This window comes from Gilliamella sp. B2911, from assembly GCF_026536965.1.
GTDB lineage: Bacteria > Pseudomonadota > Gammaproteobacteria > Enterobacterales > Orbaceae > Gilliamella > Gilliamella apicola_E.
Genome location: NZ_JAFNNA010000009.1, coordinates 57,672 through 105,117 on the forward strand (window position 1 = coordinate 57,672; position 47,446 = coordinate 105,117).

General features: G+C 36.7%; 36 protein-coding genes and 1 pseudogene (1 of these 37 running past the window's edge). 12 read left to right on the top strand and 25 right to left on the bottom strand.

Annotation, left to right across the window (positions count from 1 at the left end):
- The 7 genes from htpG to J3U27_RS08545 form a co-directional block, all read left to right on the top strand.
- A protein-coding gene (htpG, locus tag J3U27_RS08515) for a molecular chaperone HtpG (protein WP_065562674.1) crosses the window boundary here: on the top strand, positions 1–959 show its 3' portion. It extends 910 nt beyond the left edge of the window; the window shows 959 of its 1,869 coding nt (coding positions 911–1,869); its start codon lies off the left edge, out of view; the stop codon is at positions 957–959.
- 172 nt (positions 960–1,131) lie between these two features.
- Complete coding sequence (gene licT, locus J3U27_RS08520) at positions 1,132–1,971, top strand: BglG family transcription antiterminator LicT (RefSeq protein WP_267337851.1); 840 nt, start codon at positions 1,132–1,134, stop codon at positions 1,969–1,971.
- A 185-nt stretch (positions 1,972–2,156) separates the two neighbouring features.
- A complete protein-coding gene (locus J3U27_RS08525) occupies positions 2,157–4,025 on the top strand; it encodes a beta-glucoside-specific PTS transporter subunit IIABC (RefSeq protein ID WP_267330704.1) in 1,869 nt (622 codons plus the stop codon).
- Between the two features lie 3 nt (positions 4,026–4,028).
- The gene (locus tag J3U27_RS08530) at positions 4,029–5,420 is read left to right on the top strand and encodes a glycoside hydrolase family 1 protein (RefSeq protein ID WP_267377254.1); all 1,392 of its coding nucleotides are present in this window, start codon (positions 4,029–4,031) and stop codon (positions 5,418–5,420) included.
- A gap of 66 nt (positions 5,421–5,486) precedes the next feature.
- Positions 5,487–6,317, top strand: coding sequence for a histidine phosphatase family protein (locus tag J3U27_RS08535; protein WP_267330702.1), 831 nt, complete (start codon positions 5,487–5,489; stop codon positions 6,315–6,317).
- Between the two features lie 137 nt (positions 6,318–6,454).
- Positions 6,455–7,795: an OprD family outer membrane porin gene (locus J3U27_RS08540; RefSeq protein WP_065562678.1), complete on the top strand. Its 1,341-nt coding sequence runs from the start codon at positions 6,455–6,457 to the stop codon at positions 7,793–7,795.
- 14 nt (positions 7,796–7,809) lie between these two features.
- Complete coding sequence (locus J3U27_RS08545) at positions 7,810–8,574, top strand: histidine phosphatase family protein (protein ID WP_065562679.1); 765 nt, start codon at positions 7,810–7,812, stop codon at positions 8,572–8,574.
- Positions 8,575–8,613: 39 nt separating this feature from the next.
- Here J3U27_RS08545 and J3U27_RS08550 read toward each other — a convergent pair whose 3' ends face one another.
- Positions 8,614–9,894 carry an MFS transporter gene (locus J3U27_RS08550; protein ID WP_267377255.1) on the bottom strand — a complete coding sequence of 427 codons (1,281 nt, stop codon included), beginning with the start codon at positions 9,892–9,894 and terminating at the stop codon, positions 8,614–8,616.
- A 149-nt stretch (positions 9,895–10,043) separates the two neighbouring features.
- Between J3U27_RS08550 and J3U27_RS08555 the strand changes: the two genes are divergently transcribed.
- Positions 10,044–10,568, top strand: a complete 525-nt coding sequence (locus J3U27_RS08555; RefSeq protein WP_267377256.1) for a methylated-DNA--[protein]-cysteine S-methyltransferase — start codon at positions 10,044–10,046, stop codon at positions 10,566–10,568.
- Positions 10,569–10,806: 238 nt separating this feature from the next.
- On the opposite strand, the gene J3U27_RS08560 is transcribed toward J3U27_RS08555, so the two are convergent.
- The 15 genes from J3U27_RS08560 to ilvI all read right to left on the bottom strand — a co-directional run bounded on the left by J3U27_RS08560 (position 10,807) and on the right by ilvI (position 33,807).
- Complete coding sequence (locus J3U27_RS08560) at positions 10,807–12,132, bottom strand: hypothetical protein (RefSeq protein ID WP_267377257.1); 1,326 nt, start codon at positions 12,130–12,132, stop codon at positions 10,807–10,809.
- Between the two features lie 859 nt (positions 12,133–12,991).
- Positions 12,992–14,305, bottom strand: a complete 1,314-nt coding sequence (locus tag J3U27_RS08565) for a hypothetical protein (RefSeq protein ID WP_267377258.1) — start codon at positions 14,303–14,305, stop codon at positions 12,992–12,994.
- Positions 14,306–15,096: 791 nt separating this feature from the next.
- The gene (locus tag J3U27_RS08570; protein WP_267377259.1) at positions 15,097–16,458 is read right to left on the bottom strand and encodes a hypothetical protein; all 1,362 of its coding nucleotides are present in this window, start codon (positions 16,456–16,458) and stop codon (positions 15,097–15,099) included.
- A 966-nt stretch (positions 16,459–17,424) separates the two neighbouring features.
- Positions 17,425–18,327, bottom strand: a complete 903-nt coding sequence (locus J3U27_RS08575; protein WP_220225912.1) for a lysine exporter LysO family protein — start codon at positions 18,325–18,327, stop codon at positions 17,425–17,427.
- A gap of 92 nt (positions 18,328–18,419) precedes the next feature.
- A complete protein-coding gene (locus J3U27_RS08580) occupies positions 18,420–19,346 on the bottom strand; it encodes a VirK/YbjX family protein (RefSeq protein WP_267337789.1) in 927 nt (308 codons plus the stop codon).
- A gap of 224 nt (positions 19,347–19,570) precedes the next feature.
- On the bottom strand, positions 19,571–20,872 hold the full coding sequence (eno, locus tag J3U27_RS08585; protein WP_065563300.1) for a phosphopyruvate hydratase: 1,302 nt from the start codon (positions 20,870–20,872) through the stop codon (positions 19,571–19,573).
- A 46-nt stretch (positions 20,873–20,918) separates the two neighbouring features.
- Entirely contained in the window at positions 20,919–22,556 is a 1,638-nt protein-coding gene (gene pyrG / locus J3U27_RS08590; protein ID WP_065563301.1) for a glutamine hydrolyzing CTP synthase, read from the bottom strand.
- 196 nt (positions 22,557–22,752) lie between these two features.
- Positions 22,753–25,023 carry an IgaA/UmoB family intracellular growth attenuator gene (locus tag J3U27_RS08595; RefSeq protein WP_267377260.1) on the bottom strand — a complete coding sequence of 757 codons (2,271 nt, stop codon included), beginning with the start codon at positions 25,021–25,023 and terminating at the stop codon, positions 22,753–22,755.
- Between the two features lie 75 nt (positions 25,024–25,098).
- Positions 25,099–27,315: an IgaA/UmoB family intracellular growth attenuator gene (locus J3U27_RS08600; RefSeq protein WP_267377261.1), complete on the bottom strand. Its 2,217-nt coding sequence runs from the start codon at positions 27,313–27,315 to the stop codon at positions 25,099–25,101.
- 79 nt (positions 27,316–27,394) lie between these two features.
- Positions 27,395–28,087, bottom strand: a complete 693-nt coding sequence (locus tag J3U27_RS08605) for a Crp/Fnr family transcriptional regulator (protein WP_065734165.1) — start codon at positions 28,085–28,087, stop codon at positions 27,395–27,397.
- Between the two features lie 150 nt (positions 28,088–28,237).
- Positions 28,238–29,410, bottom strand: a complete 1,173-nt coding sequence (gene tsgA / locus J3U27_RS08610) for an MFS transporter TsgA (RefSeq protein ID WP_267330694.1) — start codon at positions 29,408–29,410, stop codon at positions 28,238–28,240.
- A 25-nt stretch (positions 29,411–29,435) separates the two neighbouring features.
- Positions 29,436–30,143 carry a purine-nucleoside phosphorylase gene (gene deoD / locus J3U27_RS08615; RefSeq protein ID WP_065563305.1) on the bottom strand — a complete coding sequence of 236 codons (708 nt, stop codon included), beginning with the start codon at positions 30,141–30,143 and terminating at the stop codon, positions 29,436–29,438.
- A 228-nt stretch (positions 30,144–30,371) separates the two neighbouring features.
- Positions 30,372–31,331: a hypothetical protein gene (locus J3U27_RS08620; protein WP_267377262.1), complete on the bottom strand. Its 960-nt coding sequence runs from the start codon at positions 31,329–31,331 to the stop codon at positions 30,372–30,374.
- 260 nt (positions 31,332–31,591) lie between these two features.
- A complete protein-coding gene (gene ilvN / locus J3U27_RS08625) occupies positions 31,592–32,089 on the bottom strand; it encodes an acetolactate synthase small subunit (RefSeq protein ID WP_065563307.1) in 498 nt (165 codons plus the stop codon).
- Complete coding sequence (ilvI, locus tag J3U27_RS08630; protein WP_267337794.1) at positions 32,089–33,807, bottom strand: acetolactate synthase 3 large subunit; 1,719 nt, start codon at positions 33,805–33,807, stop codon at positions 32,089–32,091. Before ilvI ends, ilvN begins: the two co-directional genes overlap by 1 nt.
- Positions 33,808–34,104: 297 nt before the next feature.
- Here ilvI and ygfZ point away from each other — a divergent pair, with 297 nt between their 5' ends.
- The gene (gene ygfZ / locus J3U27_RS08635) at positions 34,105–34,974 is read left to right on the top strand and encodes a tRNA-modifying protein YgfZ (protein WP_065733911.1); all 870 of its coding nucleotides are present in this window, start codon (positions 34,105–34,107) and stop codon (positions 34,972–34,974) included.
- A 54-nt stretch (positions 34,975–35,028) separates the two neighbouring features.
- Here ygfZ and J3U27_RS08640 read toward each other — a convergent pair whose 3' ends face one another.
- The 5 genes from J3U27_RS08640 to ppdD all read right to left on the bottom strand — a co-directional run bounded on the left by J3U27_RS08640 (position 35,029) and on the right by ppdD (position 39,844).
- Positions 35,029–36,195 carry a M20 aminoacylase family protein gene (locus J3U27_RS08640; RefSeq protein WP_267337796.1) on the bottom strand — a complete coding sequence of 389 codons (1,167 nt, stop codon included), beginning with the start codon at positions 36,193–36,195 and terminating at the stop codon, positions 35,029–35,031.
- Between the two features lie 176 nt (positions 36,196–36,371).
- The gene (locus J3U27_RS08645) at positions 36,372–37,112 is read right to left on the bottom strand and encodes a prepilin peptidase (protein ID WP_267377263.1); all 741 of its coding nucleotides are present in this window, start codon (positions 37,110–37,112) and stop codon (positions 36,372–36,374) included.
- The gene (hofC, locus tag J3U27_RS08650; RefSeq protein WP_267377264.1) at positions 37,112–38,281 is read right to left on the bottom strand and encodes a protein transport protein HofC; all 1,170 of its coding nucleotides are present in this window, start codon (positions 38,279–38,281) and stop codon (positions 37,112–37,114) included. The genes J3U27_RS08645 and hofC overlap by 1 nt, the downstream gene beginning before the upstream one ends.
- A 6-nt stretch (positions 38,282–38,287) precedes the next feature.
- Complete coding sequence (locus J3U27_RS08655) at positions 38,288–39,406, bottom strand: ATPase, T2SS/T4P/T4SS family (RefSeq protein ID WP_267377265.1); 1,119 nt, start codon at positions 39,404–39,406, stop codon at positions 38,288–38,290.
- A gap of 3 nt (positions 39,407–39,409) precedes the next feature.
- Entirely contained in the window at positions 39,410–39,844 is a 435-nt protein-coding gene (gene ppdD / locus J3U27_RS08660; RefSeq protein ID WP_065733906.1) for a prepilin peptidase-dependent pilin, read from the bottom strand.
- A gap of 175 nt (positions 39,845–40,019) precedes the next feature.
- On the opposite strand from ppdD, the pseudogene ampD reads away from it, so the two are divergent.
- Together ampD and J3U27_RS11665 are read left to right on the top strand one after the other, a co-directional pair.
- A pseudogene (gene ampD, locus J3U27_RS11660) lies at positions 40,020–40,556 on the top strand (1,6-anhydro-N-acetylmuramyl-L-alanine amidase AmpD); the annotation flags it as partial.
- A 3-nt stretch (positions 40,557–40,559) separates the two neighbouring features.
- A complete protein-coding gene (locus tag J3U27_RS11665; RefSeq protein WP_416380558.1) occupies positions 40,560–40,883 on the top strand; it encodes a YqcC family protein in 324 nt (107 codons plus the stop codon).
- A 44-nt stretch (positions 40,884–40,927) separates the two neighbouring features.
- Here J3U27_RS11665 and mltG read toward each other — a convergent pair whose 3' ends face one another.
- Complete coding sequence (gene mltG / locus J3U27_RS08670; protein ID WP_416379945.1) at positions 40,928–41,941, bottom strand: endolytic transglycosylase MltG; 1,014 nt, start codon at positions 41,939–41,941, stop codon at positions 40,928–40,930.
- Between the two features lie 6 nt (positions 41,942–41,947).
- Positions 41,948–43,021, bottom strand: a complete 1,074-nt coding sequence (gene alr, locus J3U27_RS08675) for an alanine racemase (protein WP_267339287.1) — start codon at positions 43,019–43,021, stop codon at positions 41,948–41,950.
- Between the two features lie 245 nt (positions 43,022–43,266).
- Between alr and J3U27_RS08680 the strand changes: the two genes are divergently transcribed.
- Positions 43,267–45,384 (top strand): TonB-dependent receptor plug domain-containing protein, encoded by a 2,118-nt coding sequence (locus J3U27_RS08680; protein WP_267377268.1) that lies wholly within the window; start codon positions 43,267–43,269, stop codon positions 45,382–45,384.
- Positions 45,385–45,564: 180 nt separating this feature from the next.
- Here J3U27_RS08680 and J3U27_RS08685 read toward each other — a convergent pair whose 3' ends face one another.
- Both J3U27_RS08685 and J3U27_RS08690 read right to left on the bottom strand, forming a co-directional pair.
- Complete coding sequence (locus tag J3U27_RS08685; protein ID WP_267377269.1) at positions 45,565–46,065, bottom strand: hypothetical protein; 501 nt, start codon at positions 46,063–46,065, stop codon at positions 45,565–45,567.
- Positions 46,066–46,259: 194 nt separating this feature from the next.
- Positions 46,260–47,446: hypothetical protein (locus tag J3U27_RS08690; protein WP_267377270.1), on the bottom strand; the 1,187-nt coding region annotated here is incomplete at its 5' end.

Genomic DNA, 47,446 nt, shown 5'->3' on the forward strand with positions numbered 1-47,446 from the left:
TTATGGATGATGCTGAGCAATTTATGCCTAATTATTTACGTTTTGTAAAAGGCTTAATTGATTCAAATGATTTGCCATTAAATGTATCACGCGAAATATTACAAGATAATAAAGTGACACAAAATCTTCGTAATGCTTGTACTAAACGTGTTTTACAAATGCTAGATAAACTTGCCAAAGATGATAAAGAACAATATCAACAATTTTGGAGTGAATTTGGTTTAGTCTTAAAAGAAGGTACTGGTGAAGACTATGCTAACCGTGAAGCGATTATGAAATTATTACGCTTTACAACAACACAAAGTGATAGCGAGGCGCAAACTGTATCATTAGACGATTACATCAGCCGTATGCAAGAAGGCCAAGAGAAGATCTATTACATCACTGCTGATAGTTATGGCGCAGCGAAAAATAGCCCTCACCTTGAGCTATTCCGCAAAAAAGGCATTGAAGTCTTATTATTATCTGATCGTATTGACGAGTGGATGATGAGCAATTTAACTGAATTTGATGGTAAACAGTTCCAATCAATCAGTAAATCTGACGAGTCAATCGAGAAGTTAGCTGATCAAAATAGTGATGAGCAAAAACAAGTCGAAAAAGAACTTGAGCCATTTATCGAACGTGTTAAAAAAGTATTAGGCGATAAAGTTAAAGAAGTTAAATTAACACATCGTTTAACTGATACGCCAGCAATTGTCACTACCGCTGCCGACGAGATGTCTACTCAAATGGCAAAACTCTTTGCAGCAGCAGGACAAAAAGCACCAGAGATAAAATATACTTTTGAGATCAATCCTGATCATCAATTGGTTAAACGTGTTGCTGATACGCAAGACGAAACCGCATTTAGTGATTGGATTGAATTGCTATTAGATCAAGCGTTACTAGCTGAAAAAGGATCATTAAATGATCCAAGCAAATTTATTCAAACAATGAATAAACTACTTGCACAATAATTAATTTATTCACCCAAACCCGATATGGCTCGCCTATCGGGTTTATTTTTTTGAGAAAAATCAATTTATTTTTCTCAAAATTATGAAGTCAGTCACACTTTTTTATATTCCTCCTTTCCATTTTCGTTTTGCGATAGATAATAAATTAATCTTAAAATTTAGACAGAGTCAGATGAAAGTTCATAAAATATTAAATAATAATGTTGTAGTGACTTTGGATTCCAAAGGGAATGAATTGATTGTTACGGGTCGAGGAGTAGGATTTAAAAAACGGGAAGGTGATGAGATCGACCCGAAACTTATCGAAAAACAGTTTTCTTTAAATAACCAAGAAATATTACCCAAATTTGCTGAACTGCTTTCTGAAATTCCAATCGAAGTTCACACCACATCCGATATTATTATCAATCATGCCAAACAATTTTTAGGCAGTAAATTACAAGATAGTATCTATATTTCATTAACTGACCATATCTATTTTGCCATTGAACGGCATAAGCAAGGATTTGATATTCCAAATAACTTTATCTGGGAGATAAAAAAATTCTACCCTAAAGAGTATGAAATCGGTGTGTACGCTTTAGATGTCATTAAAAAACGGTTGGGTGTTGAGCTTCATGAAGATGAAGCAGGATTTATTACGTTTCATATTGTCAATGCTGAGCTTAACGATACCATGCCCAATATTGTTAATATGACCAAAATCATGCGTGAAATTTTAAATATCGTAAAATATCATTTTCGGTTCGAATATGACGAAAACAGCCTTTCTTATCAACGATTTGTTACCCATTTAAAGTTTTTTGCGCACCGCATTTTGAGTAAAGGTAAATCCGCACAGCAAGATACCTCGTTGTATGAGATTATCCGTGAAAAATATGAACAAGCCTATCTTTGCACTAAACAGATAGATCTCCATTTAATCCAACAATATCAACATCCGCTATCTGATGATGAAAGTTTATATCTCACTATTCATATTGAACGATTGAGGTCGGAATTAAAAAAATAATTATGTGATATACATCACAAATTAACGAATGAATTGTCAACAAGCTAATTTATTTTATGTTAATTTAATAAGGAATCTTTTTTTGGATTGTTATTGCATTGGTTAATTTTATCGATGCAAGCAAAACCTAAATCCCGTGTTTATTGGGGTTTAGGTTTTTTTTTGCGCTTAAATAAGGATAAGCTATGAAAAATAAACAACTTGCTGAATCAATTATTGAGAACGTAGGTGGTCAGGAAAACATCGTCAGTCTAGTACACTGTGCTACCAGACTTCGCTTTGTATTGAAAGATGAATCAAAAGCAGATGCCGAAATAATTAAAAAACAAACTGGCGTCATTACTGTCGTTCAAAGTGGTGGACAATTCCAAGTCGTTATAGGCAATAATGTTGCTGACGTATTTAATGCAATTATGGATATCACTAGCCTTAATAACACCCCTGCTCCTCAAGAAGCGGGACCGAAAAAAGGGATTGTGTCACGACTGATTGATTTAGTATCAAGTATTTTTATTCCAGTTTTAGTGGTACTGGTTGCCGGCGGTATTTTAAAAGGGATTGTGTCTCTATTACAAGTATGTGACATTGTTCAGGAAAAAACGCCAACATTTACTTTTTTAAACGCTATTGCTGATGCGCCATTTTATTATTTACCGATCATTTTAGGTTTTTCAGCGGTTAAAAAATTTGGTGGTAATCCTTATGTTGGAATGGCGATCGGTGGCGCGTTAGTCTATCCGGATATCACCGAGATGCTAGGAAAAGCAATTGAATTACAAACTGAATTTTTCAATATCCCTATTAAATTAATTCCCTATAAATCTTCAGTCTTCCCGGTAATTTTAGCGGCATGGTTTTATTCATTGCTTGAACGTAACTTCAACAAAATCATGCATGACTCATTTAAAAAATTCATTTCGCCCCTACTCGGTATTATCATTACTGTGCCATTAACGTTTGCGCTTATTGGTCCAGTCGTTGCATTTTTATGTAACATTGTTGCTAGTGGCATTATTTATGTTTATGAACTTAATTCTGTTATTGCCAGTATGATTTTAGCAGGACTTTGGCAAATAATGGTTGTGTTTGGTATCCATTGGGGCTTGGTACCCTTTGCGATAAATAATATTACCGTATATCAACAAGACTTTATGTTGCCAATCTTATTCCCAGCGGTATTTGCCCAAGTCGGTGCGGTATTGGCGGTGATGATGCGCAGTAAAGATCCGCAAGTTAAAGCGTTGGCAAGTTCGTCAGCACTCTCAGGTGTATTTGGGGTAACAGAACCAGCAATTTATGGCGTTAACTTACCATTAAAACGCCCATTTGTGATCGGTTGTCTCTCAGCCATGGTTGGCGGTGCGATTATTGGTTATTTCAAATCGGTTATCTTCTCATTTAGCTTCACCAGTATCTTTGCATTTTTACAAATGATTCCAAGCGATGGTTTGGATGATAAATTCTTTGCTGCCATAATCGGTTCGATAGTCTCATTTATAATTGCATTGGTGGTAACTTATCTATTTGGTATTCCTAAAGATAAAAAAGCGGATAATGCAGAACAATCGCCAATAAACAGTCAAACGCAGATCGATACTATCTCAAGTCCAATGACCGGCAAACTTATTGATTTAAATCAAGTCAATGACCCAACTTTTGCCAGCGGATTGATGGGTAAAGGTGCCGCAATTATTCCAACCATTGGCGAAACTGTCGCGCCTGAAGATGGTGAAGTTGTTTCGCTATTTAGAACTAAACACGCTATCGGATTTCAAACTCAATCAGGGGCGGAAATCCTTATTCACATTGGTATCGATACGGTTAAATTAGATGGGCAACATTTTGAAGCGCATGTTGAAGCCGGCCAAAAGGTGAAAAAAGGTGATAGACTTGTTAGCTTTGATATCGAAGCGATTAAACAAGCCGGCTTTGAAGTCACCACACCAATTATTATTACCAATAGTGATGACTATATCGATGTGCAGTGCATATTCAAACAAGATGACGTTCAACAAGGTGACGCGCTATTAGCGTTAAGTGCAAAAAAGGAGTAAAACATGGCAAATACATTTCCTAGTGATTTTTTATGGGGTGGCGCTATTGCTGCCAATCAAGTTGAAGGTGCATATCGTGAAGATGGCAAAGGGCTATCAACATCTGACTGCACGCCTAATGGTCTATTTGGTGATATTGTCGATCGCAATAAAGTCGAGATTACCAGTATTAAAGATCGGGCAATCGACTTTTATCATCGCTATCCAGAAGATGTTGCCCTGTTTGCTGAGATGGGATTCACCTGTTTAAGAACATCTATCGCTTGGACCCGAATCTTTCCAAATGGTGATGAAGAGCAACCAAATGAAAAAGGCCTGGCGTTTTATGACAAACTATTTGACGAAATGTTAAAACACAACATTACGCCACTTGTCACCTTATCGCATTATGAAATGCCCTACTACCTTGTCACACAATATGGTGGATGGGGAAATCGTAAAGTCATCGAATTTTTTACTCGTTATGCCAAAACAGTATTTGAACGCTATAAAAATAAAGTGAAATATTGGTTAACTTTCAATGAAATCAATATGTCACTCCACGAACCTTTTACTGGCGTTGGCTTAGATCGTAACAGTACTAAAGCCGAAATCTATCAAGCGATTCATCATCAATTAGTTGCCAGTGGTCGTGCGGTAAAATTGTGTCATCAAATCATTCCTGATGCCAAAATCGGTAATATGCTACTTGGCGCTATCGCCTACCCGCTTACGCCAAAACCAGAAGATGTATGGGCGACACATGTAGAAAATCATGGCTGGTTATTCTTTGGGGATGTTCAGGCTCGTGGTTACTACCCAACTTATATGAATCGTTACTTTAAAGAGAACAATATTGAGCTAACCATTACCGATCAAGATCGTGAAGATTTAAAAGAAACCATCGACTTTATCTCATTTAGTTACTATATGAGTTGTTGTGGCACAGCGGACGATTCACTCCGTCAAAAAGGTAATATTCTTGATATGGTCCCAAATCCTCACCTTAAAGCATCTGAATGGGGCTGGCAGATTGATCCGGTTGGTATTCGTTACTTATTAAACCTACTTTATGAGCGTTTTCAAAAACCACTGTTTATTGTTGAAAATGGTTTAGGCGCCAAAGACAAACTTGAAGCAGATGGCACGGTTAATGATGATTATCGTATTAACTATATGAACGATCACTTAGTGCAAATTCGCGAAGCTATTAACGACGGTGTTGAAGTAATGGGATACACCAGTTGGGGACCAATTGACCTCATTAGTGCATCAAAAGCAGAAGTCACCAAACGTTATGGTTTTATCTATGTTGATCTAAACCAAGATGGCTCAGGCTCATTAAAACGCTATAAAAAGAAAAGCTTTTATTGGTATCAGTCTGTGATTTCATCCAAAGGTGCAACTTTAAAATAATGATCATGCAGGTAATGTCTGCTCGGCATTACCTGCAAATGTACTGAGCAGATTACGAGGATAAAGATGATAAATAAAATAATTAAAATCACCACCAGTTTACTGTTGTTGACCGCACTCTCGACTGGATGTAGTAATCAACCAAGCAGTAGGTTTAATGCTAATCGTGATGATGTGGTTACCATCTATTTTGCAAGGCATGGTAAAACGTTATTCAATACCTATGACCTAGTACAAGGCTGGGCCGATTCACCCTTAACCGACAAAGGAATAGAAACGGCGCGTTATTTAGGTGAAGGCTTTAAAAAGAAATACATCAGATTTGATGCTTATTACACCAGCGATTCAGGTCGTCAACGCGAAACCATGCAAGTGTTGTTAGCTCAAAAAGGGGTAAAACATTACAAAATACAAGAGTTAAAAGGCCTACGCGAAGTTTTTTACGGCGGATTTGAAGGCGGTACTAATGGAAAAATGGTATCCGCAGCTATGAAATCACTGGGTTACAAGTCGGTTGATGCCTTTTATAAAAGTTATGTACAAGGGCAAATCCCAGTAACAACGTTAACCGAAGCGATTGCCAAAAGTGATCCTAAGCATGAAGCGGAAAACTTTACCCAAGTTAAAGAGCGCACTCAAAACGCACTCCACACTATTGTAGAGACCGCACTGGCTAAGCATCAAAAAAATATATTGGTGATCTCATCAGGCATGTCGATTCAAGCAATGATTTATGACTTAACTGATAATCCTGTTAAAAACAGACCATTTGCGAATGCAACTGTCGTCAAAATTGTTTACCAAAATGGTAAATATAAGGTCGTTGAAATTGGCAGTATGGACTATGTTAATGAGGGTAAATCATCATTAAATATCGGTGAAAATCGTCAAAATTAGAAACAATTAGTAAAATTTAGTCGAATAGGATTGTTACTGCTTTTGCAGGCAAAACCTAAATATGACTCAAGCTTGATAGCTTGGGTTGTGTTTAGGTTTTTTTTTGGAAAAAAAATTTATAAAAATAGGAAATAATAATGAAAATAAAGTACGTCTCCTTAGCATTACTTAACATCATGTGTTTTTCAGCTATTGCCGCTGATTCAAATTCAATCAATAGTGAAAATGGCTTTTTGAATAATGCCTTTTTCAAAGATACTAAATTTGAATTTTCAACACGTAACCATTGGAAGTATTTAAAAGAAAACGCATCCCAACCTAAAGAAGTCCATAGTGCATGGGGGCAAGCATTTACGCTCAATTATAAATCAGGTTATTTATTCGATACCCTAGGTTTTGATTTCACCTATGATAACGTTATAAAACTTGGTGCTAGTGACTACTTTGCAACTCGTAACTTACTCTATAACTCAGGCAAAAAACCAAACAAACACAATGCGCATGGTTTTAACAAATTTACTCAACGTTATGCCAAAGTCAAACTCGGTGATAAAAATATCAACTTTAATGGTAAAGTCGGATGGCATAGCTTAAAAGATACGGGGGTAATGAGTTCATCACAACATTTAACTCGTTATAGTTATTTGGGATACAGTGGCGTATTAAAATACTCAAACTTAGCGCTACAACTTGCTTACATCGACAGCGCCTTCCCGCGTGAATCATCGAAAAAAGTGCATTTTTATAGCTTAGATAGAAAACACGTCATTGATAATATCAAAACGGCCGGTATCGCGTATAATGACAAAATAGTAAAACTTGATTACTCCTATGGCGTTGCTAAAGACTACATCAAACGTCATGCTATCGAGTTCTCTTATAAACCGATGGATAAACTTATTCTTGGTTCACAAATTTACGGTAGTACCGCACTTAAAAACCATGACAAAATGAAAGCTAATGTCCGTGATTTTGATGATTCAGCATGGCATTACGCAACTGACATTGAATGGAAAGAAGCCGACTGGAGTGCTAAATTCGGTATCGCCTATACTGACGCTAACCGCAAAGGTGCTATCGGTTACTATGGTCGTCATATTGGTAAAAACAATCGTGGACGTTTTAACGGTATGGCAGCAGCTGCAGCCGACTATATGCGTGATGGCGAACTGGTATTTTCAAGCATATTGACTTACGACTTCTTTAAAGACAATACCACAGGTTTATATCTCAACTACGGTGAATTTAACTACAAACATGAGACCTTAAAAAATGGCGAAATCAACGTGTTTAACATCTTTAAACCAACAAGTGGTACATTTAAAAATCTATCTATTTTGTCAAAATTTGGTTATGGTTGGTCTTATAAAACCTTAAGCAGTAAAGACATTACGCCAAAATTAAGAGACGGCAAAGCTCAACGTTCACCAACACTGTCAGCCGAAACCGTTATTGATTATCGATTCAACTTATTATAGAAAAGGACGAAACTATGAAAAAACTCATTAAACTTATTGGATTAACCGCTATCCTTACCGCATCAATTGCACAATCATTTGCTGCCGAAGTGAATATCTATTTTACCCGTCATGGTAAAACCATGTTCAACAACGTCCATCGTGCTCAAGGATGGTCTGACACGCCACTAACAAAACCGGGAATTGAAGTGGCACAGCAACTTGGTCGTGGCTTAAAAGGTATCGACTTTATTTCGGTCTATTCAAGCGATTCAGGCCGAGCAAGACAAACTGCGCGCATTGTTCTTGAATCTAAAGGTGATACAAAATTAAGCATCAACGAAATGGAAGGATTACGAGAAACCTGTTTTGGTGATTTTGAAGGTGATCTTGATCCCAACATGTGGAACCCCGCAGCACAGCACCTAGGTTATGAGTCTGACAAAGCATTAATGGCTGATTTAGCTAAAGGTAAAGTCACCCTTAAAAAAATGATGGATGCGATCAAAGCCGTTGAAAAATCAGGCGAAGCAGAAGACTACAATGCCGTTAAAACACGTATGCAAGCATCATTAAGAGCAATTGCAAAATCAGCCCAAGAACAAGGTGGCGGTAATGTTCTTGTTGTTTCTCACGGCATGGCAATTATGGCTATGGTTGAAGAAATGTTAGATAAACCAATCACAAGTGGACTAGGTAACGCGAGCGTCACTAAAATTCGTTACACTGATGATGGCAAATTCATTGTTGAATCATTAGGTGACATGAGCTATGTCGAAAAAGGCAAAGCAGTAAAATAATCGATAAAAAAGGCTCACCGAAGTGAGCCTTTTAACTTTTTACTTTGAAAAATCACTATTTAATGTCTCTTTAATCAACCATGTTGCGATGATACTAATGATTGACGCCACCGCCACATAATAGCCTACCCACATCAAACTACCATGTGCCACTAAATAATTAGCAATAATTGGCGCAATTGATGCCCCTAAAATCCCACCAATACTATACGCTGCTGACGACCCGGTATAACGAATATTAGTCGGAAAAATCTCGGGTAAAAATGCCCCCATAGGCGCAAAAATAATCCCCATCAAAAATAGTGATAAGCATAAATAGGTCATCACCAATAATTCACTACCACTAGCCATAAATTGAGTCATCAACAGACCAGATAGCGCAACAAGCATTAAGCCAACAATTAAGACCGGCTTACGTCCGTATTTATCGCTAAGTCGGGCAGAAATCGGGGTAGCGATCGCCATAAATACAATCGCTACACACAAAAATCCTAAAAAATGACCTTTTTCAATGCCCAAGTATTTAGTGCCATATTGCAATAAAAAGGCTGTGGTTATATAAAAAAGCGTATAACAACCTACCATCGAAAATGAGCCTAACGTCAACGCTTTCCAATGGTGAACAAACATATTCATTACTGGCATTTTAACTTGTTTTTTATTGGCTAAAGCTTGAGTGAAAATGGGGCTTTCAACTAATTTTAATCGAACATACAAACCAATAACCACAAGAACCGCACTAAGAACAAAAGGAATACGCCAACCCCAATCTAAAAACTGCTCATTACTCAGCGAAAGCGTAACACATAAAAATACCCCATTAGATAATAAAAACCCAATCGAAGGGCCTAACTGAGGAAACATCCCAAACAGAGCGCGTTTATTTTTTGGCGCGTTTTCCGTCGCCAATAATGCTGCACCACCCCACTCACCACCAAGACCTAAGCCTTGTGCTAATCGTAAAATACACAACAAAAATGGCGCCCAAAAGCCAATCACACTATACCCAGGTAACAAACCAATTAACGCCGTAGCCACGCCCATCAAAATAAGCGATACAACTAGGGTGGACTTTCGACCAATGCGATCACCAAAATGACCAAACAAAATCGCCCCAATAGGCCTTGCAACAAAAGCTATACCGAACGTTGCAAATGATTGCAACGCTTGAGCCGATGGCGAACTATCAGGAAAAAATACCGGCCCAATCACTAGCGCAGCAGCAGTGGCGTAAATATAAAAATCATAAAATTCAATTGCAGTGCCGATAAAACTAGCTAACGCTACGTTCGACATTGAATTGGCTGGTTTAGTATTCATCATTCATTCCAAAATTATTTTATTTTTAAATAAGTGCAAATATTATAGTTATTAACAACCCGTTTACCATTATAAATAAAAAAAGTAATATCTCTATTTTCAATATAAGAACTTGCTATAATAATATAATCGGTCAAAAAGGATTTTATATGTATCACACCAGTCATTATTCATCACCACTGGGGCAAATCACCCTAGCAAGTCAGCACAATAAATTAGTGGGTGTTTGGATTGAAGGACAAAAATATTTTGGCCAAATGCTAAGCGCCCAAAAAGAAGAGGCGCCAAATTTAGCCATATTTAATCAAACCAAAAAATGGTTGGATGACTACTTTGCCGGCAAAAAACCGGCTATCACAAAACTGGCTCTAGCACCACAAGGTAGCGAATTTAGGCATAAAGTATGGGATATATTGGTACAAATCCCTTATGGTAAGGTGATTACCTATGGTGATATTGCTAAACAAATCAGCGCCAACATGTCCAGCCAAGCAGTCGGCGGTGCCGTCGGCCACAACCCCCTTTCCATCATTATCCCTTGCCACCGCGTAGTAGGCACAAATGGCAACTTAACAGGTTATGCAGGCGGAATTGATAAAAAGGTGTGGTTGCTAGAACATGAACAAGTCGATATAAAAGATTTTTTTGTCCCCAAAAAAGGAACCGCTATTTAAAGATAAATATTTTTTAGCCAAAAAAATCCAAAAACCCCGTTCCTCAACTTTTTTTGAGATAAAATACCTAAAAAATAAACCCGCCGAGGCGGGTAATTCAAACGTCGCTAAGCCACAAAATCGCTTTTTTTATGGCTAAACGTCGTTGACTCCTTGAGTCAGCTTACTTTTAATGACTCAATACTATTTTTTATCACCCCCACCCCCGCCCTAAGGATTAAGGACGAAGGAATAAAAACTAAGGATAGGAGCAAAGTCCGTAGTAGTAGCCGGAGGTGTAGCCCCAACTCACGCTACCGCCGTTTGTGCCCACGATAAACTGGTAACTAAACGAGTCACTAGTCCAGTAATAAAAGTCGATGAAGCCAACGCCTGAGTAACCTTCCATTTTGCCCCACTCCGTGAAAAAACCTGAACCTATATGACGCATGTAACCATTATGGGGTGCGTAAGGGGTGGCGGTGACTGAACCACGACAGACAGAATCGTTGTTAGGACAAGATGCGTTGGTTAAATCCTTTACGCGAGGCATTCGATAACCAATACGACTACACCAAGATAATGTATTAGGATTAGTGTAATAGTTAGTACCACGGTTGACGAACCACTGTTTCAAAGTAAAACCATATTTAACGACAGGAGTACCATTACTATCACGACCGACCAACTCGAATGTCTGAGGCAAAGAGATAGTGGGAAGAGGACCAGGAGTGGATGAACTATGCTGGGATGGGGTAGCGTAAGGACCAGTTAAAGTAACGTGTACGCTTGTAGCAGTAGGATTAGACATAGTAGCAGTGATACCTCCATGAGAAACAGGAGACCAAGACAATGGCTGACTTACACCACTAATGAGTAAATCAAAGTACAAGCCATTAAGACCAGTTGTAGGAAAGTTTCTACCGTAAAGTGACGGGTCTGTTGACTGAGTGAGAAAACCCTTAGCAGGGTCCCACATTGAAGATGGGCCAGCATATTCACCTGAACCGTAATTCAAATTAGGTCGAGCAAAACAAACCACCGGCGCAGCCTTAGGATTGATGTAATAAGTCACATTACTAGCACTGAAAGTACTACGATTAGGAAAACCATAACGAGTAGATAATGTACCGTCAGTACTAGATAACTTAACTTTATAAGGTGCATTACAAACTGTTAGCACTGAATTACGTGATACTGACTGATTGTTTTTATCGACGATAGATAAACTTAAAGAACCTGTAGCACTAACGCCAGAATCTCCATCATCATCTCCCCAATAATTATTAGGAGGACCGATAAGTGTACTCAAAGCGACTGAATTTGTATTAGTTGGGACGAACATACCTATATCAGCAAAACTCTGACCCTCAACGGGCAAGACGATTGGAGCTGAAGAAGATGAAGTATTGGTTGAAGGTGTATACCTAGTTCCGTCAGATAGAGTAATCCCAAGCAGACCGTTAGCATCGACAGCACGTGTACGACCACCGTCGAAAGTCAGATACGGTGCACTACCCTGTATCGCATTCCTAGTTGTCTGTGATGTCAATGCGTGACCCGAAAAAGGAAGGAAAAGAGCCATGGAAAAAACAATCTGCCGGGATAATTGGGAAAAGGATCGAAAACAGGATCGCGGAAGCGATCGCGCGAAAATTCGCAGAATTTCACTTGATTGCGTGGAAAAATAAGTTTTAGTGAAAAATTTAAGTTGGGAGTTGAACTTAGACGAATCTAAAAGATAGGTTGGCCAGGTTGCCTGTTGCCTGTTGCCTGTTGAAAATTATAATGCATTTTAGACTACCCTGTCAAGTAATTTTTTGATTTATTTACAATTTTATGCTTTTTTATCAAATTTTAGCCTTGTAGCTAAAACCGTGTAAAAAGTATAGTGATTGGAAAAACACGATGCAACACTTTTTTTCACTCATTTACGTTAACTTTTGTAAATAGGATCTAAAAAGGATCTAACCGGTATTTGATTAACTTATGTTTTAATTAAAGATATTGCAATTACAAATCTTTTAAATTATAGCGATTGATCCTTAAAAATTTTATTTTAAGGCTTTGGATTAGAAATTTAGTGATTTGGATCATTTAATAATTTTTAAGTGAAATTTAGAACTTCAAAAACCCCGCTCCTCAACTTTTTTTTAATGGAAAAATACAGCTACTAAAAAGCGACACAGTTAGAGCGCAATTATTTATTTGAGACAATATTTCAAAACAAAATTTTGAACCCCAAAAACCCCGCTCCTCAACTTTTTTTGCGATAAAACACCTCAAAAATAAACCCACCTAGGCGGGTAATTCAAACGTCGCCTAGCCACAAAATCGCTTTTTATGGCTAAACGACGTTGACTCGTAGCTTACTTTTAATCACCTAATACTATTTTTTATCACCCCCACCCCCGCCCTAAGGATTAAGGACGAAGAAATAAAAACTAAGGATGGGAGCAAAGGCCGTAGTAGTAGGAGCCCGAATTCACGTCACCGTCGAGTGTGTCCACGATAAACTGGTTACTACCAGACGGGTCACTAGTCCAGTACCAACTGCTGACGAAGCCAACGCCTGAATAATCATCCATACTACCCCACTCAGTGAAAAAACCAGAACCTATATGACGCATATAATGAACACCCGGCGAGGAAGGGGTAGCGCCTAAATTATCATAATTTGCGTTGGTTAAATCCTTTATCTTAGGTACTCGATAACCAAGACTATTACACCAAGATAAGGTATTAGGATAATAGTCCTGCTTAGAACCTCGGTTGACGAACCACTGCTTCAAAGTAAAACCATATTTAACGACAGGAGTACCATTACTATCACGACCGACCAACTCGAAGGTCTGAGGCAAAGTAGGTTTAGAAATAGGACTAGGATTGTTTGAATTATGCTGGGATTCGGTAGCGTAAGGACCAGTTAAAGTAACACGTACGCTTGTAGCAGTAGAATTAGACATTGTAGCTATGATACCACTCCGAGAAACTGGAGACCAAGACAATGGCTGACTAACACCACTAATGAGTAAATCAAAGTACAATCCATTAGCGCCAGTTGTAGGAAAGTTTCTACCGTAAGAGGATGGGCCAGTTGACTGAGGGATAAAACCATTATCCGGGTCCCACATCGAAGATGGACCGCGGAAATCGAGAGAAATACCATCCTCATTAAGCTTACCAAACCTTAAGTTAGGCCTAGCAAAACAAACCACCGGCGCAGCCTTAGGATTGACGTAATAAGTCTCACTACGGGCACTGAAAGTACTACGATTAGGAAATCCGTAACGAGTTGATAATGTACCGTCAGTACTAGATAACTTAATCCTATAAGGTGCGTTACAAATTGTTAGCACGGAATTACGTGATACAGATTGATTGTTTTTATCGACGATAGATAAACTTAAAGAACCTGTAGCAGTAACGCCAGAATCTCCATCATCATCACCCCAATAATTATTAGGAGGACCGATAAGTGAACTCAAAGCGACTGAATTAGTATCAGTAGGAACGAACATACGAATATCAGCAAAACTCTGACCCTCAACGGGCAAGGTGATTGGGGTTGTAGATGATGAATTGTTAGAAGGCGTGTAATTAGCTCCGTTAGATAGCGTAATCCCAAGCAGACCGTTAGCATCAACTGCACGTGTACGACCACCGTCGAAAGTCAGATAAGGTGCACTACCCTGTATCGCATTCCTAGTTGTCTGTGATGTCAATGCGTGACCAGAAAAAGGAAGGAAAAAGACCACGGAAAAAACAATCTGCCGGGATAATTGGGAAAAAGATCGAAAACCGGATCTGAAACAGGATCCGGAAAACGATCGGAAAAAAGAGCGAGAAAAGGATCGCGGAAGCGATCGCGCGAAAATTCGCAGAATTTCACTTGATTGCGTGGAAAAATAAGTTTTAGTGAAAAATTTAAACTGGGTGCTGGACTTAGGCGAATTTAAAAGATAGGTTGGCCAGGTTGCCTGTTGCCTGTTGCCTGTTGAAAATTATAATGCATTTTAGACTACCCTGTCAAGTAATTTTTTGATTAATTTACAATTTTATTCTTTTTCTGTCAAATTTCAGCCTATTAGCTAAAACCGTGCAAAAAGTATAGTGATTGGAAAAACACGATGCAACACTTTTTTTCACTCAATTACGTTAACTTTTGTAAATAGGATCTAAAAAGGATCTAAATTACAATTATTTAATCACTGTTTTAATTAAATATATTTCAATTACAAATCTTTAAAATTAGAGCGATTGATCCTTGAAAATTTTATTTTAGGGCTTTGAATTAGAAATTTAGTGATTTTGATATTTTAATAATTTTTTAAGTGACATTTAAAACCCCAAAAACCCCGTTCCTCAACTTTTTTTGAGACAAAATACCTAAAAAATAAACCCGCCGAGGCGGGTAATTGAAGCATCGCTAAGCCACAAAATCGCTTTTTTTTATGGCTAAACGACGTTGATTCTTAGCTTACTTTTAATTGCTTAATACTATTTTTTATCCCCCCCGGTCTAAAGATTAAGGACGAAGAAATAAGAACTAAGGATAGATGCAAAGCACGAATTCGGGATACCTGTTGGTTTGCACACTGTCGTCTAGCCTACCCTCGCCAAGCATAGCACCGTAATTTGAGTCTACAGTAGCCAAAAAAGTACCAAACAAAGCGAAGTAGCTCCTTATGGTGCCATCACGGTAACCGTCGCCAAAGCCAGCAGAGTAATAGCTCATAACACCCCACTCCGAGAAGAATCCAGCACCAATATGACGCTGGTGATGATTACCAGATGAGGGAGGAGAGGCGCCGACTAAACCACTACACCAAGACCCTGAATTATGACCACGACAAGATGCATTGGTTAAATCCTTTATTTCGGGCATATGATAACCCAAACTATTACACCAAGATAAAGCATTCGAATAAGTATATTTGTTAAGACCACGGTTGACGAACCACTGCTTCAAAGTAAAACCATATTTAACTACAGGATTACCTTGACCATCACGACCGACCAACTCGAATGTCTGAGGCAATGTAGGTTTGGAAATACGACCAGGATTAGCTGAATTATGCTGGGATGTGGTAGCGTAAGGACCAGTTAAAGTAACGCGTACGCGTGTAGCAGTAGAATTAGACATAGTAGCAGTGATCCCTCCCTGAGAAACAGAGGGCCAAGATAAAGGTTGACTACTACCAGTAATGAGTAAATCAAAGTAAAGTCCATTAGCGCCAGTAGTAGGAAAGTTTAAACCGTAAGAGGATGAGGCAGTTGACTGAGTGAAAAAACCATTAGCAGTGCTCCACATCCAAGACGGACCTGGTTGGCCATCAGGATAAGAGTGATGTATATTTGGTCTAGCAAAACAAACAGCTAGTCCACCCTTAGGTTTTACGTAATAAGTCACTCTACGGGCACTGAAAGTACTACGATTAGGAAAACCGTAACGAGTAGATAATGTACCGTCAGTACTGGATAACGTAACCCTATAAGGTGCCTTACAAATCTCTGGCTCGGTACTACGTGAAACAGATTGACCGCTGTTATCGAAGATAGATAAACTTAACGTACCTGTAGCGGTAACACCAGAATCACCATCATCATCTCCCCAATAATTATAAGGAGGGCCGATAAGAGTACTTAAATCGACTGAATTAGTATCAGTAGGAACCAACATATCAATATCAGCAAAACTCTGACCAGCAACTGGCAGCGTTATATATGAAAAATTTGTTGAAGGCGTGTACCTGGTTCCGTCAGATAGAGTAATCCCAAGCAGACCGTTAGCATCAACCGCACGTGTACGACCACCATCGAAAGTCAAATACGGTGCACTACCCTGTATCGCATTCCTAGTTGTCTGTGATGTCAATGCGTGACTCGAAAAAGGAAGAAAAAAAGCCACGAAAAAAACAATCTGCCAGGATAATTTGGGAAAGGATCGAATAAAGGATCGCGTGAAAATTCGCAGAATTTCACTTGATTGAGTAGAAAAATAAGATTCAGAAAAAAATTTAAGCTGGGTAGTGAACTTAGACGAATTTAAAAGATAGGTTTGGCAGGTTGGCTGTTGGCTGTTGGCTGTTGAAAATTATATTGCATTTTAGACTATCCTGTCAAGTAATTTTTTGATTAATTTACAATTTTATACTTTTCTGTCAAATTTTAGCCTATTAGCTAAAACCGTGTAAAAAGTATAGTGATTGGAAAAACACGATGCAACACTTTTTTTCGCTCATTTACGTTAACTTTTGTAAATAAGATCTAAAAAGGATCTAAATTATAATTAGTTAATTGATGTTTTAATTATAGATATTGTAATTACAAATCTTTAAAATTAGAGCAATTGATCCTCAAAAATTTTATTTTAGGGCTTTGGATTAGAAATTTAGTGATTTTGATCATTTAATAATTTTTAAGTGAAATTTAAAACTCCAAAAACCCCGCTCCTCAACTTTTTAAGAGACGGGATATTATCTGCACTGAATAAACTGACTAGTGTTGATTGATTCGAAAATTATATTTTATTAACTGCCTACACGGCATAAACCATCTATTGTCAAAAAATACACTAGAAATGATGTTTCTAAACTGCCTACACGGCATAAACCTAGGTACAAAAAAACCGCAGTTAAGCGGTTTATTTCTAAACTGCCTACACGGCATAAACCTAGAACAAGACATACTATAATCGTTGTTTGCAAAAAGGCAAAGGGCATTTGGAGTTTTAAAAACCCTTTTTTTTAATATATTTTCAACATTATGATTTTTAATTATTTTATTTTTTAATTAAAAAAAGGGTTATAAAAATAATATTTTTTGGGGGCTTAGAAAACCCCGCTCCTCAACTTTTTTACTCTAATATCAATTCTTAACCATAATTAAACAAGGTCATAAAAATCGGCATGATTAAGGTTAATAGAAAGCCTTGGACGATTGCGGGTGGTACGATGCTGATTCCGGCGCCTTTTTGTAGCATAGGTAGCGTAAAGTCCATCGATGTAGCACCACATAAACCTAACGCTGTGAATTTGTAACGTTTGATTAGGGTTGGGATTAGAATGATGGCGCATAATTCGCGTAGGATGTCATTTAGGAAAGTGGCACTGCCTATAATTGGGCCATGAGCTTCGGTCATGAGTATTCCTGATAGTGAATACCAGCCAAAGCCTGATGACATTGCCAGCCCTACTCGTACGGGTTGTGACAATATGAGTGCTGCAATAATCCCGCCTAAGAAGGTACTTAGTACCACAATAATAGTGGTAACTATACCGACTTTGTTGAGTAGGATCTGTTTTAGTGAGATGTTGTTACTTCGTAATTGTATACCAATAAGTAGCAATAAAAAGACGAGTACCACTTTGGTGATGTCTTCACTATATTGCCAAATAAAGAGTGGAAAGAGTCCGGCAATAAAGCCGGCGATTAGCGCTATGCACACTCGCAGTGATTCTAAGATCATTTTGAATCGTGATTCATAATTTTGTTTACTATGGGTGGTGCGCCACGGTAAAAATAGGTCAATTAGCGCTAAAAAGATGAAATTGCCACCAAAGGTACAAACAAAAATGATCGCGGTGTAAAATAGGATAACTTTTATGTTAGAAGCTAGATTATCTAAATGAGCCAACTCGGTTCCCATGATAAATAAAATAAAATAGACCATCCAACTTAAGATTAGGTTTATTTTGGTGATCCATTTTTGCTCTTTGAATTTAATCAAATAACCTAGACATAACGGCACTAGAGCAATAAGAATACCAAAATACATGTTTTATTCCTTTATTTTCATTTTTAAAAGTCAAATTTTTTATATCGCTTGCTAATTTGAACAAGCGATTTTTTTGTCGTTAATCCATACTATTATGTTAATGCTGCTAATTGAGTTTCAATTTTATTTTGCAGTTCATCTAATAATGCATAACGATTGCGATACTCAGAACGTTTTTTACTGGCAATATCTTCAATGGCTTTTCGGTTGATTTGGGTGGGTAAAATAAATAACGATCTTTCGTCTTGTTTACCGTCAATAGTTAACCAAAAATCATCATAATCAGATAAGATTCTTTCTTGTCGGCTGTTGTAGCGCCAGTTGTTGTAAACATGGGTTTTATTGCCCACAGCAATAATTTGTTCAAGCTGGAAATAACGAGCAATAATTAATGCGGCTTCCACCACCACACGTTTAGGAAATAGTCCATAACACTGTTTTGTTGCTTGCTGAACTCTGGTGCGAGCGTCTTGATGCCCTGTTCCTTGTAATCCTGCTATAAACAGTGTTGGTTTTTGTTGGTATTGGTTAATGGTGAAGGTTAACGTGGCTAAATCAATGCCATCATTGTCATAAAAATATAAGCTTAGCTCACCTTCACGAGCAAACTTGTTACGTGCTTGGATGGCGATTTTTATGTTAGCTTCGTTCTTAGCCATAACACTTGCTAGTTCAAATGATGAATCTGGATTATAGAAAGCTTTAGTCATGCTATCAGGATGATTTGCTAAAAAGTCATAATGATAGGCTAAGGCTTCATAGCGCTCTTGTTGACTTAAACAAGACGCTAAATAAGGTCGTTGTAATTTACAGGGTAAATTGGTTTGGCATGATAGATAGTATCCAAGTAATGGGTATTGTCTTAATTTATCTAATAATTTAAGCGTTATTGGGCTTAAAAATAGGGTCCTGAAAAAAAATTTATAACGATAAGTCGGTTTAAGCCATAGTTCATTAAGCGGTAGTTTACCTGTACAAAGCCAGTTAAAAAGTTGCCATTTACTTTTAGGCTGGGACATATTCGTAATATTGTTCATAAGCAGAAAAATGTGTTCGTAAGTTTGTAAGAAAATTATATGTGGCTAAATTATTAAATATCAATTTAATATTAACGTTAAATTTAAATGTTTTAAGTAAGCTGATAAGAGTACAACACAACCTTAGTCAACGCAACCCTTGCGGTGTGATGAATAAAAAAACGGTGAACTGTGTCACCGTTTTTATGATCGTTTAAAAAAACGAATTATTGACCTTTAACTTCTTTTAAACCGTTGAATGGTGCTTTTGAACCAAGCGCTTCTTCAATACGGATTAATTGGTTGTATTTAGCAACACGGTCAGAACGGCTCATAGAACCAGTTTTGATTTGACCAGCAGCTAAACCAACAGCTAAATCAGCAATTGTTGAATCTTCAGTTTCACCACTACGGTGTGAAATTACTGCTGTATAACCAGCATCTTTCGCCATTTTAACTGCTGCGATAGATTCAGTTAATGTACCGATTTGGTTAACTTTAACTAGGATTGAGTTAGCGATGCCTTTTTCAATACCTTGTTTGAAGATTTTGGTGTTAGTTACAAATAGATCGTCACCAACTAATTGGATTTTGTGACCTAATGCTTTAGTTTGGTATGCCCAACCTTCCCAATCGCTTTCATCTAAACCATCTTCGATTGATACGATTGGATACTCATTAGTTAAACCTTCTAAATAGTGAGTAAATTCTTCAGCAGTGAATTCTTTGTTTCCTTCACCTTTTAATACGTATTTACCAGTTTCTTTGTTGTAGAATTCAGATGCAGCACAGTCCATCGCTAAAGTGATGTCTTTACCTAGTACATAACCTGCTTTTTCTACAGCTTCTTTGATACATGCTAATGCTTCAGCGTTTGAACCTAAGTTAGGTGCAAAACCACCTTCGTCACCAACAGCAGTATTCATGCCTTTAGCGTGAAGTACTTTTGCTAAGTTGTGGAATACTTCAGAACCCATACGGATTGCTTCACGAACTGTTTTAGCACCAACTGGTTGAATCATAAATTCTTGAAGGTCGATGTTGTTATCAGCATGTTCACCACCGTTGATGATGTTCATCATTGGTAATGGCATAGAGTATTGACCTGGAGTACCATTTAGGTCAGCGATGTGTTGATAAAGTGGTACACCTTTCGCTGCAGCTGCTGCTTTAGCTGTTGCTAAAGATACTGCTAGGATTGAGTTAGCACCTAAGTTAGATTTGAAATCAGTACCGTCTAAATCAAGCATGATTTGGTCGATTGCAGCTTGATCTAACGCATCTTTACCAATAACTGCTTTAGCGATTGGTCCATTTACGTTTTCAACAGCTTTAAGTACGCCTTTACCTAAAAAGCGAGATTTGTCACCATCGCGAAGTTCTAACGCTTCACGTGAACCTGTTGATGCACCAGATGGAACGATTGCAAGACCAACGAAACCACCTTCTAAATGAACTTCAGCTTCAACAGTTGGGTTACCACGAGAGTCGATGACTTCACGACCATGTACTTTAACGATTTTTGCCATGTTATTTTCCTCTATATGACAGATATATACCTAATGTAAACATAAATTATTTTTGCTGCTGATCTTGATAATCTTTGGCAGCTTTAACAAAACTACTAAATAATGGATGTCCATCACGTGGAGTTGATGTAAATTCTGGATGGAACTGACATGCAACAAACCAAGGATGGTCTGGAATTTCAATAATTTCCACTAATTTTTTATCAGTTGATAACCCTGTCACTTTTAAGCCAGCCTTGACAACTTCTGGTAATAAGTTGTTATTGACTTCGTAACGGTGACGGTGACGTTCGGTTATCGACTCTTTTTTATACATTTGAGCAACTAATGAATTTGGCTCTAAATGACAGATTTGCGAACCTAAACGCATGGTGCCGCCTAAGTCGCTATTTTCATTACGTTGAACCACATTACCAGACTCATCACTCCATTCAGTGATTAATCCAATAACAGGACTTGCACAATCTTTTACAAACTCTGTAGAGTTGGCATCTTTAATACCCGCTACATTACGTGCATACTCTATCATAGCAACTTGCATTCCGAGGCAAATTCCTAAATAAGGTATTTTGTTTTCACGTGCATAGCGCGCTGCAATAATTTTACCTTCAACGCCACGATAACCAAATCCACCCGGTATTAAAATCGCATCTAAGCCTGCAAGTAAATCGGTACCGCGTGATTCGAGGTCTTCTGAATCAATATAACGAATATGAACAGTTAAACGGTTTTTTAATCCACCGTGTTTTAACGCTTCATTTACTGATTTATATGCATCAGGTAATTCGATGTATTTACCTACCATGCCAATTGTGACTTCACCTACTGGATTAGCTTCTTCATAGATGACTTGTTCCCATTCAGATAGATCGGCTTCCTTACATTCAAGATGGAAACGATTGCACACGTAGGTATCTAAATTTTGTGATTTCAATAATGCTGGAATTTTATAAATCGAATCAACATCTTTAAGTGAAATCACTGCTCGTTCAGGCACATTACAAAATAGTGCAATTTTCGCTCTTTCGTTAGCCGGAATTGCGCGATCTGAACGGCAAATGAGTATGTCAGGTTGAATACCAATTGATAATAACTCTTTAACTGAGTGTTGGGTCGGTTTGGTTTTAACTTCACCTGATGATGCAAGATAAGGCACTAATGTTAAGTGCATAAATAAGGTATGTTCACGACCAACATCAACCGCTAATTGGCGAATTGCTTCTAAGAATGGTAGTGATTCGATATCACCCACTGTGCCACCCACTTCAACGATAGCAACATCGTAACCTTTGGCACCATCAATAACACGATCTTTAATCGCATTGGTAATATGAGGGATAACTTGAACTGTCGCGCCTAAATAGTCTCCACGACGCTCTTTTCGTAAAACGTCAGAATAAATACGTCCAGTTGTAAAATTGTTTTTTCGGCTCATTTTGGTGCGAATAAAACGCTCATAATGACCCAAATCGAGATCGGTTTCGGCACCGTCTTCAGTCACAAAAACTTCACCATGTTGAATTGGGCTCATTGTTCCCGGATCGACGTTGATGTAGGGATCGAGTTTTAGCATGGTGACTTTTAAATTGCGGGCTTCTAAAATTGCAGCTAATGAGGCTGCGGCAATGCCTTTACCTAAAGAAGAAACGACACCGCCTGTAACAAAAATATAATTCGTGACCATTAATACCAGACCATTATTAATTTAATTGAACAATATCACATTAGTTTAAATGATAAATGCAATATATGATGAATCAGACGGGAAATTAGTATAACAGAATATGGTTTCTCTCACAATTGAATAATTGAGTTTAATTACTTAGTTTGTTTACTAACTTGGTGTCTATTATTTAATTACTGCTATTAACCCCGAACAGTTAATCGTTATATTCAAGAATTTTATCTTGATAATGACTAATAATTTTTTCGAGCCTAAATTGGTTGGCGGCTTTTTTCCATATATAAATAATAGTATTAATTAAGGCGATGAAGATAACAAACAGAAAGACAAAATTGTTGATCAAAATTGGCGATAAAAATAACTGATTTTTATCGATATCATTTCCATAATCAGTTGAAAGTGTTAGTTTCGAAATTTTTCCATTATGATAGCTAACTTTGGTAACAATACCTGTAATTTTTAAGTTGGCACTATTACCTAATAAAATATTATTGTAGTAATCAAGTTGCTCTTTGAAATTCCCATTTGAGTATATATAGTTTTGATCATACAGTGGAATTAAATTGGTTAATTGTATACTAAGGTTATTTGCATCATTTTGTAGCATGACCACTTGTTGTTTTGCTTTATCGGCTAATTGTTTTAGTAACCATGTTCGATATTTAGCAACGAGTCGGTCGAGCTTTTTAGCTGAGGATAATGTTACAATTTTTTCCATATCAGGATGCAATTTGGCATAAGCCACCACCTCTGACCAATTATCGGTTAGATTACCATTTGGTAGTAAACTTGCTAAGCTATTTTTAATTTCTTCGCAAGGTTCAAGGTTTGAATGATTACAACCATCATTAATGATTAAAATAGCCTTGCTAATATCGTAAATTTTTATCAACTCTGATGTATCTTGGCTATTTGGCTTGTATTGTGGATTATAGCGATGAGAGTAACGATAATTACCTATAAGCTTATTTAAACGCTTTGCGAGAGTTATTTCGTGAACTTCATCGTCTTTTTTCATCTTAATAAGATTTTCAGAATAAATTGTTTGTAAATATTGAGGCCAAGAAGGGAAAAGACTAAGTTTATTGCTGTCTATTGGATTGAGATTAACAAATATTTTATTACATTGAAAATAATGTTTTTTTATATTTTGTATATTATGAATATCACATGAAACACTAGATAAATTCAAATTAACCCGATCCATAGATTGGATGGCGGATTGCTTTAACGTGACTTTATCATCAATATTCCAAGTAGTGAGTGGCGCGGTTAATTGTCGATAGGTAAAATCTAATTTTTCACCCGCATTAGTAAAAAAGAAAATTAAGACAGCCAGTATCAATCCCGTAATAGATAACATAACATTATGATGAACAAATTTTGGCGCACCATAATTTCTTATCTCCTCACTTATTGATAAGTGTTCACCACAACTAAGTACTCGTGCTGTATCAACTTCGATCTGCATGTCAATAGGTATATTATTATTGGGGAGAAACGGTTCCCAGTATGTGGGAAAGAAAATATCATAGCTTGAATCAATAGTTAAATTAAGATAGGCTGACCAACTACGCCTAATTGGTGCTTTAATATGATTAACATATTTGGTCGGCAATTTTCGTTTTATACTCGATGCAATTAGGGCAAAAATAAAACAGATGATTGAAAAAATAACCAAGGCAATTGACTGAAAATGTTCTAAAGCTAACAAAAGCATTACGCCTAAAACAAAAAAAACTGTCATTAATTTGCCAGAATTGCTTCGGTCTTGGTTCGCGATTTCAAATTGATTTTTTTCTCGTTTGCTAAGAATCTCAAAAAGCGGTTTTTTTTCAGATGTTTCAGTGACTAGTTGTGTTAAGGTCTCATTAGATTTTTCTATGTTATTTAAACGAATAGGTCTAAATATTCCCGTCTGCCAAAAATCATAAAGTTGTTCCTGTTTACGAGCTTGCAGTCTCAAACTAGCTTGCACTAAATCATAGCTGTTTATTTTAACTACAACGGCATAACTATAAGTAAAGACAATTTCAACCGTATTAATATCATAAGTGATAGTTTCTTGTAGATCTGGATCTCGCTCTTTAAACCCTCTAATACCGATATCCATATTGTAAGGAAAAAATAACCGGATATTATTCATCTGATAATAATATTTATTTAGGGTTTCATCAGTAAAATCTTTTTCAATATAACCTTTTAGTTTCACAACATCAGAACTGATTAATACGTTTTCCCAATGATAAGGAGTGGTAAAATTGTTTTCATTATCAAGATAAGATTGAAGAACAAGGGTTTCTTCTTCTGTTAGCTGTCGTATTGCATGTTTACGGATAAACTCATACTTCTCAGGCAGGCTTTTTTCGTTAATTAGAGGCTCTTTGACTTCTGTAAAATCGGGACCAGATAATTCAAAATACGCAATAGCGAAAAAAATAATAACAAACAGTATAATAACTAACATACTTTTAAGATCTTTTTATTTAAACTTTATATTAAAACGGTTTATTTAAGATTAATGATAGTACCTAATCTATTTTCATAATATTTTTTTAATTTCTTTAATTCGGTGTTGGTTAAATTTTGTGTTTTTAACAAGTTTAACGCCGTTAATTATTGTGGTAAATGCCATAGCGATAAATAGAATGATATTAACAATGATTAAAGAAATATAGGATATTGTTTGATTTTCACCAAAATTATAACGAGGATTTGCATTAACTTTTAAAGCAGAAATCGTTTTAGCATTTTGATCCTTACCATAACGAATATCACTTACCACACCAATAATATTAACATTAGGCGAGATAGTGCTATTTAAAATATCAAAATAATAATTCACCATTTCATATTCGTAGAGTTTCATCGATTTAAATCGCGATGCCATGTCAATTTTGATTAATGGTGTCATGTCAATATAGCTTTGATTGGTTAATGTAATTTCTATTTCAGACTGATATTGAGAAACAATTTTTTTTATCTCTTTTTGCAATGCTGATTTAAATAAACCTAATTCTCTTGAAAGAGCATATATTCTTCTATTTTCAGCTATGATAGCTAAATCAGGATTTCCTTTGGTTTTAGCGAGTAAATCGTCCCATTCATCATATCTAAAAAAAATATCACCCTTATAAAATAAATTACTCATTCGGAGTTTAACTTCATCACACTGTGCTACAGGCAAAATATTACAGCTATTGTCGATGTCAATTACCATTTGCCCAAAATCTTTTATTTTAGAGAAAGGATTTTTCTCAAAAGCCTCATACCCTAACTCATAATTAACTCTCGCAACGGCTACTTCTTGCGAATTTTTAAAACGTTTTAATTCTTCATCATAGATATATTCAATAAAATTGGGAGAAAATATATGTTTTAATGACTTTTCGATGCTCATAAAATCATTTTCTTTAACATCAATTGGCTGGCTATTGATAAAGAAGTTATGACATTTATAATTTTCAGTTAAATCATTAACATCACATGATGTGTTTTTGATGGAGATATTCACAATATCACCATGCTGGATATCACTACTACTTAACGTGGTGAGATCGTTAATTTTTAGGTTTTTAGATTGTTGCGTGTAATATCGATATGCAAAATATCCATTATTAATTGGATCTGTATAATATATTAGCGTAATAGATAAGATTATCCCAACCACCAATAAAATGATATTTTGCCTGACTGATTTAGGCGCTCCAAATTGTTCGACTTCGTCATTGATTGATAACGTGTGACCATAGCGAAGTAATTTTTTCCCATCCTCACTAATCACCATTTCGGTAGCAGAATCTGAACTTTTAGGGATAAAGTTTGACCAATGCTTAGGGTATTTTAATACCGTATTTTCGTCTATCCCCACTTTGTTAAAATAGTTATCATGAATTCTAGCTTCAATGACGTTCACTTGCTGTGGGGTTAGATCAAATTTAGGTTTACGCCAAGCAAAAAAAGCAGCACCACCAATGCAAAGCAGGATTATAATGGATGTATGATCATCACTATTAAGCCATGATAATGTGAATAAAAAGGTGGCTAATAATAAACACATCGAAATGGGTAAATAATTGCTAAATTTACTTCGAATTGTGGTTTCGAATGGTGTTTCTTCTCGTTGGTAGAGGGTTTTATTCTTTGACTCGTCTAAATTTACCTCATCGGTGCTTTTCAAATCATCATCATAAAGAGTGAGTGACTCAATTTCAAAAGCATCTATATTATCGTTGCGTTTTTGATAAAATTTGTCAGTATGGTCTTTTAAGTGCCCAAAATCGTTGAATTCATATTCCTCGTTTGGATCATAGTTTTCCTGTGCGGTTTTGATATCGTAATCATTAATGTTAACGACAATCCCATACCGTTTGGTAAATACAACTTCTATGAGATTAAATTGATCAATATACTTATCCATATTATATGGAAAGAACAGCTCTATATCGTCTATTTCATAATAATAGTCAATTTCATCAGTATTTTTGTTAAGACTATGACGACAACAAATCCCTTGAAGTTGTGATACTTTGTTATCAACTAATGAGGATTGAAATTTATAGGGATAAACCGCCATTTTACTGGTTAAAAAAGGTTGTAATAGGTCTAGCTCTTCATCCGTTAGATCTCTTATTGGTTCACGTAGGCTTAAGTGGTCGTCTAAATTATCCTTATTTATACTGCGCTCGCCTTTAAAAAGAATAAAGCTAACCATTCCAAAAATTAAAATGCCAATTTTTACAAGCGTAAACCAATCCATAGTTTTTCCTTAATCCAATAATTCTTTTATTGACAAACAGCGTTTTTAAAAGCGACTTTATTTTTAATCTATTCCTACTCTATTTAGCGAATTTTCCTCTGAATTCGATAAAATCTTTTAAATTATCAATATCCTTAATTTCCAATTTACCAGCAACTTTATGAATAATATCTAAATGAATTAATTCATTAACGGCCCGACGATAGACACGATCGGTAGTGCCAAAACGCTCTGCTTCTAAGTAGTTTTTTTGAAAATTATTAACGGGATGAATATTTAGATGATGCTGATATATATCATAAGCAATGTTATAACAGATTGAATATAAAGTTCTTTTTAAGAAGATATCTAATGTTTCTTGATAATCAAAAGCAATAGCACTAGCAAAAAACAGTGCTAATTTAGGATATTTGAGTAATGATTGATATAGTTTATCAATGCTGACGATAGCGACAGTTAGGGCTTCTTCGGCAATGATATCAAATTGACATAAATAGTCGGTAAAAAACTCCATTTCACCAAATATATGCTCATCACAATCTACTGTACCAAGATGGAATCGACGACCATTATTTGCCTGATAGCGTATCGAAATCGTACCATTATAAACAACAACTAAATTATCGACTTTACATCCTTGATGAAAAAGCGTGGTTTTTTCATCGACAATTTTCTTTTCTACAATGCATTGTTCTATAATTGATTCGAGTAATTTATTGTTTTCTTGCCAATAACGGCTAAATCGACCTTTATTTAATGATTTTAATTGCATATCACCGAAGTTTTTAACCACAAAATATATACCCCATCAGAATCGATAACATGTTGATAGTTAATTATCTATCGCGTTATCTCATTCTGAAGAGGCATCATTATAGTCAACCATTGTAATAAAAGCGATATCCTAAGTTAATTTCATTGATTACTTTTTTAGAGCTCTTTTCTTTAAGAACATTGATATAGCCAACATAACGATAATAACGGCATAATATATTGGTATGGTATTCATAATAACTTGAATGTCTAAATAGTTATGCAGTATTGAGCTAATAGCTGGGCTAAACATCGCCCCTGCACTGCCACTGATTAAAATAAATGAAACATTTTTGCTTGATGCATTTTTTACAAAGGTTACACCATAAGCGACAAAGGCATTATATAAAGCAGAGCAGACGAATCCATATCCATAAGTTAAGTAGCCAATGCGATCAAGGCTATCGTTATCACTGTATTCGGTGTTGACGATCATCAATGTCATAATAAAAGCTAATAAAATAATTGAGATAAAAAAGTGTTCAATTTTAACTCGCGTCACGATCACCGTTGAAACTAATGCCCCAATTAAAGCTGCTGCCCAATATTGGGTAATAATATTGCCAGCCAATTCAAACGATATAGAAAATTTTTGGCTAACAAATAACGGGGCCCACGTTAAGAAGGTATATAATGCTAACATTGCCAAAAATAATCCAATACCAGCAGATAATATCCCAAAATTCCACTCTGATGGCTGAGACTGTTTGACTGTTGGATGACTAATTAAATCGAAATTAGTCAATATAATGATGAATAACATTAAGACTGTTACCAACCCAACCATTAAATAGCTACTTGCCCAAGATAAGTCATGCGTTAAAGCGTAGGTAGTAATCAATGGGAAGATGACACCAGCAATGTTAAATGTCGCATCTTGTACAACTAACATTGTACTTTGTATCTTATCTTGCCAAGTTGATACCACAATCGTCCCCGCAATGCAGAGCCCTATTCCACCACACAAACCAATCAAAGTCATACAAACTTGAAGTATCAAAAGCGAGTTTGTGATATATAAAATGAGCGAACAGGCAATTATAATCGAATAACTAAGCAAGGTGATGCGTTTAATCCCAATAATATCGATTAAAAAGAATGCCAAAATAGTGCCTATTAACGCCCCACCATTTAATAAAGAAAAAATGAATGCGACACTGTTTACATCTGCATTAAAACTCTGCGCTATGGGTTCTATTAGCATACCAAACTGACTGGCAAAGCCAGCCATAATAAAATTAGCTAAAAAACTAATAAGTGTGAGCGATAATTTATTTTTCATATTTCCATCCGAGAAACGCAATAAATTAAGAGTTAACAGCCACGTTTAAAGCAAGTTTGATCATATTATTAAATGTCATTTGCCTCTCTTCCGCAGTTGTTTCTTCACCAGTTAAGCAGTGGTCTGAAACGGTTAAAATCGCTAACGATTCGACATTGAATTGTTGAGCAATTCCATATAGACCAGCCACTTCCATATCGATACCTAACACCCCTGATTTTTCGAGTGTACTTATTAATGTTTCGTCAGGATCATAATAAAGATCACCGCTAAATACATTCCCTACTTTAACCGGTAAATTCATGTTATTAGCCATTTCATAAGCTCGATGTAATAAGGAAAATGTCGCTGATGTAGCAATGTTATAACCATTTGCTCTTTTTTGATTTGTCATCGAATCGGTTCCTGCTGCTACAGCTAAAATCACATCACGCATTTTAACGCTTTGCTGTGTGGCACCTAAAGAACCTACTCGAATAATCCGTTTAACATTAAAGTCATTAATTAGTTCATGTGCATAAAGGGTTATTGATGGAATACCCATTCCGTGCCCCATTACTGACACGGCTTTTCCTTGATATAAACCAGTATATCCAAGCATATTACGTACATTACAAACCTCTTTGGCGTCGGTTAGGTAATTTTCTGCAATAAATTTCGCCCGTAAAGGATCACCTGGCATGATAACGGTTTGTGCAAAGTCGTTGGGATTAGCATTGATATGTGCGGTCATAATATTTCCTGAATAATTAGTGATTTGAATTAATTATAATAAGGAAATTTTTCAGTTAACTAGGACATAAGTCCGAAGCCAATGTTCTATGCCACATTTTTAGAAATTAATTTGGAAATAAATGATTATTGATAAAAAAAGCGCTTAATGCGCCGTTAGATTTAAATTTTCTCGTCTTTAATCTGCCAATTTTTTTAAAAAAAAATCTCAATAATGGTAAAAATCAACTTAAAGTAGACGATAAGTATAGATATTTTTAATTTTAAAGTTACGAATTCGATTCACAATGGGTTTCAATAACAACATAATACCGTTAAAAATGGTGGCTGATGCTAAAAGCAAAAATAACAGCAGGTTTACACAAATTGGTAATAGATTTTCGCTTATATCTTTTTGGTATAACTCTTGCGTATTTATGGTTAATGTTGAAATGGTATGATTAGCGTCATAATCAACATTCGAAACGAATCCCGACACCGTGACATGATCAGCATGAACGATAGATTGTGGATCTTCACTCTCACCCGATTGAGAAATTGTATTTTCTTTTAAACCATGTAGAAGAAAATAGTTTGAGGAACTGGCTAAATGAAAAGAGGTATCGGCACTTTGAATTAATGCTTCAATACATCTATCGGCTTTATTTTTAACAGGTACTTCACATGACACATCTAAAAAATTTAATTTCACTACATCACCCGATTTGATGTCGCTAGTAACTAATTTTGATGGATCATCAAAAAACCAACTTTTAGAATCGTGATTGTATTGATGATAAGCAAATAAGAAATTGTCACTCACCTTTGCTTGATTATTGATAGCATAAAGGTAGAACATGCCAGCTAAAAAAAGCCATAAATTACGTCCCCAAAATTTTGGTGGCCCAAATTGTTCAACCTCTTTAGTAACCGACATATCGTAGCCATAATGGACAATTTTTTTACTGTCAACATCAACATCTAAATCAACAGCAATAGCGAAATTTTGCGTAAGCGCAATTTCAACTTCGTTATAATCAGTAAGGTAACGATCCATATTGAAAGGAAATACAACATCAATATTTTGGATTTTATAGGAACAAGTGTTTTCGGTATGCGAAAATTTAGTTTGTTTGACACAACTACCGGATATTAACATCACTTCTCGAGAAACTAATGATGACTTCTTTTTCTCAGAAGATGGGTTCATCGATAAATAGGTTTCTAAACCATCTCTTTCCTGTTTAGTTAATATTCTAAAAGGTTTAAGGTCAGTAAAACTACCGGCTATTAGCTTATTTTTATATTTATTTATTCTAAACTTTTTTATTGGATAAGAAATAATAGAATAAATAAATAAATGAAATAATTAATTGAATTATCGTCAAAAAAGCAAAAAAACGCATTAAAACTTATTCCTTATAAGTCTTATTTTATAATAAAGTAAAAATTTAACTTTTAATTATAAAATTAATGATTGACTGTTTTTTCACTCCGAGATAGACCGATAATTCCAGAACGCACAATTTCAACAATATTACACGTTTCACGAATTGAGGCTAAAAACGAGTCTAACTTTTCGCTCGTCCCTGATAACTGTACGATGTAATGAGTAGCAGTTACATCGACTATCGAGCCTCGAAAAATATCAGCACAGCGTTTTACTTCATCACGCGCATCAGAACCTTTCGCCGCTACTTTAACCAGCATGATTTCACGCTCAACGTGAGGACCTTCGGTTAAATCATTCACTCGATAAACATTGACCAGCTTATGCAGTTGTTTTTGGATCTGCTCAATTACATGCTCATCCCCCGTTGTTTGAATCGTCATACGACTCATGGTTGGATCTTCGGTTTGTGCGGTAGTAATCGATTCAATGTTGAATCCACGTTGTGAAAATAAACCAATGATTCGTGACAAAGCACCCGGTTCATTTTCTGTTAAAATTGATAGTATATAACGCATTAGGTTCTCTCCGTTTTACTTAGCCACATTTCATTCATTGCTCCACCACGAATTTGCATTGGGTAAACATGTTCTGTCGCATCCGTCATGACATCAATAAAGACTAAACGATTTTTTATCGAAAGTGCTTCTTTAAGTTTCGGTTCCAGATCTTCACGTTTATCAATCCTCATACCTACATGACCATAAGCTTCGGCAATTTTTGCAAAATCGGGGAGTGACTCCATATAAGATGAAGAGTGACGACCAGCATAAATCATATCTTGCCACTGTTTAACCATCCCTAAAAAGCGATTGTTAAGATTTAATACAATCACTGGCAAGCCATATTGCAATGCGGTTGACAGCTCTTGAATATTCATCTGAATACTTCCATCACCAGTCACACAAACCACATGCTTTTTAGGAAATGCGAGTTTGATACCTAATGCCGCTGGCAAACCAAATCCCATAGTACCCAGTCCACCTGAGGTAATAAAGTGACGCGGTTTGTCAAATGGATAATAAAGTGCCGTAAACATTTGATGTTGACCAACATCGGTAGCAATATATGCGTCACCTTTGGTTAATTTATATAAAACTTCAATGGCTTCTTGCGGCTTAATGCTTTTACCTTTGTGGCTGTATGCTAAACATTTGCGCGCACGCCAATGGTCTATTTGCTTCCACCAATCGATTAGCGCATCTAAATCACGATCAACATTAATTTCATTGAGTTGAGTTAACATTGTTTCAAGTACTTTTTTAGCATCGCCAACTACCGGAATTGCAGCGGATACTGTTTTAGATATTGACGTTGGATCAATATCAATATGAATAATTTTTGCTTTAGGACAATATTTTTCAACATTATTAGTCGTTCTATCATCAAAGCGAGCACCGACAGCAAAAATCACATCGGCGTTATGCATGGCCATGTTTGCTTCATAGACACCGTGCATACCAATCATACCTAAATATTTTTTATCAGTCCCTGGAAAAGCACTAATTCCCATTAAGGTTGAGGCAACAGGAAGATTTAATTTATCAGCTAAAGATTTAACCGCGTCGCTAGCATTGGCACTAATTACACCGCCACCAATATATAGAACGGGTTTTTTAGCTGATAATAATGTAGTTAATGCTTTTTTGATTTGTCCTTTATGCCCTTGAATGGTTGGATTGTAAGAGCGCATTGAGACTGATTGTGGATAGCTATAGTTATATTTATTTGCCGGATTAACAATATCTTTTGGCAAATCAATCACAACTGGACCGGGCCTCCCTGTTGAGGCAATATAAAATGCTTTTTTTATCGTTTCGGGAATATCTTTGCTATCTTTTATTAAAAAGCTATGTTTAACAATCGGGCGAGAGATCCCAACCATATCACACTCTTGGAAAGCATCATTACCAATTAAATTACTGGCGACTTGACCAGATAAGATAACTAAAGGCACAGAATCCATATAAGCAGTAGCAATACCGGTAATAGTATTCGTTGCACCAGGACCAGAGGTAACCAAAACGACTCCGACATCTCCAGTTGATCTGGCATAACCATCAGCCATATGCACAGCAGCTTGTTCATGACGGACTAAAATATGCTCAATTCCACCTAGGGTATGAATGGCATCATAAATATCTAGAACACTGCCTCCTGGGTAACCAAAAATTTGCTTAACTCCCTGATCAATCAAGGATTGAATGACCATTTCTGCGCCTGACAATTTTGCCATGGTTGTTGCCTCCATTTATAACTATTTTGTCATTTTTTCCCCATTTTGCATGAACTAATACAGAAAATCAATAAAGTCAACAATATAAGTTAACTTATTCTCAATTTTGGGTACTAGTACTCATTTTTGAAAGAAATAACTTGTAAAAGTTTATTTTATCTATTTTAATGCAATAATAGTGAGAAATTAATCGATCGACTAATTGATTAATTTTGAATTATTAAAGGCGTTTTCGCTTTTGTTTACGCTCTTTTATATATGTATATTAGGGCTCATTATAATTGAAAGGTGTGTTTAATGGCCAATTCTTATTACAAACAAACCTCCCTATCTGATTGGCAATTAGTCAAAGTATCAGGTATGGATAACCGTACATTTTTACAGGGACAAGTAACCGCTGACCTTAATCGTATTAACGAAAACTCAGCATCATTTGCAGCACATTGTGATGCAAAAGGACGTATGTGGAGTAATTTTATATTATTCCAACGAGGTGAAGATATATTCTATATCTTACGTAAAAGTGTTGCCGAAAGACAAATTAGTGAATTGAAAAAAACAGCAGTTTTTTCTAAAGTAACTATAGAACCCGTTCTGGATTTAAATCTAGTCGGATTGGAAGATGATGCAATAGATCCTTCTGTGATCTCAGCATTGGGCGATCACAATTGTGTCACTATTGATGGTGTTACGTATCTTAAACTCACTTCGCCTAAGTTGCGGGTGATAAAAGTATCGTCTGAACCATGTGATTTACAACCATCTGATCGCTGGTTACAACTTGAATTAGAAGCAGGTCACGCTATTATTGATGCTCCTAATATTGAAAGTCTGCTTCCTCAAGCTTGTAATTTACAACATTTTAAAGCAATAAGCTTTGATAAAGGTTGTTATTGTGGGCAAGAGATGGTAGCTAGAGCGCAATTCCGCGGTGCAAATAATCGAGGGCTTTATCTATTAAAAGGTCATAGTAAAGCATTACCGGAAATCGGTGATAAACTTGAATATGAACTTGAAGGAAACTGGCGTGAAGGTGGTCAGGTCTTGGCGGCATTAAAAGTTGGGCAAAATGATGAAATTTATGTTCAAGTAGTGTTAGCAAATGGTCTTGATAGTGAAACAAAATTCAGAGTCAAAGGCCAACCTGATAGTGAATTAAATTTATAATTTAATATCGATCAAGCAGGAATAGTTTTATAATTATTCCTGCTTTTTAATATCTTAATTTCCTAACTCTTGATGAACAATTTCAACAAAATATTGTGCACCAGTTGTTAACAGCTCATCATTGAAATTATACGACGGATTATGAAGATTCGCGCCCTCTCCCGCACCAATTTTGATATAAACGCCCGGCACTTTTTGCAACATAAAAGCAAAATCTTCTGACCCCATTGTTGGTGGTGAATCAATCACAATTTTATCGTTACCCACAAGTTTTTGGGCAACTTTAATTGCTATATCCGCTTGTTTAGCATGATTGATAGTTGCTGGGTAACGGCGTTGATAATCAACTTCGGCTTTAGTACAAAACGTTAAAGCGGTTCCAGTTGAAATATGTTTGATTCTTTCTTCTGCCAAATCTTGATCTTCAGCACTCAATGCCCTAACTGTTCCACGAATCACCGCATGTTGTGGAAGCACATTCCAAGTATCGCCACTATGAATCTGTGTCACACTAATAACTAACGAATCAGTTGGATTTAAATTACGGCTGACAATTGTTTGCAAGCTATTGACAATATTGGTAGCGGTTAAAATGGTATCTCTACCTAAATGTGGTGCAGCAGCATGTGAACCAACACCAGTAATTTTAATTTCAAAAACATCATAAGATGCCATTACTGGACCATGATTAATTAAAAAATGGTTTAACGCTAAATTAGGTTGATTATGCATACCATAAACAGCTTCGATAGGAAATTTTTCAAATAGACCATTTTCCACCATCACTCGACCACCGCCTTCGTTTTCTTCAGCGGGTTGGAAGACCACCACCACCGTACCAGAAAAATCACGATTAGCACTTAAATATTTTGCTGCGCCTAACAATGTTGCAGTATGACCATCATGCCCACAAGCATGCATTTTACCGGGAATTTTTGAACAGTAGCCAATTTTGTTTTCTTCAACGATATCCAACGCATCAATATCTGCACGTAAAGCAATAGTACGACCTTTATTCTTACCATGAATAACTCCTACTACACCCGTTGGCGCAAAATCGGTATACAGTTCATTGATTCCAAACGATTTTAGCTTTTCGATAATAAACTGGGTTGTTTGCTTCTCTTCGAATGCAGTTTCAGGGTGAGAATGAATATGATGACGCCATTCAATCATCTCATCTTTTAATGCAGCAATGCTTTTCGCGGTAGTACTAGTCATTGATTATTCCTTACATTTAGCTATAAATCTGAAAAGACTTTATTCGCACTATAATCTTAATTTGAATAAAGTAAAAATAACTAATTCTTTTATCGTTATCTTTTTTAGTTATAAGCCAAGGAGTGCAAGAATTTTATGTGAATACCAAAAGAGATGTAATTAAAAAACAATCAAGATCACAAACTGAAAATGATTAAATAACCAGATAGCAACAGAAAAGGACCAAAGGCGATCGTGTCATGCATTGTTTGCTTATATTTTGCCAAAATAAAAAAAAGTATGCCTGACAATGATGCCATAATTAACAATAATGGAATTAATTGATAAGGTAGCCAAGCACCCAAAGCCGCGGCGAGCTTAATATCCCCACCACCTAAACCGGCTCGTTTTGTTAGGCAAAAATAACAGACAGCAGGTAATTTAAGCATTAAATAACCACAAAAAACCCCCGTTAAGGCGTCGCTAACGGTTAACGAATTTAGATCAAAATAAGCCATCATCAACCCAGCCCACATCAACGGTTGTGTAAAAAAATCAGGCAGTAAAAAATAGCGAAAATCAATCAGTGCTAAAAGCAAAAAATAGCTCGCAAGTAGCATTAATAACATACTTTGAAAATTGAGATCTTTGTTCAAATATATTAGTAAAAATAATCCCGCTACAGCCAACTCAAAAATTGGATAGCAAAAAGCGATCTTTTGCTGACAAAAATAACATCGCCTTTTTAATATTAACCATGATAGCACTGGAATTAACTGCCAAGCTGAAAGTGAGTGTTGACAATGTGGGCACGAAGAATGAGGAAACGTGATAGCGACCAAATAATCAAACAAAGATTGGGAAGGCGTATATCGCCAATAAGCAACTTGCAAAAAACTACCGACCGCAAGTCCAACACAAAAAACTACGACAGCCATTAATGAATCACATCTCCCATTTGAAATACGGGTAAATACATCGAAATCACTAATCCTCCAATTATCAATGCTAAAAATAGCATCAAAATCGGCTCAAATGCTTTGACTAAATTATCGCTTAAGGTTTGATTTTGTTGTTGATAATAGAGGGACAAGTTATTAAGCATAACATCTAATGAGCCTGACTCTTCGCCAGCATGAACTAGCTGTACACAAAGTTTAGGAAAATAGGACGATAGCATTTGACTAAAGGCATTACCTTGTTCAATACCGTTAATTATTTTATTGATAATGTCACGATAGTAACTATTTCCTGTAGTATTTGCCGAAGCACTAAGTCCTGTTAGTAATGGAATACCTGCTTGCTGAGTGATCGCTAATGTGTGGAAAATCTGCATTAAGCACTGTGATTGAATCACTTGCCCCAATAACGGCAATGCTAATTTTTGCCGATCAATCGTGAGTTGATAGCGGACTTTAAAAAAACGCTGGAATAAAAAGTAACCCAGCGACGGCACTAATAATATGAGTACACCATTTTGCTGAACCTTATTCGCAATATCAATCACTAGCTGGGTAAAATAAGGTAATTGAGCATCAAAACTTTGATAAATATCGGCGAATTTTGGTAATACAATAAACATCATCACGATAATAACCACTACTGACACTGACAATAAAAAAAGCGGATAACGCATTGCCTTTCTAATTTGTTTTTGTAATTGCAATGATTTTTCAAGATGCGCGGTTAGTTGTTCAAAACTGTGATCGAGTTGTCCGGTTAATTCACCAATAGCAATAATTTCACAATAAAGCGCAGGAAATACCGAATGATATTGCTTTAAAACAGATGACAGTGATTCACCTTTGGCGATTTGCTGACTAATGTCTGATAACAAATACTGCCATTGAGGTTTAGGCTGATCATCAAGAAGTAATCTCAAACTATCAACAATCGATAATCCAGCCTTTAACATAGTGGCTAACTGTTTTGTGATAATTAGCAGATCGCTCGGATGAAAACTTTTTTTAGTAATAATATTTCCGGCACGAATTTTAATCGCGATTTGCCCTTGCAATAAAAGCTGTCTTTTCACATCTTGCTTTGATGTGGCAATAATCTTATTTTGATGAAAATTAATGTCATACCAAAAATAGATCCGCTTCATACACTATCACCCTATGACTACTTCACCTAAAACCCGATTTAATTCAGCCAAAGTAGTGATACCTTGTTGTACTAACTTAAAGCCAGCTTGTAGTAATGTGACTCTATTTTGGGGTGAGATTGGTTGATTAGTTATAATCTGTTGTTGCACTTCTGGGGTCACCATTAACAGTTCATATACACCTACTCGTCCTAAATAACCACCTACACACTTGTCACACCCCATGGCGATAAAGTGTGGTGAAGGTTGATTATCAATTAGGGTTAGTTCACTAGCAACGACTTTACAATGTTGGCAAAGCTTTCTCACCAACCGTTGAGCGATAACCAATTTCAAACTGGACGATAAAAGATAATTTTTGATGCCCATTTGATTTAACCGAATTATTGCTTCAATACTCGAATTAGTATGCAAAGTGGATAATACTAAATGGCCTGTTTGAGCTGCTTGAATGGCAATTTCGGCAGTTTCATGGTCACGAATTTCGCCAATCATCATCACGTCTGGATCTTGGCGCAATAAAGCGCGTAATATCACCGAAAAAGTTAGGCCGGCTTTATGATTAATCGCGGTTTGATTAATACCTTCTAAAGGAATTTCGATCGGATCTTCAACACTACAAATATTACATTCAGCTTTATTTAGATGCTTTAACGCACTATATAAAGTCATAGTTTTACCACTGCCGGTTGGGCCAGTAACCAAAATCAACCCTTGCGGATAATCTAAAATCTGTTTAAGTGTGAGAAGATCTTGTTCGGTTAATCCTAAATCATTAATGGTTAGCTCAGATTCATGATTATCCATAACCCGCAATACAATCTTTTCACCGTTGATCACCGGCAAGGTGGCAATTCGCATTGCATAGTTATTAATTACCAATTGACCATCTTGCGGTAAGCGGTGTTCAGCAATATTTAAATTAGCCATAATTTTTAATCGGGCGGTGATCTGCTTAGCAAGGCTAAGTGGTGGCATTAGCCTATTTTGCAAAACGCCATCAATTCTCATGCGTATTCGATAGTAATTTTGATAAGGCTCGAAATGAATATCAGATGCTCGCTTATCCAGTGCTGATAATAATAGCTTATCGAGACTTTCAACCAATTGATCTTCTTGCATCATAATTTATTGAAATTTAAAAATATCTTCACAAGCCGTTTTTAAACTGTTATCAACAGGATTGGTGACACAGGTACGTGACCAATCTAAATTGCCTAACGATGAGTTCAACTTAGGTGTTAAAGTTGTGGTTAAGCTAGATAACGCGCTCTTACCGACAATAGTAATCACGCCATTAGTAACATTGATCGAAGTAACATAGTTAGTCGATCTTGTCGTGGGCACACCATTTGCTCCAGCATTACATTTATTTAATGCGCCCTGCTCAATAGCACAAATTTCAATCGCTGTTTTATAGGCTGTCATTGATTGAAGCATATCGGTTAAAGCGGCCTTTTTGACATAACTTTGATAGGCTGGCAAACCGATAGCTGTTAAAATGGCGACTACCACAATGGCGATCATTAACTCAAATAAGGTAAATCCAGACTGCTTGTACATAAATTCCTCTAAAGATTAATCAATTGATAGATAGAGTGACTTTATAGCAAACTGAAAAAATGAAATAATAATCAGATAAAAGATCTGGAAGTTAAAATACAAATTGATTACCACAATCAACATTGTATTAATCAAAGTTGTGAACAAGATCGCAATACACACTATTGGAGCCATAATGACCTTAAAAGTGTTAAAAATAGTTGATGGTTGGATAAGCAATATCAAACAGGTCAAATCGCCGTATTATAATGATCGCACTGACCCCATCACATTATTAGTTATTCATAATATCAGCCTGCCACCCAACCAATATGGCGGGCCTTATGTTGAACAACTTTTTACCGGTAAGCTCGATCCAAATCAGCACCCTTATTTTGCCGATATCTATAAATTACAAGTATCAAGTCACCTATTTATAAGACGCGATGGCGAAATTATTCAATTTGTGCCATTTAATAAACGTGCTTGGCACGCAGGTAAATCAGTATTTGAAGGTAAAGAAAACTGCAACGACTTCTCAATTGGCATAGAAATGGAAGGATGTGATACCGACAACTTTACCGAAGCACAATACCAGCAACTTGCCAACGTTACCATACTATTACAACAAACCTACCCAATCGAAAATATAACCGGACATAGTGACATCGCCCCAGATCGCAAAACCGATCCTGGTCCTTATTTTGATTGGAATTATTATCAAACACTGATTAATATGAAAACAATTTCAATACAACTTAACCTAATTAAAGATGAACTGCAAAACCTTAACTTATGGCAACCCTCACCCCCTGAGGCAGAAGCTTTTTTAAGTGAACAGCCATTTGCACTCGACACCATGCAACCGCATGAATGGTTACAGTGGATCTTTATTCCGCGCATACAGGCGTTAATCGATGCTAACAGCGAAATACCTAAATTTGCTCTCCATCCTTATTTTGAAGAGTCATACAAACAACAAGAAATAGAGGTAGATAATTTATTAGCACTAATTAAACAACTTGATGAATTAACCACCACTCGGTCAACAGACGAATAATCGAAAAGAGAGACAGCCACAATCGTGGCTGTAAAATTGAAAAATTAATTGTTCATTCTGCGGTATTCATTAACCGCTTGTTGATGATTGCTATAATTGCTACTAAATGTATGGCCACCAGTACCATTAGCAACAAAGAATAGATAATTCGTTTTAGCTGGATGTGCTGCTGCTTCAAGTGATGCTAAACTTGGCATAGCAATTGGTGTTGGTGGTAGCCCCTCAATCACATAAGTATTATAAGGATTATTGGTATCAGTCAAATCAACACGCCTAATCGTACCCGTATAATTATCCCCTAACCCATAAATAATGGTGGGATCGGTTTGCAACTTCATATTTGCTTTTAAACGATTAACAAAAACCGAAGCAACATTAGCACGCTCAGAGCTTATGCCTGTTTCTTTCTCAATAATCGAGGCAATAATCAGCAACTCGTAAGGTGTTTTATAAGGCAGATCTTTATCGCGATTATCCCACACTTTTTGTAGATTGTTTTTCATAGTCAAATGGGCGCGCTTAAGAATATTAATATCTAAACTATCTGCGGTATATTGATATGTATCTGGTGATAACCAACCTTCCAATTTTCCATCATCAATGCCCAATATCTTCGCAATCTCATCATGTGACTTACCGGTCAATGTTTGCTTGATATAAGGCGTATTACTAAGCACATTTAACCAATCCTTAGCACGCTTACCTTCAACAAATTGCACAAAAAAACTGCTTTCTTTACCCGACACCAACAATTTTAAAAACTCATCAACAGTCATATGAGGATGTAATTGATAAGTTCCCGCTTTAATCGAACTTAAAGAGGGATTGAGTTTATACAAATAAGGCAACAAATACGCTTGTTGCATTAAATCACTCTCCTTAACTTGCTCAACTAATTGATGCAAAGAAGTGCCTTTTTTCAACACAAACATCTGATTATCAGCCGTGACATTCATATGTTGCTTAGAAAATTGTTGTAAATAATAATAACCAATAGCTAATGAACCACCGACGAGTAAAACTACCGTCAGTAACGTATACAAAATAAATTTTTTAATCATAACCTAGTCTTTATAACGAATTTTTGCGCGTGAAGTTAAGCGCGTTAATAACTCATAAGCACTCATTCCCGTGTGCTTAGCGATTTGTTCAACCGGCAACTCCTTGCCCCAAAAAATGACTTCGTCGCCGGGTTTATCCTGGCAGTGTTGTCCTAAATTGACCACAATCATATCCATAGAAACACGACCAACAATCGGTACCAAGCGACCATTAATACTCACGGGTGTATTTTCTGGAATATCGCGCGGATAACCATCACCATATCCCATCGCCACAACCCCTAGTACAGTGTCACTTTCACTTGTCCAAGTTTGACCATAACCAACTGATTGTCCTTTTTCATGCTTACGTACTGCGATTAATTCAGATTTGAGCGTCATAGCGGGTTGTAAATCAGCGACTGCATCAGAAAATGGCGAAACCCCATATAACGCAATACCAACTCGAATCATATCAAGATAAGAATCAGGCCAAGCAAGTAAACCACCTGATGCTGCAATCGATTGTTGACAGCCATTAACCAAACGAGCAAATTCATTAAAACGTGCTATTTGCGTATTGGTTTGTGAAGAACCTAACTCATCTGCACTACTAAAATGGCTAATAATATTGATCGGCTGGCGAACAGCTTTACAGCTAGCTAAACGATTAAACTCGTTTATTGCTTCATCAATATGAAAACCTAAACGGTGCATACCAGTGTCAATCTTAAACCAAACTGTGATCTCATTTGCAAAAGGGATCGTATTTAAAACATCGATTTGCCAACTTGAATGGATAACTGGTTGCAAATTAAAATCAAGCAAATCGTTAATATCATCATGCGGAAAAAAACCTTCCAAAAGCACGATAGGACCACGAATACCAACTTGACGCAAAGCTATTGCTTCTGAAACTCGTGCAACACCAAAACAATCAACTTTACCATCCAACAACTGAGCAACCCCTTCCATGCCATGGCCATAAGCATTCGCTTTAACCACTGCCATTAAAGTACAGTTTGGAGATTTTTGTTTAAAAAATTCAACATTGTGTAAAATTGATTTACGATTAACTTCTACAACAGCAATAGACATTTTGCATAACCTAACTTATATATTGAGTGGTTATTGTAAAATTTGTTATCGATAATCACAAATAAAAAATCGGCAATTTGCGTGATTTTGTTGTTAAAAATGTGACAAAGTTAAAAAATCCACACTTATCCTCACAATTAATACAATTCGAATTAATTTAATTATTTACATCCATAATAATAATGATTATCATTTGCAATTTTATATCAATACAACGTTATACAAAAGAGACAAAGAGAAGTTTTATGACCCCAAAATTACATTATGTTGCAATATTAACCATCTGTTTTTGTGCAGATAGTTATGCAGAAGAAAAAAAAGGCAATCCACAAGATACCATTATCGTTACCGCTGATCGGAATGAAAAGACTGTATGGGATAGCTCAGTATCTGTTAATGCAGTCAACCGTGACGAGATTGAAAAACTCAATGGCGATTCTGTGGTTGAAGCACTGCGTGATATTCCAGGCGTTGAAATTACCGATAACGCACTAGCAGGACGCAAACAAATCATGATTCGTGGTGAAGCTCCTTCGCGTATTTTAATGTTAATTGATGGTCAAGAAGTGACTTATCACCGTTCTGGACACGGTTCAAGTGCGGGTGTATTAATCGACATGGAATCAGTTGAACGCATCGAAGTGATTAAAGGGCCTCACTCAGTATTATATGGCTCGCAAGCGATTGGTGGCGTCGTTAACTTTATAACCCGTAAAGGAAGTAAAGATGGAAAACCACTAACCGGAGATGCCAAATTAATCTATAACCAATCGACCAATGGCTTTACCGAAATGGGCACGGTAAACGGCACGATTGATGAAATATTTGATTACCGAATCAGTGGAACCTACTCTGAAAATAATGATCGCAAAGCGTATCAAGGCAAACTGCATGATACCGACTTTGATAATAACAGCATAAGCTCATGGTTTGGACTCAACCTTGATAAACACAAATTTGGTGTATCATTAGATCGTTATAAACTGAATACTAAAACCTACACCGATGATAACTCACCAGAAATAAAAGAATTTTGGGTTAACATCCCACTACTAAAACGTGAAAAAGTGGGATTCTTTTATGATTATGACGTCGATGCAGGTTTCTTAAAAAAACTGCATTATGATGCTTACGCCCAAAAACTCAATCGTCAATTTAGAAACCATGTCGTAGTATCACCTAGACCGATAATGAAAGTAACGACCAACACGGCCACCAATGACGAACAAAAAACCTATGGCATGACATTCCAATCAGACATGCAACCACATAAAGATATGACATTAATTGCTGGTGTACAGTATCAACAAGATAATGTTGACCAAGACTCACATAATGTCGTGATATCAAAAATGCCTGCACCACCAGCTAGTTATACCCAACATAAATACCTAACTAACAAATGGCAACAATCGAGTATCGCACTATTTGGGCAAAATGATTGGGAAATAACCGATGATATCTCTTGGAATCTTGGTGCCCGTAAATATTGGGTCGAATCAAAACTAAAAAACGGCAACACCACCATAAATAAAATCCCGGTTATGGGATCGGCAACAACCAGCCACAGTATCGATCGAAAAAAGAAAACTCATGATAACAACTTTGTTGTATCGTCAGGATTAACCTACTCAGGTTTTAAAAACACCCAACTAAGAGCCTCGTTTGCACAAGGTTATGTTTATCCAACCCTTGCACATCTTTATGCCGTCACCTCGGCTGCTTCGCAAACGATTTATGGAAACTCGCATCTAAAAGCTGAAAAATCCAACAACTACGAAATTGGTTTACGTTATAACAATAACAAATTATTAGTTGATGGGGCTATCTACTTCTCGGATGCAAAAGACTATATCACCCAAATGAACTGTAATGGCTCATCGATTTGTAGTGGCGCATCCGGGCGTTCTATTACATACTACGGCAATGCCAATAAAGCCAAAACCCATGGCTTAGAATTAAGTGTTGAATACCTAGATCTTCCGGTGAATCCTTATCTAAAAGGAAATTACCTAAGCCGTAAAATCGAGACAGATACCTACAGCACTCGTGACACCGGCAACCCACGCTTTACAGGGAGTGCAGGGATAAAACATACAGCTTATTTTGATAAATTTGATATTGATTCAGACCTATTTATGCGATTTGCCACCAACGCAACAAAACGCGGTGATTCATCTGTTTATCACTACAGCGGATGGTCAACATTAAACTTATCAACTACAACCTCATTTGGTGCTAATCGCCAGTACCATATTGGGTTAGACCTCAATAATATCTTAAACAGAAACTACACCACAGCTTACGAATCGATACCAGCTGCTAAATTCCACGCTATCATTAGCGCCAGTATGAAATTCTAGCGATATAGCAAGGCAAAAAAATCTCTACGCCTAAAAAAATCCGCTCTAGTTGGGGCGGATGGTTTATCTTCGACATCAGGCTCTGCGTAAAAAATGCTGACCTTATTTATAGCCTTTTTTCTATCAGCGGATTTGATAAATCCTATCCGATAGCGCCATCAGGCACAGTGTGCTCTGCTATTAATGCAATTCACTAAAATAATTCTTCAACTCCTGAATAAACGCACTATCTACCATCGCTGGGTATTTATTTGCCTGCCATGATTGTAAAAATAATAGATGCTGAACCGTTAACGGTTTGTTCATATCGCGAAATTCGTTTAACTGTTCGTTTACCTCTTGAGATGTTGTGAGAAGGGATTGTGGTGTTTTTTGCTTCGGTATTTGGCAATGCTTTTGGTACCATAGATCATAGCCACTTAAATCATAATCACCCAATAACTCATACCCCGTTAAATTAGGGCTGGCATTGGGATAGCGTTTAGTAATAGAACGGGTAGGAAATCCACCGCAAATAATAATTTCATCAATTTTTTTTATATATTTTGCCGTTGCCTTTAAGTTAAAACCCAATAATTGCTGAACCACATATAATGATTGATTATAAAGCTTTAAAAAATTACCTTCGGCAATAAACTGAACCGGACTTTTACTTAATGCGATTTTATCTTCAATATTCATTTTATATTACTCCTTTAATATCTATATTTTTAACCACCACCTCGGTGCCCAGCATTTTTGCCGCTTAGCCGCAAAATCGCTTTTTTTATTGCTAAACGACGTTGACTCCTTGAGTCAGCTTACTTTTAATCACCTAATACTATTTTTTATCACCCCCACCCCCGCCCTAAGGATTAAGGACGAAGAAATAAAAACTAAGGATGGGAGCAAAGTCCGTAGTCGTCGTTGTAGGTGTAGTTCCAATCCACGCCACCGTTGTTTGTGTGCACGATAAACTGGGAAATACCAATCGGGTCACTAGTCCAGTACCAATTGTAGTTGAAGCCAACGCCTGAATAATCTTCCATATAACCCCACTCAGCAAAAAAACCTGAACCTATATGACGCATGTAAAGATTGTTAGGAGAAGAAGGAGTGGCGCCGACTGAACCCTGACACCAAGTGCCTGAATTACTACCACGACAAGATGAATTGGTTAAATCACTTACGCGAGGCATTCGATAACCAAGACTATTACACCAAGATAAGATATTAGAAGGAGTGCCCGTCTTAGAACCTCGGTGGACGAACCACTGCTTCAATGTAAAACCATATTTGACGACTGGAGTACCATTACTATCACGACCGACCAACTCGAATGTCTGAGGCAAAGTAAGTGCGGGAAGACGACCAGGATTGGATGAATTCTGTTGGGATTCTGTAGTGTAAGGACCAGTTAAAGTAACACGTACGCTTGTAGCAGTAGGATTAGACATTGTGACTGTGATACCACCTTGAGAAACAGGAGACCAAGACAATGGCTGACTACTACCACTAATATCTAAATCAAAGTACAATCCATTACCACCAGTTGTAGGAAAGTTTCTACCGTAAAGTGACGGGTCTGTTTCTTGAGTGAGAAAACCCTTAGCAGGGTCCCACATCGAAGCTGGGCCAGCAAAATCCCAAGATGGGTAACTAGGATAATCACCACGCTTACCAAACCTTAAGCTAGGCCTAGCAAAACAAACCACCGGCGCAGCCTTAGGATTGACGTAATAAGTCACATTACTGGCATTAAAAGTACTACGATTAGGAAATCCGTAACGAGTAGATAATGTACCGTTAGTACTGGATAACGTAACCCTATAAGGTGCCTTACAAATCTCTAGCTCTGTATTACGTGATACAACTTGATTGTTTTTATCAACGATAGATAAACTTAAAGAACCTGTAGCAGTAACGCCAGAATCACCATCATCATCCCCCCAATAATTATTAGGAGGACCGATAAGAGAACTCAAAGCGACTGAAGTAGTATCAGTAGGAACGAACATACGAATATCAGCAAAACTCTGACCCTCAACCGGCAAGACGATTGGGGTTGTAGATGATGAATTGT

Coding starts and splice junctions, on each gene's coding strand:
- licT (WP_267337851.1), top strand. CDS start 1,132: ATGAAAGTTCATAAAATATTAAATAATAATGTTGTAGTGACTTTGGAT.
- J3U27_RS08525 (WP_267330704.1), top strand. CDS start 2,157: ATGAAAAATAAACAACTTGCTGAATCAATTATTGAGAACGTAGGTGGT.
- J3U27_RS08530 (WP_267377254.1), top strand. CDS start 4,029: ATGGCAAATACATTTCCTAGTGATTTTTTATGGGGTGGCGCTATTGCT.
- J3U27_RS08535 (WP_267330702.1), top strand. CDS start 5,487: ATGATAAATAAAATAATTAAAATCACCACCAGTTTACTGTTGTTGACC.
- J3U27_RS08540 (WP_065562678.1), top strand. CDS start 6,455: ATGAAAATAAAGTACGTCTCCTTAGCATTACTTAACATCATGTGTTTT.
- J3U27_RS08545 (WP_065562679.1), top strand. CDS start 7,810: ATGAAAAAACTCATTAAACTTATTGGATTAACCGCTATCCTTACCGCA.
- J3U27_RS08550 (WP_267377255.1), bottom strand. CDS start 9,894: ATGAATACTAAACCAGCCAATTCAATGTCGAACGTAGCGTTAGCTAGT.
- J3U27_RS08555 (WP_267377256.1), top strand. CDS start 10,044: ATGTATCACACCAGTCATTATTCATCACCACTGGGGCAAATCACCCTA.
- J3U27_RS08560 (WP_267377257.1), bottom strand. CDS start 12,132: ATGGCTCTTTTCCTTCCTTTTTCGGGTCACGCATTGACATCACAGACA.
- J3U27_RS08575 (WP_220225912.1), bottom strand. CDS start 18,327: ATGTATTTTGGTATTCTTATTGCTCTAGTGCCGTTATGTCTAGGTTAT.
- J3U27_RS08580 (WP_267337789.1), bottom strand. CDS start 19,346: ATGTCCCAGCCTAAAAGTAAATGGCAACTTTTTAACTGGCTTTGTACA.
- eno (WP_065563300.1), bottom strand. CDS start 20,872: ATGGCAAAAATCGTTAAAGTACATGGTCGTGAAGTCATCGACTCTCGT.
- pyrG (WP_065563301.1), bottom strand. CDS start 22,556: ATGGTCACGAATTATATTTTTGTTACAGGCGGTGTCGTTTCTTCTTTA.
- J3U27_RS08595 (WP_267377260.1), bottom strand. CDS start 25,023: ATGTTAGTTATTATACTGTTTGTTATTATTTTTTTCGCTATTGCGTAT.
- J3U27_RS08600 (WP_267377261.1), bottom strand. CDS start 27,315: ATGGATTGGTTTACGCTTGTAAAAATTGGCATTTTAATTTTTGGAATG.
- J3U27_RS08605 (WP_065734165.1), bottom strand. CDS start 28,087: ATGCAATTAAAATCATTAAATAAAGGTCGATTTAGCCGTTATTGGCAA.
- tsgA (WP_267330694.1), bottom strand. CDS start 29,410: ATGAAAAATAAATTATCGCTCACACTTATTAGTTTTTTAGCTAATTTT.
- deoD (WP_065563305.1), bottom strand. CDS start 30,143: ATGACCGCACATATCAATGCTAATCCCAACGACTTTGCACAAACCGTT.
- J3U27_RS08620 (WP_267377262.1), bottom strand. CDS start 31,331: ATGAACCCATCTTCTGAGAAAAAGAAGTCATCATTAGTTTCTCGAGAA.
- ilvN (WP_065563307.1), bottom strand. CDS start 32,089: ATGCGTTATATACTATCAATTTTAACAGAAAATGAACCGGGTGCTTTG.
- ilvI (WP_267337794.1), bottom strand. CDS start 33,807: ATGGCAAAATTGTCAGGCGCAGAAATGGTCATTCAATCCTTGATTGAT.
- ygfZ (WP_065733911.1), top strand. CDS start 34,105: ATGGCCAATTCTTATTACAAACAAACCTCCCTATCTGATTGGCAATTA.
- J3U27_RS08640 (WP_267337796.1), bottom strand. CDS start 36,195: ATGACTAGTACTACCGCGAAAAGCATTGCTGCATTAAAAGATGAGATG.
- J3U27_RS08645 (WP_267377263.1), bottom strand. CDS start 37,112: ATGGCTGTCGTAGTTTTTTGTGTTGGACTTGCGGTCGGTAGTTTTTTG.
- hofC (WP_267377264.1), bottom strand. CDS start 38,281: ATGAAGCGGATCTATTTTTGGTATGACATTAATTTTCATCAAAATAAG.
- J3U27_RS08655 (WP_267377265.1), bottom strand. CDS start 39,406: ATGATGCAAGAAGATCAATTGGTTGAAAGTCTCGATAAGCTATTATTA.
- ppdD (WP_065733906.1), bottom strand. CDS start 39,844: ATGTACAAGCAGTCTGGATTTACCTTATTTGAGTTAATGATCGCCATT.
- J3U27_RS11665 (WP_416380558.1), top strand. CDS start 40,560: ATGAAAACAATTTCAATACAACTTAACCTAATTAAAGATGAACTGCAA.
- alr (WP_267339287.1), bottom strand. CDS start 43,021: ATGTCTATTGCTGTTGTAGAAGTTAATCGTAAATCAATTTTACACAAT.
- J3U27_RS08680 (WP_267377268.1), top strand. CDS start 43,267: ATGACCCCAAAATTACATTATGTTGCAATATTAACCATCTGTTTTTGT.
- J3U27_RS08685 (WP_267377269.1), bottom strand. CDS start 46,065: ATGAATATTGAAGATAAAATCGCATTAAGTAAAAGTCCGGTTCAGTTT.